35 protein-coding genes and 1 pseudogene are annotated in these 42,166 nt (G+C 59.8%); 22 read left to right on the forward strand and 14 right to left on the reverse strand.

Annotation, left to right across the window (positions count from 1 at the left end; all coding sequences use genetic code 11):
• Positions 1–150: 150 nt before the first annotated feature.
• Entirely contained in the window at positions 151–591 is a 441-nt protein-coding gene (locus tag ACTJK9_RS03845) for a carboxymuconolactone decarboxylase family protein (RefSeq protein ID WP_440812242.1), read from the forward strand.
• Here the strand turns inward: ACTJK9_RS03845 and ACTJK9_RS03850 are convergent, their stop codons facing one another.
• On the reverse strand, positions 592–936 hold the full coding sequence (locus tag ACTJK9_RS03850) for a hypothetical protein (RefSeq protein WP_440812244.1): 345 nt from the start codon (positions 934–936) through the stop codon (positions 592–594).
• Between the two features lie 150 nt (positions 937–1,086).
• Between ACTJK9_RS03850 and ACTJK9_RS03855 the strand changes: the two genes are divergently transcribed.
• Genes ACTJK9_RS03855 through ACTJK9_RS03865 form a run of 3 tightly spaced genes read left to right on the forward strand, consistent with a single transcriptional unit; the run spans position 1,087 to position 3,326 of the window.
• Positions 1,087–1,806: an STN domain-containing protein gene (locus ACTJK9_RS03855; protein ID WP_440812246.1), complete on the forward strand. Its 720-nt coding sequence runs from the start codon at positions 1,087–1,089 to the stop codon at positions 1,804–1,806.
• On the forward strand, positions 1,803–2,354 hold the full coding sequence (locus tag ACTJK9_RS03860; protein WP_011334580.1) for an RNA polymerase sigma factor: 552 nt from the start codon (positions 1,803–1,805) through the stop codon (positions 2,352–2,354). The genes ACTJK9_RS03855 and ACTJK9_RS03860 overlap by 4 nt, the downstream gene beginning before the upstream one ends.
• A 33-nt stretch (positions 2,355–2,387) precedes the next feature.
• On the forward strand, positions 2,388–3,326 hold the full coding sequence (locus ACTJK9_RS03865; protein ID WP_440812248.1) for a FecR family protein: 939 nt from the start codon (positions 2,388–2,390) through the stop codon (positions 3,324–3,326).
• 156 nt (positions 3,327–3,482) lie between these two features.
• Here the strand turns inward: ACTJK9_RS03865 and ACTJK9_RS03870 are convergent, their stop codons facing one another.
• Both ACTJK9_RS03870 and gspH read right to left on the reverse strand, forming a co-directional pair.
• Positions 3,483–4,091 carry a prepilin-type N-terminal cleavage/methylation domain-containing protein gene (locus ACTJK9_RS03870; RefSeq protein ID WP_440812251.1) on the reverse strand — a complete coding sequence of 203 codons (609 nt, stop codon included), beginning with the start codon at positions 4,089–4,091 and terminating at the stop codon, positions 3,483–3,485.
• Positions 4,088–4,540, reverse strand: a complete 453-nt coding sequence (gene gspH, locus ACTJK9_RS03875) for a type II secretion system minor pseudopilin GspH (protein WP_011334577.1) — start codon at positions 4,538–4,540, stop codon at positions 4,088–4,090. The genes ACTJK9_RS03870 and gspH overlap by 4 nt, the downstream gene beginning before the upstream one ends.
• Positions 4,541–4,673: 133 nt before the next feature.
• Between gspH and ACTJK9_RS03880 the strand changes: the two genes are divergently transcribed.
• The 4 genes and pseudogenes from ACTJK9_RS03880 to ACTJK9_RS03895 all read left to right on the forward strand — a co-directional run bounded on the left by ACTJK9_RS03880 (position 4,674) and on the right by ACTJK9_RS03895 (position 7,552).
• On the forward strand, positions 4,674–5,105 hold the full coding sequence (locus ACTJK9_RS03880; protein WP_440812253.1) for a type II secretion system protein N: 432 nt from the start codon (positions 4,674–4,676) through the stop codon (positions 5,103–5,105).
• A 214-nt stretch (positions 5,106–5,319) separates the two neighbouring features.
• On the forward strand, positions 5,320–6,150 hold the full coding sequence (locus tag ACTJK9_RS03885) for a hypothetical protein (RefSeq protein ID WP_440812255.1): 831 nt from the start codon (positions 5,320–5,322) through the stop codon (positions 6,148–6,150).
• Positions 6,151–6,429: 279 nt separating this feature from the next.
• Positions 6,430–6,870, forward strand: a pseudogene (locus tag ACTJK9_RS03890) (restriction endonuclease); the annotation flags it as partial.
• 340 nt (positions 6,871–7,210) lie between these two features.
• Positions 7,211–7,552 carry a hypothetical protein gene (locus ACTJK9_RS03895; RefSeq protein ID WP_440812258.1) on the forward strand — a complete coding sequence of 114 codons (342 nt, stop codon included), beginning with the start codon at positions 7,211–7,213 and terminating at the stop codon, positions 7,550–7,552.
• A 244-nt stretch (positions 7,553–7,796) separates the two neighbouring features.
• Here ACTJK9_RS03895 and ACTJK9_RS03900 read toward each other — a convergent pair whose 3' ends face one another.
• Together ACTJK9_RS03900 and ACTJK9_RS03905 are read right to left on the reverse strand one after the other, a co-directional pair.
• Positions 7,797–8,456, reverse strand: a complete 660-nt coding sequence (locus tag ACTJK9_RS03900) for a hypothetical protein (RefSeq protein WP_440812260.1) — start codon at positions 8,454–8,456, stop codon at positions 7,797–7,799.
• Positions 8,457–8,717: 261 nt separating this feature from the next.
• Complete coding sequence (locus ACTJK9_RS03905) at positions 8,718–9,200, reverse strand: GNAT family N-acetyltransferase (protein ID WP_440812262.1); 483 nt, start codon at positions 9,198–9,200, stop codon at positions 8,718–8,720.
• A 545-nt stretch (positions 9,201–9,745) separates the two neighbouring features.
• On the opposite strand from ACTJK9_RS03905, the gene ACTJK9_RS03910 reads away from it, so the two are divergent.
• On the forward strand, positions 9,746–10,105 hold the full coding sequence (locus ACTJK9_RS03910) for a DUF6124 family protein (protein ID WP_085610513.1): 360 nt from the start codon (positions 9,746–9,748) through the stop codon (positions 10,103–10,105).
• Positions 10,106–10,318: 213 nt separating this feature from the next.
• On the opposite strand, the gene ACTJK9_RS03915 is transcribed toward ACTJK9_RS03910, so the two are convergent.
• The 6 genes from ACTJK9_RS03915 to gspI form a co-directional block, all read right to left on the reverse strand.
• On the reverse strand, positions 10,319–10,660 hold the full coding sequence (locus tag ACTJK9_RS03915) for a hypothetical protein (RefSeq protein ID WP_256575327.1): 342 nt from the start codon (positions 10,658–10,660) through the stop codon (positions 10,319–10,321).
• A 59-nt stretch (positions 10,661–10,719) separates the two neighbouring features.
• Entirely contained in the window at positions 10,720–11,133 is a 414-nt protein-coding gene (locus ACTJK9_RS03920) for a hypothetical protein (RefSeq protein ID WP_440812265.1), read from the reverse strand.
• On the reverse strand, positions 11,130–11,735 hold the full coding sequence (locus ACTJK9_RS03925) for a hypothetical protein (RefSeq protein WP_440812268.1): 606 nt from the start codon (positions 11,733–11,735) through the stop codon (positions 11,130–11,132). Before ACTJK9_RS03925 ends, ACTJK9_RS03920 begins: the two co-directional genes overlap by 4 nt.
• A gap of 3 nt (positions 11,736–11,738) precedes the next feature.
• Positions 11,739–12,236, reverse strand: coding sequence for a PAAR domain-containing protein (locus ACTJK9_RS03930; RefSeq protein WP_440812270.1), 498 nt, complete (start codon positions 12,234–12,236; stop codon positions 11,739–11,741).
• A gap of 373 nt (positions 12,237–12,609) precedes the next feature.
• Positions 12,610–12,972 (reverse strand): DUF6124 family protein, encoded by a 363-nt coding sequence (locus ACTJK9_RS03935; protein WP_007958158.1) that lies wholly within the window; start codon positions 12,970–12,972, stop codon positions 12,610–12,612.
• Positions 12,973–13,345: 373 nt separating this feature from the next.
• Positions 13,346–13,723: a type II secretion system minor pseudopilin GspI gene (gene gspI / locus ACTJK9_RS03940; RefSeq protein WP_440812272.1), complete on the reverse strand. Its 378-nt coding sequence runs from the start codon at positions 13,721–13,723 to the stop codon at positions 13,346–13,348.
• A gap of 260 nt (positions 13,724–13,983) precedes the next feature.
• Here gspI and ACTJK9_RS03945 point away from each other — a divergent pair, with 260 nt between their 5' ends.
• The 10 genes from ACTJK9_RS03945 (at position 13,984) to ACTJK9_RS03990 (ending at position 37,244) form a co-directional block, all read left to right on the forward strand.
• Entirely contained in the window at positions 13,984–14,904 is a 921-nt protein-coding gene (locus tag ACTJK9_RS03945; protein ID WP_440812275.1) for a halovibrin HvnC, read from the forward strand.
• Between the two features lie 147 nt (positions 14,905–15,051).
• Complete coding sequence (gspG, locus tag ACTJK9_RS03950; RefSeq protein ID WP_011334561.1) at positions 15,052–15,510, forward strand: type II secretion system major pseudopilin GspG; 459 nt, start codon at positions 15,052–15,054, stop codon at positions 15,508–15,510.
• A gap of 8 nt (positions 15,511–15,518) precedes the next feature.
• Positions 15,519–16,472, forward strand: a complete 954-nt coding sequence (gene gspK / locus ACTJK9_RS03955) for a type II secretion system minor pseudopilin GspK (protein WP_440812278.1) — start codon at positions 15,519–15,521, stop codon at positions 16,470–16,472.
• Positions 16,469–17,614, forward strand: coding sequence for a type II secretion system protein GspL (gene gspL / locus ACTJK9_RS03960; RefSeq protein ID WP_440812280.1), 1,146 nt, complete (start codon positions 16,469–16,471; stop codon positions 17,612–17,614). Before gspK ends, gspL begins: the two co-directional genes overlap by 4 nt.
• Positions 17,607–18,152, forward strand: coding sequence for a type II secretion system protein GspM (gene gspM / locus ACTJK9_RS03965; RefSeq protein ID WP_440812283.1), 546 nt, complete (start codon positions 17,607–17,609; stop codon positions 18,150–18,152). The genes gspL and gspM overlap by 8 nt, the downstream gene beginning before the upstream one ends.
• Positions 18,149–20,500, forward strand: a complete 2,352-nt coding sequence (gene gspD, locus ACTJK9_RS03970) for a type II secretion system secretin GspD (RefSeq protein WP_440812286.1) — start codon at positions 18,149–18,151, stop codon at positions 20,498–20,500. Before gspM ends, gspD begins: the two co-directional genes overlap by 4 nt.
• Entirely contained in the window at positions 20,497–21,903 is a 1,407-nt protein-coding gene (gene gspE, locus ACTJK9_RS03975; protein ID WP_440812288.1) for a type II secretion system ATPase GspE, read from the forward strand. Before gspD ends, gspE begins: the two co-directional genes overlap by 4 nt.
• Complete coding sequence (gene gspF, locus ACTJK9_RS03980) at positions 21,903–23,114, forward strand: type II secretion system inner membrane protein GspF (RefSeq protein WP_102621804.1); 1,212 nt, start codon at positions 21,903–21,905, stop codon at positions 23,112–23,114. The genes gspE and gspF overlap by 1 nt, the downstream gene beginning before the upstream one ends.
• Positions 23,115–23,462: 348 nt before the next feature.
• A complete protein-coding gene (locus ACTJK9_RS03985) occupies positions 23,463–24,572 on the forward strand; it encodes a substrate-binding domain-containing protein (RefSeq protein WP_085610499.1) in 1,110 nt (369 codons plus the stop codon).
• A 189-nt stretch (positions 24,573–24,761) separates the two neighbouring features.
• Positions 24,762–37,244, forward strand: coding sequence for a filamentous haemagglutinin family protein (locus ACTJK9_RS03990; protein WP_440812292.1), 12,483 nt, complete (start codon positions 24,762–24,764; stop codon positions 37,242–37,244).
• A 49-nt stretch (positions 37,245–37,293) separates the two neighbouring features.
• Here ACTJK9_RS03990 and ACTJK9_RS03995 read toward each other — a convergent pair whose 3' ends face one another.
• The 3 genes from ACTJK9_RS03995 to ACTJK9_RS04005 all read right to left on the reverse strand — a co-directional run bounded on the left by ACTJK9_RS03995 (position 37,294) and on the right by ACTJK9_RS04005 (position 38,963).
• Positions 37,294–37,662, reverse strand: a complete 369-nt coding sequence (locus ACTJK9_RS03995; RefSeq protein WP_373874451.1) for a type II toxin-antitoxin system RelE/ParE family toxin — start codon at positions 37,660–37,662, stop codon at positions 37,294–37,296.
• Positions 37,568–37,762 (reverse strand): type II toxin-antitoxin system RelB family antitoxin, encoded by a 195-nt coding sequence (gene relB / locus ACTJK9_RS04000; RefSeq protein WP_064597149.1) that lies wholly within the window; start codon positions 37,760–37,762, stop codon positions 37,568–37,570. Before relB ends, ACTJK9_RS03995 begins: the two co-directional genes overlap by 95 nt.
• Positions 37,763–38,015: 253 nt before the next feature.
• On the reverse strand, positions 38,016–38,963 hold the full coding sequence (locus ACTJK9_RS04005; protein WP_134022428.1) for a SphA family protein: 948 nt from the start codon (positions 38,961–38,963) through the stop codon (positions 38,016–38,018).
• A gap of 210 nt (positions 38,964–39,173) precedes the next feature.
• Between ACTJK9_RS04005 and ACTJK9_RS04010 the strand changes: the two genes are divergently transcribed.
• From ACTJK9_RS04010 to ACTJK9_RS04020, 3 genes are read left to right on the forward strand one after another with little or no spacing between them, the layout of a single operon-like run.
• Positions 39,174–40,208, forward strand: a complete 1,035-nt coding sequence (locus tag ACTJK9_RS04010; protein WP_085610496.1) for an AraC family transcriptional regulator — start codon at positions 39,174–39,176, stop codon at positions 40,206–40,208.
• A 56-nt stretch (positions 40,209–40,264) separates the two neighbouring features.
• Entirely contained in the window at positions 40,265–41,152 is an 888-nt protein-coding gene (locus ACTJK9_RS04015) for a Dyp-type peroxidase (protein ID WP_440812297.1), read from the forward strand.
• A gap of 9 nt (positions 41,153–41,161) precedes the next feature.
• Positions 41,162–42,130: a Gfo/Idh/MocA family protein gene (locus ACTJK9_RS04020; RefSeq protein ID WP_440812300.1), complete on the forward strand. Its 969-nt coding sequence runs from the start codon at positions 41,162–41,164 to the stop codon at positions 42,128–42,130.
• Positions 42,131–42,166 lie beyond the last annotated feature (36 nt).

The raw sequence follows: 42,166 nt of genomic DNA on the forward strand, positions 1-42,166 counted from the left end.
GCACACCGCCTTCGCGAGCAAGCCCGCTCCCACAGGTATCGTGTTTGGCTCGGGGGAAATGGTCTGCCATTTTTTCGTGGAATTGGGGCTGTAACGTTGCCCAACCAGCGCCTACCGTGAAATCACTCTTCTGCTGCCCGAGGCCCGCCCATGTCCCCGCGTCTGGATTACTACAGTGCATCGCCCAAAGCCATGAAAGCGATGATTGGCCTGGAAGCGCTGACCAGCAACCTGAGCATCGAACCGCCGCTGCTGCACCTGATCAAGATCCGCGCCTCGCAACTCAACGGCTGCGCGTTCTGCACCGACATGCATTCGGTTGAGGCGCGACGGGCCGGGGAGACGGATCGACGCTTGTACGCCATCGCGGTCTGGCGCGACAGCGGCTTCTTCAACCTGCGCGAGCGGGCGGCGCTGGCCTGGACCGAGGCGGTGACGCTGCTGGCGGATAGCCGGGTGCCTGACGATGTTTACCAGCAGGCGCGGGAACAGTTCAACGATACGGAACTGGTGGATCTGACCATGGCCGTCAGCACCATCAACAGCTGGAATCGTCTGGCGGTGAGCTTCCGCCAAATCCCCAGCGACTGATCACTTGCCCAGTAGCGGTGAAGCGCCGGTATTCACCGGTGGCCGCTGCGGTTTCACCGACGTGCCAAACGTATTGCCCATCCGCGTACTCGTGGCCGCCGGCGTCGCCAGCCCCACCTGATTCGGCGGGCGCTTGTTGACCGGTACATTCATCGCTTCCTGATTCTTCTGCGCAGCCGCCGCGCCGTCGGGGTTATTACCCATCTGCTGGCTCAGGCAGTCGTAATTCGGCGCCTTGTAGCCACCCACCGTCACCTCGACGCAGCCCAGCGGCTGCTCCGCGTGCGCACCGCCCAACACCGTCAGCAACAACACGCCGAAGACGACTTTCCAGACTGATTTCATGCCTGCCTCCTGGCCGACCCGAAGGGGCCGCTCTGGCTACAGAGTCTAGTGCAACGGCGGCAACGATCCCGTGATGGTTTTTTTGCAGTGGCCGTCACACCAGATTCATAAACAGCCCTCAGGATGACGGTTTTCAGGGGTGCATCAGCCGTGCAGCGAGGCCGTGCCAGGGACGAATTTGCGCGTTCAGCGCTCGTGCGCCAGCTCTGTCTGGGGCTGCTGCTTGGCTTGTTTCTGAGCCGCGTCAGCGCCGACCCGATGCCGGCATCGATGCGCATGACGCTGCACATCCCGGCCCAGGAACTGGCCCGCGCCCTCGAACAGTTCAGCCGCGCCACCGGCATGGCGGTGCTGGTCGACAGCCAGTTGAGTCGCGGTCGCCGCTCGTTGGCAGTGGAAGGCGAATTCACTGCTGCCGAAGCATTGCGCCGGATGCTCGGCGGCAGCGGCTTGATGGCCAAGTACAGCCGCGACGACGCGTTCACCTTGCAGGTTGCGCAAGTCGAGGAGGTGCCAATGCCGGCGGAGAAACCATCCCCCGCCAGCGCAGCCGTCAACCGCAGTTACGCCACAGCGGTGCAGGCCGCTATTGAACGCAACCTGTGCCGCTCGCCGCTGACCCGGCCCGGCAGTTTTCGCGCGGTGTTGCAGCTGTGGATCGGCCGCGACGGCGTGGTGCAGCACAACCGGTTGGTGACCTCGACCGGTGATGTTCGGCGCGATGCCGCGCTGGTAGACAGTTTTCACACGCTCAAAATCGACCGGCCCACACCCGGCGCATTGCGCCAGCCAGTCACGTTGCTGTTGTTACCCGAATCGTCAGGAAAGCGCATGGAATGCACACAATGGGAAGGAGTTTCCGGGGGATGAAAGACGCCGGACAAAGTTCGATGGTCCAGCTGTTCCTGACGTCCTACGAGGACTTTCGGGTGCGCCTGCGACGCCGTCTCGGCTCGGAGGACCTGGCCAACGACGTGCTGCACGAAACCTACCTGCGGGTCGACCGCATGGAAGCGCCGCCGAACCTGCTGCGGCCCAACGCCTACCTCTATCGCATGGCCCTGAACATCGCCGCCGACCGCCGCCAGGCCGATGCGCGGCTGCTCACCGGCAGCGAAGTCGAAGAACTGCTGCAAGTCAGCGACGAAGCGCTGGACCCGATGCGCGTGGTCGGCGGCCAAAAGGAAATCCAGTCCCTGCTCAGCGCCCTCTACGAACTGCCGGCCCGGCGCCGCCGGATCTTCATCGCCGCACGGCTGGAAGAAGCGCCGCACCTGGAAATCTCCCAGCGTTTTGGCATCTCCACGCGCATGGTCGAGAAGGAAATCAAGGCTGCCCTCGGACACTGCGCGGCCAAACTGGAAAGAAAAGTGTTTCAGCGGTTCGGTCGCGGGGCCGGAAAACCGTCTAGTGAATGAAGCTCCCGATCAACCCGTCGAGTACCTGCGCGTTTGAACATCTTCCGTCTGACACCTGCCGAGCCCACGCCTGCCGAGCGTCTGCAAAGCGAAGCCCGCGACTGGCTGATCCTGCTGACCTCCGGCCGCGCCACGGTCGCCGACGCCCGAGCGCTGCGCCAGTGGTGCGCGCAAAGCCCGGAACACGCCCGCGCCTTTGAAGAGTGCAAGGCGTTGTGGCATCTGCTGCTACCGGCGGCGGAAGCGATGCAGGCGCCACGACGGTTTGGTCGCCGGGCCTTTCTTGGCGGCGCGATTGCCGCGTCGGCGGCGTTCCTGCTGGTGCGCGGCACGATCCCGGGCGGCTTCTCCGGGCTCGGCGCGGATTACATCACCGAAGTTGGCCAGCAACGTCGCGTCGAACCGGCGGATGGTTTGAGCCTGGAATTGAACACCCAGACCCGCATCAACCAGCGTTCGGTGGATGAGGGCGTGCAGGGCTTTGAACTGGTCAGCGGCGAAGTCGAAGTGCAGACTGCACGGCTGCCCATGGCGATGCAGGCCGGTGGCGGTTGGCTGCGGGCGAGCAGGGCGCGGTTCAACCTGCGCAACCTTGATCAACAGGTTTGCGTGACGTGCCTCGATGGCGCAGTAGAAGTGGAAGTTGAAGGTCGTAGCCTGCGCCTGGAACCGGGCCAGCAACTGACCTATGACGCGCAACAGGTTGGCACCGTGCAAAGCGTCGATACGGCAGCGGTGATGAACTGGCGTCAGCAGGTGCTGGTGTTCAACGGCGCGACCCTCAGCCAGATGATCGACGAGATCAACCGCTACCGCCCAGGCATGTTGCTGCTGCTCAACCGCGAACTCGGCCAGCGCCGCGTGCAGGCACGTTTCTCCCTCGCTCAACTGGCCGGGGTAGGCGCGTTGATCCGCGACGCCTACGGCGTCAAATGCACCGAGCTACCGGGCGGCGTCGTAGTTCTCAGCTAACCCAACACAACACCCACAAACACCATAGAACCCTGCGGGAGCGGGCTTGCCCGCGAAAGCGGTGGACCAGCTGCGAATGTATCGACTGACACAACGCCTTCGCGAGCAAGTCGAATCGTCGCACCGCCGCTCCCACACAGACCTCAGTGCTTCGGCTTACTGCAACGGCCCCATAACCTGCCGATACTTCTCCACCCCCTGCGCCGTCTCCCGAGTCAACCGCACCTCCAACCCCAACGGATCCTCCCGCCGATTCCCGCTCAACTGCCGCCACCCCTTGTCCGCCTCCCAAACCCGCACCTGCAAATCACTCACCCCGCCCAACACCGCCACCCCAGCCGTCGGCGCTGGCAACGGATACCGACTGCGCGCCGGCGCCACCGCGCGATACAGCGTGTCGCCCTTGAGCCACCACCGAACCCGCTGCAACGCCCCCGGCTGATCCGCCGCGCTACGAATGATGTCCAGCCGAAACCCCTTGCTGTCACTGCTGCGCACCGTAACAGCAGGTGGTGCCGTCGCCGGTTCATCCTCGGTGCCGACCTTCTTCGGCTCCGTCAGCTCAATCCCCGCGCGCATCTCCACGTCCCGCTGCATCTGATTCAACGCCCGCAACAGGCTGTCGTTCTTCTCACCGCTGGCCTGCAAATGGCTGTCGGCGCGGGTGACACTGTCCAGCCCCTTCCAGGCAATCAGACTGACCACCGCCATCAACAGAATCGCGACCATCACCTCGATCAGCGTAAAACCTTGTTGTTTGTTCATTGCACGCTAATCCGGCCCGAAGCATCGCGCAGCACACTCAACCGATTGAGCCCGTCAGACAGCGTCAACTGCAGCGGCGGATTGATCCACTCCGCGTTCAGCACCACTTTCTGCTTCGGCTCCACCCGCACTTCCAGCTTCGGACTCTGCCAGGGACGCGGCCGCAACTGCGGGTCCCGATCGAAATGATCAAAGCCCTTGCCACTGTCACTGCGCCGACTGAACCGAAACCCCTTGCCATCGCTCAACCACGCAATCGGCCGGCCATCGGCGCGAGCCTCAGCCTGAGCAATCTGCAGCAACTGCGCCACGCGCTCGGCGTCCTTGCGCAGCAACTGCAACGGATCGGGCTTGATACTCAGACTGATCGCCGCACTGGCGATGCCGATGATCACCAGCACCACCATCAACTCGATCAGCGTAAAACCCTGCTGCCTGCACCGGTTCATCGAATGCGCACTCCCTTGCGTCCAGCCCCGTCCCCAAAAACCATCCTGCACGGCCAACATGTAAGGCGTGTGAAATAAAACCGTGAGAATTGCCGCGTAGTCTGGTCACCGGGACTAAAAGGAGATTCAGCCCATGAGATTCACCGCACGCTTTTCACCCCCCCAAATCACCCAGGCCGCCGCACTGCTGACCGCCCTGGTCGGCATCGCCACCTGGTCATCCCTGCTCCTGACCACCGCCGAATCCCACACCCCGGCGGCCACCCCGCAACTGCTTGCGGCGCGTAGCGATAATCCGGCGTTGCAGTGGTTTTCCAATCGCACGGCGCCGGTGGAGATCAAGGTGAGTGGCGTGATGGCGGGGAGTCGGGGGGCGGTGGCGATCCTCAGCCTCAACGACGGGCCGCCGAGGAGCTTTTTGCAGGGGGAGCGGGTGAGTCCTGGGGTGAAGTTGGTGGCGGTGGAGGGGGATGGGGTGGTGATTGAGCAGGGTGGGGATAGGTTGCGGTTGGAGGTGGAGAGGTTGGGGGAGGGGGTGGAGATGCCTAGGTTGGTTGGGCCGTGAGTTTTTTTAGCTGCAATTAGCTAATTTGAGGTCTGGTTGCGAGCAGTTTTCAACTGCGATCCAGAAACGGATCGGCGTGAGTGTCTGCTTCGGCAAAAGCTGTTTTTTTTTAGGCTGTCTCCGAAGCCTCGCGCCATTCCAGTGGCTTGTTATCGACAGGTTGCCCCATGTTGAGATATCGTTTTGCTATCATTCAAAAAGGGATGCGGTAGAAATGGCGGATGAGCAGAATGAAGTGAAAAACGGGGCTGGCGGTTTTCTAACCTGGTCGAATATTAGAGATGCCTCGATATTGGCTCTAGTTTTCGTAGTAACTATCAGACTCGCTACGGCGAACATTAATGTTGATTTAAGTGGCTTTAATTTTACAGATCTGTTGAGTATGTTTCTTGCTGTGTCTTCGGTCGCTTTGTCTGCGGCCTTTTATTTTAAGGCGGATGAGTCATCTCGTAGTTTTTACAATAATAGTTATAAGTTTACTAAAGATGTTTCAGAGATACTTGGTCGCATTGAAGCTGGGTTTGGAGAGCGTCTCCGGCATATTGATGAAAGTTATACAGGGTTAAGTAATAAGTTTGACAAAATGCCTTTCGATAGGGGGGCGGAAGGCGGTGAGAAACAGAAGGTTGCTGAAATTCAGGAACAAGAGGCAAAACAGCAAGACATAATTGAAGAGCTGATGGCCAGAGCCCATTTGGCCGACGAGGAAAAAGCTCAGCTTTTGAATCGACTGGCAAAACTTAGTGATGAGGTTATGAAGTCGAAAGAGGAGTTGCTAAGGCATCGTCAGCAAGCCGATAAATTTCAAGAACATCACGGATTCATGACGTATATGGGGCGACGAATTCGTGATTTTTTCGATGAGAGTTTTTTGAAGAGTTCAGATGGGAGAATAAAACAGCAGTGGCATAATATATATGATGAAATGGGTTTGGATGAGCACGATAAATCCTACATGGAGAGTCGCGCACTTACCCGTAATGGCTACCTAACCAGCAGCGGTGTTGATGTAGTTAGAGAAGTTATTCGTAGAGCATACTCATAACTGCTTTGTGTGGCTTGTCACCTAGGCTCTGTACAGGAAATAAATCAGTCCCCTTTAGGTGGTTTGGTGTCTCAGTCGCGTGGTGGGGACTGGATTGCAGGGGATGTACTTGACTGCTTTTTACCAACTGAAGGAAGCGTGTCGTGAATGTCCGCTTTCGGCCAAAAGCGGACGTTTAATTTAATGTGGGTCTGGCGCGCTTTCTGAAAATTGTTAAACCTTAAGGGAGAAAAGGGGGCTGATTTAATTTCTGAGAAATAAATCAGTCCACTTTTTGTTGTTGGGAGTCAGCTCGAGCACTTCAATCCGAATCGATTCATCACAATGTATCTCGTGGATGCTATGGACGGCTTTCAGTTTGAGGCATTTCTGGTCGAGATTTTCCAAACTATCGGGTTTGATGTGAAGGAAACAAAAAAGACTGCCAATCAGGGCGCGGACCTTTTTGTCAGTCGGTTCGGCAAAAACATGGTTATCCAGGCCAAAAATTACACGGGCTCTGTTGGAAATGCCGCAGTGCAGCAAGCAATCTCCGCCAAAGCGTTCTACGCGTGCGACGAGGCGATGGTGGTTACCAATTCATACTACACAAAGTCCGCGAAGGAGTTGGCCGGTACTGCCGGAGTGCGATTAATAGATCAAGAGGGGTTGTAGAATTACCTTGATGATTACAACCAGAAGCTCATTGAGGTTTTTCAAGCAGAGGCTGAGGAAAGTTAGTTGAGGATGGGTCATGGATCCAACCTATTTCACCAAGATGGAAATAGGTGCGTTGAAAATAAATTTGCCCCCATTTTTATCTTTCTTATAAAATCTAAAAATTATATTTTTCCTCGGCAAGATTTGAAAAAAAAAGGCCGTGGATACCTGAGGTCTGAATGTACAGGATAAAAAGTCTAGCTACGCTCGAATGTGAGCTAAAAATAAGCATGCGAAAGCACTTCGTTGATTTTTTTCATCTTACGACTACAAAAAAACTAGCAAATTAGTTGTTTTAAAATCAATAGGTGATTTGCCGGATGCAGAGACTGCGTACTCTGGACGAGGCCTGTACGTAATCATGTCTGACTACCAAATTGAGCAAAACAATTGCACCTTTGTTATCGATGGGCTAAAGGCAATATATCGGGGTCACGGCTACATAGTAAAAAATCGCCTCAAGAGCCACTTATTCAACGATCACTATCGTAAAAACTTACCAGAAAGAGGCGTTCGCTACGACGTCTGTATGAAATTAGACGGTAATAACGGAATTAACATTAATGAAGCGCCATACAGCAATTATCGTTGGAAAATTGTAGTTCATAAGATGCTTGGTAGTTCAAGGATGATGCGGGAGCAAGCAGAACAAGCTTTTGACGAAGTTTTTAATCGCCCCCTAGCCTCTAAAGAACCTAGGTAGTTTTCCTGATTTTTTGTGTATTAATTGGCCGCGAGCCAAGCACAAGGCTCGAAAGAGAGTTTCTATTTGATATGGGATATCTCAGGGACTGATTTATTTTCTAAGAAATAAATCAGTCCCCTTTTTTGCTTTTTTATGCAGGTCTCTTCAATTCCCAACTTCTTGATTTTTTGTAAGAAAAAGCGGGGATTTCCAAGTATCAGTTCCCCGTTTTGCCAGAAAACAAATCCGTCCTTTTTTAGTCTTATAAATTTAAACTTTGATTTTCGTTGTTTCCATTTTCTTTCAAAGCAAAAAAAGCGCTCAGCTCAGCTTGGTCTATGCCAAGCTCTTGAAAGTCATTTCCTTCTATCTTGTTTACTATCTCGTCATTGAAAGTTTGCTTGCACGTGGCGTAAATTCTCAAGCCTAAAATTATAGAGTTTGAAAGCTTGAGTGAATATGTAAATTTATCCTTGAGGCTATCTCGTTTCTGAATGATCTCAAGGATTGAGTTCAAAGCTTTGATGTCCTCCAATATGCGTTGAATTTGAAAGCGTTGTTCGCTACTGAGTTTGTGGGCTACATCGGAAAAATACTCGCTTAAGCAAAGCGAGCTTACATTGGTTGGGAGATTATGGCCAGGGAGTGGCTCTCGCCTAGAAATCAACCCTGCAATTCTAAAAAGCTCTTTCAAAATAATCTGAAGCGAGTCGCGCACGCTATCAACGTCTTCTTTGCAGCATAAAATTTTATTTTTTATGATTTTGTTTTCTTTTGAGTGTGTGGAAGCATAATTAAGAAAAAAACCAATGAGTGCTCCAGATAAGGCTCCGATTATAGGTAAAAATTTTACTACTAGTGATTTTTCTTCCTTGGAGAATTCAATGTATGCCAGGCACTGATTGAAGCTATCAAAATCCATGCTGCCTTTTTCCTTGATTATTTGGGTGATGAAAGTGAATGTATTGCGTGTCTATTAGGTTGTAAAGGTTGACTGTTTTAAGGTTCGATATTTTTGTTGGTGGTGATTTATGTAAGGGTGCGCGTAATCTATCTAGGTTTCTTTGAAAAAAAGGGGGACAGATTTATTTTCCAGAAAATAGATCTGTCCCCTTTGTTCAGATCAGTCCCCTTTGTTCATCTAACGGTGCAACCTCTGACCGGCAGCCGTATCAAGATCAGTCTAGTCGCCCAAATTAACGGCTTTACCGTTAGCCCGGACATAATAATTATCGAATTCACCGCTTTCGACGAACACGAAACCATGGCGAGTGTAAAAACGATTTGAAGCGCTTTCCTTCAGAGCACCCACCTTGATGGGACGCCCGATCTCATCAGCCTCTCTGAAAATCTGAGTAAGCACTTCAGAGCCGATTCCTGCTCTCTGAGCACTGGGAATCACATACAAGTGGTCAAGCAAAAGCTCGCTCAGTTGATCTTTGATTACGACAAAACCGACCAGATCACCTGATACTTCTATGCGGCGTGTGCTGTTAACGTCGAACCCAGCAACAAATCGTTCGCGCGCACGATCTGGGTTAAATCGTCCAAGCCGTTCAAGGCTCTCGCGCATGGCCTCAATCCTGATGGCTACCAGATCTTCCAGGTCGTTATTGGAAGCTGCGCATAAAACGACAGCGGAGTTTTGATCAGCGGAGGCTGGCATGACAAGCACCCTAAACATGGCCGGTCAGTCATTATGCAGAGAACAGATTCCGCATAACCACTACTGCTTCGGTTCAATGGAGGCGATGGCTCCCTATCAGCTTCAGGGGGATGTGTTCGCCGGACGCTTACGTTTGTTGGGGCAAGGGGACGGATCTGTCGTGGGGGGCCGAGACGCAATGAGAATTCCGATAAACACCAACGTTTAAAAAAACATCTTCAGACACTCTCTCAGGCTACATATCCTTGCGCCGTTGCCTACAGCTACGCCAGAATCCGCCGGCTTGTGCGCTTTGGGGACGGGTTCTAATGTGGTGCGGTCGCTGACGAATCAGTGATCGGATTTGACCGTCCGCCCAACATCAAGGCGCACCAGCGTTCTGCACGTGTTCAGGCATTGTCTGAAATCATGTCGCGGTGGCTGTGCGTGGGACACCTTCGGGTGTGCCGGATTCCTTGATGTCCGGTCGGTCAACCCGCGTACAGCTGCCACCCTGTTTGTTTGACCGCGAACGGTGGCAGCTCTAGTCATCAAGGAGCTTCACCATGATCAAACCAACTCCCAACCCGCCCGAAACCGAATCGGTTTCCCCCTACGAATCCATCGATTCCAGAAAACTCCACGAAGCCGCCGACCGCGCGCTCGACCATTACCTCTGTCCGCCCGGCTCCACGCCGCCCCCACGCAGAGCCCGCGGGATGTATGCCGTGACGGCGGACAACAAAAACGAAGAACTGCTGATTGATGCCAGTGAAACACTCGCTTCGGCCCAAACCATTGCCCAAAACATCGCCAGTCTGGTGCCGGCCTCGCAGCGTCGGGCATTGGTGGGTATTGCGCAGTTGATCATGCTCGGGGAGTTGGCGGTGAATCGGGCGTTGGATAATTTGCAATTGCCGGAGTGATGCGGGGCAGGGCTGGCAGCGACGGCACATGCGCTGTTTCTGTTGCCTGATGTTCCGCTATCGCCAGCAGGCTGGCTCCCACAAAGTTATGGGTTGGTCTCGGACATCGTGTTCGGCCAAGGAGGGAGGTGGTAGGCCATCACCCTCACGGGTGATGGTTTGAAGCATGACTGAAAAGGGGGCTGATGGACCTGTCCCCTTTGGTTTCTGGCTTCAATCCTTTTCGGGACATTTGAAGTTCCAGGAATAAATCTTCATTTCTTTGACTTCTTCGCCGACAGTTCCTACATCTAAACAGTCGCCGTTCTTGATGTAGTTGAAGCTGCAGTAACGGACGCCCTCCGTGCAAGACTCGATTTCACTGAAGCCTTTTCTTTGGATGACGCTTTCAACCCCGAACTCACCGGAGTAGGTCGGATTCGGCCTCCAGCCATTTTTGATCAAAGCTTTTCGGGCTTTCGAAAATGGCATTTCTTCTTTGATAGGAAGGTCGGCGGCGTTAGAAAATAAACTGACGCAAAATAAAAGGCTGATGGCTGATATTTTTAGTTTCATTTAACAGTGCCGCAAACCGAAAAAGGGAACTGATTTATTTCATTCGATCCCTTGGTTTCTTAACTTGCGTCGTCTTTATTGGGTTCTAGAGATGCATCCGGACATTCATCAGTCCACCGCGTAACCGTCATGTCTTTAAGCTGCTCACCAATGGTATCGACGCGTAAGCAGGCGCCTTTCTTTGAATAGAACAGGATGCAGCGCGAGCTATCAAACGAGCAGGTGTCGAGCTCCAGGACATTCCGAGCGGCCAGCTCGCGCTCGACACCACTGTATTCATAGCCATCGTTGGTGTGCATCCGGGTTGGCTTCCATCCTTGTTTGATCAACTTGGACCTGGCCGACACCAAGGGCTCATCGACGGCGATGCCGGCTGGCCCATGTTTGTCGTTTGTCGATTGCGGGCCACCGGCAAACGCCAGGCTTGTAGCCGTGCAATACATTGCGAGCAACAGGAGGAGCGGGGTCTTCATTTAGTCGTTCCTCCAGCTGATTTGTAGCTCGCCAAAAACTTTGGATACTCGGCGTACGGTTGAGGCGGGTAGTGGTTTTTCTTGCCTGGCCCTTCCGGGAGTGCCGCCCACCTTGTGGCCGCCTTCGGCATTGCGCCCGGAATGTCTCCGGCCTTGATCTTGTCGATCACTCCGAGCGTGCGAAGAATGTCGACGGTAATAAGGTCTTGGGTATGGGGCGAAAAGTCCGTCAGCCCCTGCTTCTCGCCATACTCGCGCCATGTGGCAACGTTGATTTGATACAAGCCCGATGCCGTAGTTTTTCCGCCGTAGCCGGCGCCCGGGTGGGTGGACTCGTCAGTGAACGTCCATTTTCCGGTTTTAAAACCTTCGGCCCAGCCATGACCGTATTTCGCGTGATAGTCACCGCCTTCGGCTTCGCCAATGGCAAACAAATATGCCTTGACGTTTTTGTCCTTCAAATACTCTTCGTTCTCGGCCCGTCTTTTCTGTTTTTTTGCGTCGAGCTCTACAGTTTTCTGGGTTTCGTCTTTGACGGGTGTCACCGCTCTGGTGGCAACGGGAGACATCTTCCTGCCATTTCTGCTAACGACTTCAGCCATACCTTAGTCCTCCAGAAACAGTTGAATTGTTTCGGGCAGGTGCGAACTCACTACATGCGTGTAGCCCATCTCATCGCTTACACCGTGTTCCAGGCTGCCATCAGCGCGTTGAATGGCATATTCAAGATTGGCCAATGGTTCGCCCGACTCTTGATCAACCAATCTGAACTTGTCGTTGAAGTGCACCGGCATTGGCATCAGGCCGCTGAAGGGTGCTGATACAACGGTGTCACCAATAATGACCGTGCCGGAGCCACCCACAACCACGTTGCCGTGGCCACCGGTACTGTCTTTAGTAGCGGCATTCAGGCCATTGATAAAAACCGTCGAGCTGACCGCGCCGGTGATCGGGCTACCGCACGCGGATTTATCGGTCATCCGAGCGGCAGGAAGGCCGTCGAAATTGACATTGGGAGAGCCGCTGACAATTGGATTTGTGCCGTGCCCCGGGAGCGGGCAACTGGTGGGATCTGTCACTCGGGCTGCAGGTTTGCCACTCACGCGAAGTTCCTTTTCAAAGATTCAGATGTCCTTGGCCTGATTGGATTAGAAATTCTGGCCACTGAGAGAGTGCGAACATCACACGTTTGGCAGAGCAGGAAAGAGTGCTCTGGAGGGGAAGCATCAAACTCCGCCATCCATGTACGTTTGCGTCGCACAGAATGCCTGAGGCAAATGTTGCGCTCAACATTTCTTACAATTCTTCGGTTGACGAGTTGTGAATGATCTTGAAGCAAGTAGCCCGTAATGCCTTTGCGTTCGGATAGGTTGAAGCTTTTGGTACAGAGAGAAACGTATTTGGCCGAGGTCGTCAGTTACACCTGACAACCTCGGCCATTTTCTTTCCGGCTGCTGAGCTACACCGCTTGGCCGATCACGTCTTCACCTCAACATGATCCAACGCCTGATTCACCGCCAACTCACTCAACATCACCAACTGCGCAATCCCGATCGCGGTCTTGCGATGAGCAGGCTCCAGCGTGGCCGCAAAGTTGTTGAGCATTTCGCTGGCCGATCCCAGTGATTCGCTGGCGTTGGCCAGAAGGGATTCGGTGTTGTACGCCGGGTTGGCCATGTACATGGGGTCGTGTTTGTGGTGGCTGCCCATGATGCGTTGTTGTGGGGTGAGGTAGTGGTCGAGGGCGCGTTCGGCGGCTTCGTTCAGGGTTCGGGAGTCGGGGAATTTGTAGGGTGAAACCGGATCGGTTTCGGGGGGATTGGGCGTCGGTTTGAACATAGATGTAACTCCTCATGCTTCAAAAAGGGAGGCCATCCAAATTCGCTACCAAACGAAGGTGGCGGCCATGCTCAGGTTGGTAGACCGGCACATGAGGAACCCGGCGCACCCGAAGGTGCCCTGTGCATGACCACCATAAAGCCGAGACGAAACGACGCCACGAATGGTGATGCTGTGCAGAACTCATGTGCGGGCTACCAAACCCGATCACTGTTTTTCAGTGACCCGGAAACGATAAGACCCGCACCCCAGACGCACAAGCCGGCGGATTCTGGCGTAGTCGTAGGCAATGACGCAAGGCGTTGTAGCCTTGGGGAAGTAACGCTGAGTGTCTTTAAACAGCATTCAAAAATCGGTTAAACAGACGCAGGCTTCAGTCTTGGGGCCGATTCAACAACGTCTCCAGCCGAGCCAGCGGCGGCGCCTCCTGGCTGCGATCAAAGACTTGCACACCGACCTTCAGCATCCGCCCATTCTCCACCGCCCCAATCACCTGCTCACACCGCAACAACAACCGCCCCTGATCACATTCCATCGCCTTGACCCCCATCGGCAATCGCCCCTCCAACCGCAATTCCGCCATCCGACTCTGCGCCGCAATCATCGCAATCGAACGATCCCGCAAAACCCCGCTGCTCTGCGTCATCAACCCCGCCACGCGCACGGCGGCGGACATGGCGACGGCGATGATCGCCAGTGCGACGAGCACTTCAATCAGGGTGAATCCGGCTTGTGGGGCTTTGTTGGGCATCGGGACATTTCGACGGCAAGGACATCTCACTTTAACCATCGGAGTTGACCGATTGCTGACCAAAGCTCCCGAGGACGCTAGACCGTTGGTCGCTACTGTCAGATCTGACAGTAGCGACACTTATGTCCGTGAGATTTGATTGAGGCGTCCCTGAAAAAGCTCTGTCTGGCGGGTACTTTTGCAGAGGGTTTCCAAGGGCATCCGCCAGTTGGAATTGCGTCTGTCGCTGGCTACGTCCATTCGAGAGAGGAATTTCACTGATGAGAATGCTCGCGGTTGTAATGCTGTGCCTGTTGGTGGGCTGCACCAGCCAGCAGCAGGTCCCCGATGATCTGCAGATTCAGCAAGCTACCCTTGACGGAGCGGCAACGGCCACCAGGCTCCAGGCACTTTATAACGGCACTCGTACCGATTGCGGCGGTCCGTCCCGGCCTGCGTTTCTGTGCGAAGGCGTCATGGCCAGGGGAACGGTGAAATCGCCGGCCTATCATGTCTGGAACCCGAGTCCGGGCTCGGTGCAGCAGGGGCGGGTGTCATGGTCATGGCTACGACGTGATTCGTCTTTCAAAGGTTTTTACTACAACAACGGCTACATCATCTATCCGATCTTCGAGAGCCCGACAGACAAGGTCGATTTCGATTTTTTCTGCATTTTTCCCATGAACGGCAGCACCGCCTCCCGCTCTGAAAACGGTTGTGGCGCGCTGGCTTCTCAACCGCTCACCAGCCGGCCTTGCCACATTCAGGGCATCACCACGGCCCAGCAGTGGATGACCAATTACCGTACCAACAATGCGCAATGCGGCTTCAATGTCCGCGAAACGACGGCAGGCGATCACTCGGCGTCTGCCTATATTGAAGGCATTCGCGCGATGGCGTTGTTGGGGGCCACTTCGTTCCAGGGCTGGAACGAAGTCGTCAGCGGTATCTGGCCGCAAAACATTCATCGCACCGTGCCGCTGTGGGCGTTCTTCTACACGGGCAGTGGCCTGCCCGATGCTCAATACAACCAGAAGGATTTCTATACGGCTTCAGGGGGGATCGTGGCGCCAATCATTCGGGTGACCATGCCCACCGTGCAGGGTGGCAGCGCCAGCTTCCAGTTTTTCAGCGGGGAACAGGTGGTGGGCAAGTGGCAATCAACGAACCCAGCGAAAGGCACTTATGCAGGTACGCAGTGACAGGTGCTGCGTAAGGCTGGGCGGCGACCGGGCAGTCGCCGCCCAGCCTCTATTTGGATGACTTTTTCTCCCGAGGATTTTCAACATCCCTGACATATCTTCTTGCAACACTGCGCGTCGAATCGAATCAAGCCAGGGAATGACGAGATGGATATCGCGCAGTTCAAACAGCCCAGTCGACCGAGCCGGATGCCCCGTGGGCAGCAGGGTTTCACGCTGATCGAGATCATGGTGGTCGTGGTGATTCTCGGGATTCTGGCGGCGATGGTGGTGCCCAAGGTGCTCGACCGGCCGGATCAGGCGCGGGCCACGGCGGCGAAGCAGGACATTGGCGGGTTGATGCAGGCGCTGAAGCTGTATCGCCTCGATCACGGCACTTACCCGAGCCAGAGCCAGGGCCTGAAGGTGCTGGTGGAGCGGCCGGCCGATGCGAAGAACAGCAACTGGCGCTCGTACCTGGAGCGCCTGCCGAATGACCCGTGGGGTCGTCCTTATCAGTACCTCAATCCCGGTGCCAACGGCGAGATCGACATCTTTTCCCTCGGCGCCGACGGCCAGCCTGACGGCGACGGCGTGAATGCCGACATCGGTTCCTGGCAGTTGTAAGGCCGGCCATGAACAGCCAATCGAACCAGCAGGGGATGGCGATCATCAGTGCGCTGCTGATCGCGGCCGTGGTCGCGGTGATCGCCGCCGGCATGCTGACCCGCCAGAGCGTTTCGACCCGGGCGCTGGAAGCCGAACAACTGCGTGTGCAGGGCCGTTGGGTGTTGCACGGCGGGTTGGAGATCAGCCGGCAATTGTTGTGGGAAGCGCGGCAGCGCGATCCGCTGACCCGACTCGATCAACCGTGGGCGCAGCGGTTGAACACCCAGGGTTTCGAGGGGCGGCTGGAGGACGAGCAGGGCAAGTTCAACCTGCGCAATCTGGTGGCCAACGAGCGGGTCGATGACGCCCAGGTGCAGGCGTTCGAGCGTTTGTGCGAGTTGATCGGTGTCAGCAACGGCTTGAGCCGGCGCATCAGTCAGCGGGTGATCGGCTCTTATCCGCACCTGTTGAATGCCCAAATGGTGGACAAGCCTGTGGCGAAAAATACGTTCGACAGTGGGCGCGCGACGTCGCCATCCGCTTCGCGCAAACCGCAGGCGCCGACCTTGCCGATGCTGCGCACGTTTGACGATTTGCGCAGTGTCGACGGGGTCAACGATGCGCTGTTGGCGAAACTGGCGCCGTACCTGACGGTGATTCCGGCGACCACCTGGCTCAACGGCAACACCGCCACGGCGCCGGTGCTCGCGGCGTATGTGCCGGGGTTGTCGCTGGAGCGGGCGCAGGCGTTGATCAATGAGCGTGACGCCGGGCGCTGGTTTATCAATCGCGGGGATTTCGTCAATCGCCTGCGACTGCCGCAACTGGAGATCACCAGCGTCAAGGTCGGGATCACCAGTGACTGGTTTCGGCTGCGTGGGCAGGCGCGGCGCGATCAGCGGCGGGTGAGCCTCGATGCGTTGTTGCATCGCAGTCAGGATCGTTTGCCGCAAGTGATCTGGTCGCGGGTGGGCGTATGAGCCAGTTGCGTGTGAGTTTGCCGCCGCTGGCGGAGCTGAGTCTCGACAGTGAAGTGGATTGCGCGTGGCTGGATCGTCAGGGGCAGGTCGTTCGCCAGGAACGCGTGCGGCTTGGCGCGCTGCCGAAGCAACCGCTGGTGTGTTTTCTGCACCCGTCGGACAGCCTGTTGGCGAGCATCGATCTTCCGCCGCTGCCCGCGAACAAAACCGCTGCCGCCGTGCAATGTGCGGCGCAGGCGTTGATGCTCGGCGATAGCGCCGAGATGCACATCGCCCACAGCGCTCGAAATGAAAGCGGCCAAGTGCAGATCGCCTGGGTGGCCCGCAAGGATTTGCAGCACCTCGGGCAATTCGGCTTGAACCTCAAGGGCCTGTACCCGGCGGCCTACAGTTTGCCGGTGATGGCCGGCGGCGTCGGCTGCCTGCATGACGATCATCTATTGCTGCGCCATGGCCCGAATGCGGCGCAGGTGCAGCCGATGATTGATGAAGCCTGGCTGCTGGAAACCGGTCTGCCCGCGCACTGGATCGGTGACGGCGCGCCTGAAGCGATGCAATCAAAATTGGCCGATACACAGCGAAGCGCCGGCCAGTTGCCGAATTGGGGCCTGCACGGCGGCCTTCAGCAACCGGGCAGTGAGCATCGCGGCTGGGGCAGGGCGCTCGGCTGTTGTGCGCTGGCACTGGCGGTGTGGGTGATCGGTTTGAACCTGTACGCCGCTCGCGAGGCCGGGCAGGGCCAGCAGCTCAAGGCGCAGATGGCGCAGCGGGTGAAGCAGGCGTTCCCCGAGTTGCCGGTGATCCTCAATCCGTTGCAACAGGCCCGTCAGCAGATCGCGGCGCGCCAGCAAGGCGCGGTGGATGCGCCGGGGCAGGATTTCACGCGGCTGGTGTCGCAGGCCGGCAGTGGCATGCCGTCCATGGCCGGGACGGTGCAACGTCTGGAGTTTGTCGACGGCGCGTTGCAACTGAGTCTGCTGCCCGAGGCCCGGCGTTCGGGCAACGACAAGGACTGGCAAGGCTCGCTGGCCCAGGCCGGCATCAGCATCAGCCCGAATGACGACGGCTGGGTCCTGCGCCCGGCCGGCGAGGCGACCGCCGCCACCGACAACGAAGACAGCAGCGGAGCCGAAGATGAATAGCCCCTCGCTTGCGAAATACCGCGCCGGTTGGCAGCGCTTCAACGCTCAGTTGAAGGCCCGTTGGCAGCCGTTGGCCTTGCGGGAAAAACGCATGGTCGGCGGCATGGCGGCGCTGTTGCTGGGGCTGTTTGTGTGGGTGGCGTTGATTCAGCCGCCACTGAAGAAGATCACCGCCTCGCAAGTCGAAACCCCGAAATTGCGCGCCCAGGCCGAAGCGCTGGAAGTGCTGTTGCGCGACGTCAGCGTGCGCCCCGACGGGCAGAACCTGGAGCAGTCGCTGCAACAAACCTTGCAGGCCAGCGGACTGGGCGGCCATTACCAATTGGCGGCCGTGTCCGTCGGCTGGCAGTTGACCTTCGACGCGGCACCGGCCGACGCCGTGCTCGACTGGCTGCTGAGCCAACCCCGGAATTTTTCACTGCAAGTGGTCGAGGCCCGTCTGCAACGCGCAGACGACGCCGCGACCGATGACACGGCCGGCACTCTGTCGGGCACCGTACGCATGGATCAGGCGCTGGGCGCTAAGGAAGCTTCATGAAGGGGTCAGGATCCAAACGCATGGCGTTGCCGATGCTGTTGATGGCATTGAGCGCGTGCAGCAACACCACGCCACCGAATCAACCGCCGCTGCTGGTGGACAGCGAACTCGGCCGGCCGCTGGCCAACACCCAGCGCAGCGGCGACGCGGTGCTCGACCGCGAGCGCGCGCAGGCCCAGGTAAAACCGGCGCCGAAGCAATTGCACAACATCACCGAACGCGCCCGCAGTGGCGGTTCGGCGCGGGGCACGACGTTGCCGGCCAATCCGTTGGGCGATCAGCCGGTGACGCTGAATTTTGTCGATGCGGATATTCAAGCGGTGGTGCGGGCGTTGTCGCGCTCGACCGGCCAGCAGTTTCTGGTGGACCCAAGGGTCAAGGGCAACTTGACGCTGGTCTCCGAGGGCCAGGTGCCGGCGCATCAGGCTTACGACATGTTGCTGGCGGCGCTGCGCATGCAGGGTTTTAGCGTGGTGGACGTCGGCGGCGTGGCGCAGGTGGTGCCGGAAGCCGATGCCAAGTTGCTCGGCGGGCCGATCTACAGCGCCGACAAACCGGCTGGCAACGGCATGCTCACCCGCACGTTCCGCCTGCAATACGAGAACGCGGTGAACCTGATCCCGGTGCTGCGCCCGATCGTGTCGCCGAACAATCCGATCAACGCCTATCCGGGCAACAACACCATCGTCGTCACCGATTACGCCGAGAACCTGACGCGGGTCGCGCAACTGATTCAGGGCATCGACACCCCGAGCGCCATCGACACCGACGTGGTGCAGATCCAGAACGGCATCGCCGCCGACATCGCGCCGATGGTCGCCGACCTGCTCGACGCACCGGGCAACGATCCGACCCAGAAAATCGCAGTGATCGGCGACCCGCGCTCCAACACCATCATCATCCGCGCCGGCAGCCCCGAGCGCACGGAGCTGGCGCGCAACCTGATCTACAAACTCGACAACGCCCAGAGCAACCCGAGCAATCTGCACGTGGTGTATCTGCGCAACGCCCAGGCCGGCAAACTCGCCCAGGCACTGCGCGGTCTGTTGACCGGCGAGAGCGACAGCGGCACCAGCGACAATGCGCGCTCGGTGCTCAGCAACATGGGCAGTTCCACCAACTCGGGCGGCGGGCAAAACGGCCAGAGCGGTACGCAAACCAACGGCTCCACTTCGACCACCAACAGCGGCAGCACCGGCGGCAGTTACGCCCAGGGCAGCGGCGCCACCAGCGGCAGCGGCAATGCGCAAAGCAGCGAACAGAACGTGGCCTTCAGCGCCGGCGGCGTGACTATTCAGGCGGACGCGACCACCAACACCTTGCTGATTTCCGCGCCGGAACCGCTGTACCGCAACCTGCGCGAAGTCATTGATCTGCTCGACCAGCGCCGCGCCCAAGTGGTCATCGAAAGCCTGATCGTCGAAGTCGGCGAGGACGACGCGAGCGAATTCGGCGTGCAATGGCAGACCGGCAACCTCGGCGGCAAAGGCGTGATCGGCGGCGCTAACCTTGGCGGTTCGGGGATCAACGTCAATGGCAAGACCAGCCTCGATGTACTGCCCCAAGGCCTGAACCTTGGCTACGTCAACGGCACGGTCGACATCCCCGGCATCGGCAAGATCCTCGACCTGAAAGTGCTGGCCCGGGCCCTGAAGAGCAAGGGCGGCACCAACGTGCTGTCGACGCCGAACCTGCTGACCCTGGACAACGAAGCGGCGAGCATTTTCGTCGGCCAGACCATCCCGTTTGTCAGCGGCAGTTACGTCACCGGCGGCGGGGGCACCAGCAACAACCCGTTCCAGACCGTGACTCGCGAAGAGGTCGGTTTGAAGCTCAACGTGCGGCCGCAGATTTCCGAGGGCGGCACGGTGAAGCTCGACATCTATCAGGAAGTCAGCAGCATCGACGAACGTGCTTCGGCCGCGGCCAATTCGGCGGGGATCGTTACCAGCAAACGCGCGCTCGACACCAGCATCCTGCTCGATGACGGACAGATCATGGTGCTCGGCGGTCTGCTGCAGGACGGCTACAGCCAGAGCAATGACGCGGTGCCGTGGCTCTCGAATATTCCCGGGCTGGGCGCGCTGTTTCGCAACGAGCGCCGCTCGATCACCAAAACCAACCTGATGGTGTTCCTGCGCCCGTATATCATCCGCGACAGCGCGGCGGGGCGCAGCATCACGTTGAACCGCTACGATTTCATGCGCCGCGCACAGGGCGGTCTGCAACCGGAGCGCAGCTGGGCGATGCCGGACATGCAGGCGCCGCAATTGCCCGCCACTGCCCAAGGCGTGCCGGCGCCGGTGTCCGGCCCGCGTGCGACCATCAAAGCGGTGCCGCTGCAATGAGCGCATTGCCTTACGCCTGGGCCAAGGCGCAGCGGATTTTGCTGCGCGACGGCGTGCTGACGGTGTGCCCATCGACGCCGGGCTGGTCGATCAGCGAGGTGCGCCGGCAGTTCGGCGCGGCGAAGCTTGAGCGGGTGCGCGACGACGAACTCGACGGCTTGCTCGCCACGGCCTACGCCGATACCGGCAGCGCAGCGGCGGTAGTGGGTGCGGCGGAAAACGAAGTCGATCTCGACCGTCTGATGCAGGACATGCCGGAAATCACCGACCTGCTCGACACCCAGGACGGCGCGCCGGTGATCCGCATGATCAACGCTTTGCTCACCCAAGCGGCGCGGGACGAGGCCAGCGACATTCACATCGAACCGTTCGAAACCCATTCGGTGGTGCGCTACCGGGTCGATGGCACCCTGCGTGATGTGGTCTCGCCGCGCAAGGCGTTGCACGGTGCGCTGGTGTCGCGGATCAAGATCATGGCGCAGCTCGATATCGCGGAAAAACGTTTGCCACAGGACGGCCGGATTGCGTTGCGCGTAGCGGGGCGGCCAATCGACATTCGCGTTTCCACCGTGCCCACCGGTCATGGCGAGCGAGTGGTGATGCGTCTGCTGGACAAGCAGGCCGGGCGCCTGCATCTGGAAACCTTGGGCATGGATGCGCAGGTGCTGGCCAAACTCGATCACCTGATCCGCCAGCCCCACGGCATCGTGCTGGTCACCGGCCCGACCGGTAGCGGCAAGACCACCAGTCTTTACGCGGCGCTAGCGCGGCTCGATGCGAGCACCAGCAACATCCTCACCGTGGAAGACCCGGTGGAATACGACTTGCCGGGCATCAGCCAGATTCAGGTCAACGCCAAGATCGACATGACCTTCGCCCTGGCCTTGCGGGCGATTCTGCGCCAGGACCCGGACATCATCATGATCGGCGAGATCCGTGACCTCGAAACCGCGCAGATCGCGGTGCAGGCGTCGCTGACCGGTCACCTGGTGTTGGCGACGTTGCACACCAACGATGCGGTGTCGGCGGTCAATCGCTTGGTCGACATGGGCGTCGAGCCGTTTCTGCTGGCCTCGTCGATGCTCGGCGTATTGGCCCAGCGGTTGGTGCGGCGCCTGTGCAATCAGTGCAAACAGGAAGACCCGGCCACGCCCGGCACCTGGCGCCCGGTGGGTTGTGCGGCGTGCAATCACACCGGTTACAGCGGCCGAACCGGCATTCACGAATTGTTCTGCATCGACGACGACATCCGCACCCTGATTCACCAAGGGGCAGGGGAGCAGGCGTTGCGTGCGGCGGCGAGCAAGGCCGGGATGTTCAGCCTGCGCGAGGACGGCGAGCGCTGGATTCGCAGCGGTTCCACGGCGCCGGAAGAAATCCTTCGCGTGACACGGGACGCCTGATGAATCGCTATCGTTTTGAAGCCGCCGATGCCAGCGGCAAGATCGAATCCGGGCATCTGGAGGCGGAGAGTCAGGGCGCGGCGTTTGGCGTGCTGCGTGGTCGTGGCTTGACGGCGTTGTCGGTGGAGAAGGAAAGCAATGTCTCTCAGCATGGTGGCGGTGGATTGTTCAGCGCCAAGCTCTCGGATAACGATCTGGCTTGGGCCACCCGGCAACTGTCGAGCCTGCTCGGCGCCAGCCTCCCGTTGGAGGCCGCGCTGAGTGCCACCGTCGAACAGGCCGAAAAAAAGCACATCGCCCACACCCTCAGCGCCGTTCGCGCCGATGTGCGCAGCGGCATGCGCCTGGCCGAAGCGCTGGCGGCGCGGCCACGGGATTTTCCGGAGATTTACCGGGCGCTGATTGCGGCGGGCGAGGAGTCCGGTGATCTGGCGCAGGTGATGGAGCGGCTGGCGGATTACATCGAGGAGCGCAACAACCTGCGCGGCAAGATTCTCACCGCGTTCATCTATCCGGGCGTGGTCGGGCTGGTGTCGATCGGCATCGTGATTTTCCTGCTCAGCTACGTGGTGCCGCAGGTGGTCAGTGCGTTTTCCCAGGCGCGGCAGGATCTGCCGGGGCTGACGCTGGCGATGCTCAATGCCAGTGATTTCATCCGGGCGTGGGGCTGGTTGTGCGCAGGCGTCATGGCCGGTGCGTTCTGGAGCTGGCGCCTGTATCTGCGCAACCCGGCGGCGCGCTTGAGTTGGCATCATCGGGTGCTGAAGCTGCCGCTGATCGGGCGCTTTGTGCTGGGGCTGAACACCGCCCGGTTCGCCTCGACCCTGGCGATTCTCGGTGGCGCGGGGGTGCCGTTGTTGCGCGCATTGGAGGCGGCGCGGCAGACCTTGTCGAATGATCGTCTGAGCCTGAGCGTCAATGAGGCCACCGCCAAGGTGCGCGAGGGCGTCAACCTGGCGGCCGCGCTGAAAGTGGAAAACGTGTTCCCACCGGTGCTGATTCACCTGATCGCCAGCGGCGAGAAAACCGGTGCGCTGCCGCCGATGCTCGAGCGCGCTGCGCAAACCCTGTCCCGCGATATCGAGCGTCGGGCGATGGGCATGACCGCGTTGCTCGAACCGCTGATGATCGTGGTGATGGGCGGGGTGGTGTTGGTGATCGTGATGGCGGTGCTGTTGCCGATCATCGAGATCAATCAGTTGGTGCAGTAGATTTCTCAACTTTTTTTACCGGCGTCTGATCTCACCCGAGCGCCAAAAACAGCATCCTCGGGTTCTCCTTTCTGTCATCTGCAACGGCCCTTCAAGGGCTGTGGCCGACTCCCTCGAAAAGCTTGTCTTAGACCCTCCGGCTCACCACCAGAACACCCGAGAAAATCCCTCTAAAATCACCTCGCACCTCCCGAGGTTTTTTCCTTTATCTGTCACCGGAAACTGCGAATTTCTCAGTGCGACTTAACCCCGGACCCCGCTTGCGAAGGTCAGCGGTGAGTCCTCCCAGCGTCATGCAAGACCCCTGAAAACCTGTGTTCACAACCAACGTTGAAAAGGAGATTCTTCATGTTCAAGCGCACTCTGATCGCAGCTTCCCTGACCGTTGCCGCTCTGGCTTCCGCTCAAGCCATGGCCGTTACCGGTGGTGGTGCAACCCTGCCAGCCGCTCTGTACAAAGGCTCGTCCGACAGCATCCTGCCAGCCAACTTCAGCTACGCTGCCATCGGCAGCGGCGGTGGCAAGACCGCTTTCCTGACCAACAACCCGGCTGGCTTCAGCACCACTGGCACTGTGCACTTCGCCGGTAGCGACTCGATCCTCAGCGCTTCGGAACTCAGCACCTACAGCAGCACCTACGGCGCTTCGTTCGGGCCGCTGATTCAACTGCCTTCGGTTGCCACTTCGGTTGCCATCCCTTACAAAAAAGCCGGTCAGACCGCTCTGAACCTGACCAGCGCTCAACTGTGCGACGTGTTCTCCGGCGCCAAAACCACTTGGGGTGCTGTACTGGGCACTTCCGACACCACCGCCATCCGCGTTGTTTATCGCAACGTTTCCAGCGGCACTTCGGAAATCCTGACCCGTCACCTGAACGCCGTCTGCCCGACTCAGTTCGCCACCAGCACCACCTTCACCGCCGCTCGTATCGGTGGCATCGCGCTGCCTTCGAACTGGGTCGGCGTTGCCAACACTTCCGATGTCGCCACTGCCGTGAACGCAGTTGACGGCTCCATCGGTTACGTCGGTCCGGACGGTGTAGATGCCACCAGCAACGCTGTTGTTGCCCGCGTCAACGGTGTTCAACCGACTTCGGCCAACGTCAACCTGGCACTGGCATCGGTTACCGCTCCTTCGACCGCTGCCCAGGCTGCCAACCCGGCCAACTGGTCGCCAGTGGTTGCCAACCCGGCTCTGGGTTACAAGCTCGCTGCCTACACCAACTTCATCTTCGGTCAATGCTACAAGGATGCAGCCGTGGCCGCCGACGTCAAAGCCTTCCTGACCAAGCACTACAGCATCCCGGGCAACAACGCCGCGACTCAGGCTCACAAGTTCGTCGCAGTGCCTGATTCCTGGAAAAACGCTGTAACCGCCAACTTCATCACCAACACCTCGGGCAACAACCTGGACATCAACAACACCACCGTGTGCAACACCATCGGTCGTCCTTTGTAAGCTCGCGCAGTCGTAACAGAAATGGCGGCAACCTTCGGGTTGCCGCCATTTTTTTTGGCTGGATACACCTCAATCATGAAGTTTGTGTGACATCCGTTCGGTCGCGCCCCTCGCCAACTGCCTATGACGTAACAGCAGGTTTTTGCACGCCTGCGGCCTTGTGTGGCAATCAAAAAGGATCTCGTAGTGATGCTCGCTCGCCCATCCCGTCGTCGTACCAGCGTTCTGTCCTCCAAACGTGAAGCCATGGAGCCGGCGCTGTGGTTGCTCAAACCGTTGGCGCACGCGGTGGCGTTGTGTCTGGTGGCGGGCAGCGCGCAGGCGCAGACGGCGTTCAGTTCGGGCTGGTTTGCTGCCAAGGGCGCGGCGCAACAGGCTGCGGCGGCGCGTCCGAGCGTGGGTGGCTTGCCTGGAATGACATCGCCGCTGGCCCAGCAGCAGAAGGCCAATGCGCAGTTGCAGCGTTCGATTCAGACCCTGAACAACACGGTCGCCGCGATTGCCGCGCAACAGGCGGCGCAGGCGGCCGGGCGCGCCGCCGCGTTGGGCTCGGTGCAGTTTGTGCCGGACGGTCTGGGCGAAGGCGGTCTGAAAGTCGACAACAGCCTGACCCAGGGCTGGCAGAACGCGAAGGGCCCGCAGCAGACCCAGGTCGATGGCAAGACCACAGTGACGATCGAGCAGACCGCCGACAAGGCCATTCTCAACTGGGAAACCTTCAACGTCGGTCGCAACACCACGGTCGATTTCGCGCAGCAGTCGAACTGGGCAGTGCTCAACCGGGTCAACGATCCGAACGCCCGGGCCAGCCAGATTCAAGGCCGGATCAAGGGCAACGGCACGGTGATGCTGATCAACCGCAACGGCATCGTGTTCAGCGGCAGCAGTCAGGTCAACGTGCGCAACCTGGTGGCGGCAGCGGCGAACATCACCGATATCCAGTTCCGTGATCGGGGTCTGTATTTCGACAGCACCGGCAGTCAACCGACCTTCACCGATGCGGCCGGCAAAGTGCTGGTGGAGCGCGGTGCCTCGATTGAAACCCATAAACCGTCGGCTTCCACCGATGCCGGCGGCTATGCGCTGCTGCTCGGCAACGAAGTGCAGAACGACGGCAGCATCAACACTGCCAAGGGTCAGACCGTGCTGGCCGCCGGTGACCGTTTCTACATCCGCAAGGGCTCGGGCACCGAAGGCAATGCGCTGTCGACCACATTTGGCAGCGAAGTGATTCCGGGATTCAAGGCCGGTGCGGTGGCGGGCAAGGTCAGCAACAACGGATTGATCCAGTCCGCTACGGGCGACATCACCCTGACCGGTCATGAGGTGGTGCAAAACGGCGTATTGCTCGCCAGCACGTCAGTGGCGACGCGAGGCACGATTCACCTCACCAACCCGATCTCCGATACCAACGGCAGCGTGACGCTGGGGCAGGGCAGTGCCACGGCGATCATGCTCGACAGCAGCGACATGACCGCCCTCGACAGCCAGCATCAGGCCGCGCTGACGGGCGTCACGGCCAACAACCGGATCCGTGGCGACCAGTCGCGCATCGAGATCCAGAGCGGCGGTAGCGTCGAGTTCCAGAATGGCTCCATCACTCTGGCCACAGGCGGGCAGGTCGCGGTCAGCGCGCAGCGCCGCAGCCTGGTGCGTGAGGGCGCGATGATCGATGTGTCCGGTGCCATCGGCGTCAAGGTGGCGATGGAAAACAACAGCATCAAGATCAACGTGCAGGGCAATGAGCAGCGTGATGCGTCGGTCAACCGCGAGAAGGGCGCGCTCAACAGCAACGACATCTGGGTCGATGTGCGCGAGCTGGTGTATGTGCCGGCCGGCACCAACGGCTATGCCACGGATCGCTGGTACACCGCCGGTGGCCTGTTGGAAGTCGGTGGTTATCTCGGCACCCAGGGGCACAGCGTCGGCGAGTGGATGGCCCAAGGTGGCGTGGTGAGTTTCGCCGGCAACGACGTGGTCACCGAAAAGGGTTCGCTGATCAACCTGTCCGGCGGCACCCTGGATGTGCAGAGCGGGCAGATCCGCCAGAGCTGGCTGCGTGGCGCAGACGGGCGCTTGTACGAAGTTTCCCGTGCACCGGGGGATCTGCTCTACACCGGGCTGTACAAAGGTTATGAAGACAACAGCGAGCGCTGGGGCCGGACCAGCTACTTCTACAACCCGCTGATCGCTCCGCGTTCGCGCTTCGAGTCGGGTTACACCGTGGGCCGGGATGCCGGGCAACTGGTGATTTCCACTGCCAGCGCCGTGCTCGACGGGCAGATGATCGGTGACGTGTACCAGGGCGAGCGGCAGAATCAGGCGCCGAAACCGGTGCTCGACGGCTATCAGCAGAGCCAGACCGCGCTGGCCCGGCGTGCGCAATTGATTGTCGGCAGTTACGACCCGACCTTTGTCGCGGCGTCGAACGGCCTGCTCTACACCCTCAATCCAATGCTTGATCAGGTGCAGATCGGTGGCACGCGCCCGGTCGCCGACAACGATCTTGAATTGACCGGCGCGGTGTCCGATGCCCGCAAGGGCAAGCTGTATCTCGATAACGATCAGCTCAACGGATTCCGCCTGGGTGCGCTCAAGGTTTCGGCCAAGGATCAGATCGCCGTTGACGGCGCTCTCACGGTCGATAACGGTGGCGACATCACCCTGTACGCCCCGGATGTGCAGGTCGGCGCGGACCTGACTGCTCGCGGTGGCAGCCTGCGTCTGGGCAACGTACTCAATCAGTTCAACGGCGGTACAAACACCGACACTCGCCTGGCGGCCAAAACCGACAAGGCGACACAAACCCGCATCGCCGAGGGCGTGCTTCTCGATACACGAGGCCTGTGGAGCAACCTGCGCACCAACCCGGACGATAACGCCAGCCTGGCGTATCTGAACGGTGGCCTGATATCGGTCCGCAGCAGCGGCGATATCGACGTCGCTGCCGGCAGCCTGCTCGATGTCTCTTCCGGTGGTGCCGTGCTTGCCAATGGCAAAACCCGGGGCGGCAAGGGCGGCGACCTGACGCTGGAGTCGAGCGCTATTTCCGCGCCCGGAAAGACCCATCTGAACCTCGATGGCGAACTGCGCGGGTACGGCGTCACGGGCGGCGGCACCCTGACGGTGCAGGCCAACAAAATACTCGTCGGGCAAACGGATAAAACCCTGGCGGAAAACACCCTGCTGCTGTCCGCTGATCTGTTCGACAAGGGATTCTCCGCCTACAACCTGATCGGCCTGAGCGGACTCGAAGTTGCCGAAGGCACCGCAATCGACGTGAACATGCCGGTCTACCGTTTCGGCGATGCGGCACCGAACGAGATCAGCGGCGTTGATCCGCGTACGGCGCTGGAGCTGTGGACCCCGACGCTGTTCCAGGAAAACCCGACCAAGGGCGTTCTGACCCAGCGCGCCGGTGCCAGCCTGACGTTGCAAGGTGGCGCGACATTGGACGACCTGATCGATGCCGCCAACAGCACCTTGACGCTGGGCCGTGGCTCGCGCATCAGCGTCGACCCGGGACGAAGCATCAAACTGCGTGGCGCCGGGCAGATCACCGTCGATGGTGAGCTGTATGCAAGGGGGGGCACGATTGACATCCGCCAGCAACAGTTCGGCTCGATCAAGCCGGCGACGTCCATCCTGGTTGCCGATCCGAAGGCCCATGACCGTTCGATCTGGATCGGTGAACAGGCCGTGCTGGATGTATCCGGCCAAGTCAGTACCGCAACGGACGTTCTGGGGCGCACGTATGGTCAGGTGGGCAAGGGCGGCAGCATCGTCATCGGCGGCGAGATCGACTCGAAACTCGCCACAGCCACCGCTGCCGATGCTTACGTGATCGTACGACCAGGCGCACGGCTGGATGCCTCGGGTGCAGAGGCGTTGCTCGATATCGCCGGCCAGGGTCCGACCCGCATCGCCACTGACGGTGGTCGCATCAGCCTGAGTTCTTACAACGGTCTGTTCATCGAAGGCAGTCTGCGTGCGGTGGCGGGTGGTCTCGGGGCCGCTGGAGGACGTCTGGACATTGCCCTGGAATCACCGTTGTACGCGGACTCTGCGGACAACAAGGTGCGAGCGCCAAGGGAGATGATCATTGCTCAAGGCGCGGCTGATCAGCGATTGGGATCGGATCTGGAACCCGGCCATAGCGCTGACGGTTTGCGCTACGGGCAGGCGCGCTTGAGTGCCGATGGTTTGATGAGTGGTGGTTTCGATAACCTGAGTCTGCTCAGCAACGGTCTGCTGTCGTTCGACGGTGACGTGAATCTGCACATGAATCAGAGCCTGAGCCTGTATGCGGGCGCTTTGTCTCTGGCCGAGTCGTCGAACGATGCAACGCGTGTCAATGTCAGCGCACCCTATCTGCGCCTGTCCGGAGTCGGCACCTACTACGGCATCGTCGGTAAGGTTCGACCTCAGGCAACACTCAATCCGACGACCCGACTGTCAGAGGCCAGCTTCAACGCATCGGCGAATCTGCTGGATCTGAGCAACGGTCTGTCGTTCGGTACCCAGGGCGTGATCCGGCAAGTCAGCGGTCCCGCCGCTGAATACAGCCGACGGGCTTTTGGCGAGGTATCGCTCGATAGCAGCGGTGATCTGCGTTTCCTGGCACAGACCGATGGCGCGGAGAAGACCCGCCTGTGGACGCCGGGTGACTTGAGCCTTGGCGCTGCACAGATTTATCCCGCCAGCGGCGTCCAGGCTGAAGTGCGTGTCGGTTATCAGGGCTCGATTACGGCGCCGGCGCACACGTTGCGCATCAGCGGACGGGGTGCGGCGCCCGTTGCATTGCCGTACTCGGTGTTCGGCAAGTTGAGTCTGTATGGCGGGTACGTCGAGCAGGGAGGGGTGATTCGCGCACCGCTGGGCCAGATTTCTCTGGGTGACGACCTGTTGACCCAGACCCGCGAGGTTCATCTGCTTCCCGGCAGCCTGACTTCGGTCAGCGCTGCCGGCCTGGTCATGCCGTATGGTGGCACCACCGATGGCATCGACTACCTTTACAACGGCAAGTCCGTCGCCCTTGAGGGGATCACGGGCGAGAACACCGGCGTGGCAATCCGCTCGCAATTCATTGACGTACAGAGCGGCGCGGTCATTGATCTTTCGGGCGGTGGCGATCTGCGCGGCGCCGGTTTCGTTTCCGGGCGTGGCGGCTCAACCGATGCGCGTTTCAACCCGCTGGTACGCAACGCCGCTGACGGTACATTCAGCTTGCCGGGGCTGGCAAGCAACCCGGTCTACGCCATTGTCCCGGGCAATCAGAGTACCTACGCGCCCGTGCTCGCCGAAGCCGGTGCGGTGGACCCGCGTATCGGCCAGCAAATCACGCTGGGGGCTGGTGTTCCGGGGCTGCCGGCGGGCACCTACACACTGTTGCCTTCTACTTTCGCGCTGTTGCCCGGTGCGTTCCGGGTCGAGGTCAATGGTCAGGCCGCACCAGGCACGACAACGGGCACATTGCGCAATGGTTCGTGGACCAGTAACGCACAGATGTCGATTGCCAATACCGGCCTGCGCGACAGTCTGGCCAGTCAGGTCATTCTGACTTCGGCTGATGTGTTGCGCCGTTATTCGCAGTACAACGAAACCGGATTCACTGCATTTATCCAGAGCGATGCCGCGCGCCGTGGCGTGCCAAGGGCGCTGGCACCGATGGATGGCAAGACACTGGATTTGCGTCTGGTTGCTGGCGGCAAGCAAGACATTGCGCTTCAGTTCGCGGGTAGCGCGTTATTCGCGGCAGCCGAAAATGGCAGGGTTGGCACAGCGGTGGTACGCAGTGGCAACGCCGGCGCAGATTTTGAAATCCTGGGTGCAGGGCATGCTCCCACTGAGGGTTTCAAAGGCGTCTCTCTCTATGCCGATACCCTGAACAACCTGAATGCAGGACGTCTGACCGTCGGCGCAATGCCGAATGTGCGGTACACCGTGGAAGGTAATCTCATCAGTTTCCTGGGTGATAACTCCAGCATCGTTCTGCGTGAAGGGGCCGTATTGTCGGCGCCGGAAGTCCTGTTGCGCACGACATCGGGCGCCGGCGGGATAACGGTCGAGGCGGGGGCGGGCATCAATACGCTGGGGCGCGGCAATGTCGCTTATGACTCCGCGGATGGCTATCTCTATAAACCGGGGGCCGCCAGCATGTTGTTGGTGTCCAACGGCTGGACCAATGTACTGGCACCCGACCAAGGCAGCGGCGGCAACGTTCGTATCGGCACCTGTACGTCTGACGCCTGCAGCAACCCGGCGCTGCTTTATTCCAATGGCAGCATTACCGCCGCCACCAACGATCAGTTCGAGCTGGGCGAGGCCGTACGTTTCGGTACCCGGCATCTGGCGCTCGCCGTGGGCGCGGTGAATGTCGGTAATGCAGCGTCGCTGGCGGCGGCAGGCAAACGCGTACCCAATGGCCTGGTACTGAACCCGACTGTGCTTGACCGCCTGTTACGCGGCGACACTCAGTATGGTGCGCCAGCCCTTGAAACCCTGAGCCTGACCGCTCGTGATGCATTCAACTTCTTTGGCAGCGTAACCCTCGATACGCTGGACCCGCAGACCGGTCAGAGCAAGTTGCAGAATCTGTTACTCGTGACACCTGCGATTTACGGCTTGGGCGATGCCAGTGATGTGGCGACCATCCGTACCAGCAATCTGATCTGGAACGGTGCCACTCAAAACCCGGGCACGGTGATCAAAGAGGGAGCCGGCACCGGAAAGGGGACGCTGGATATTCAGGCGCAACGCATCGAGCTGGGTTACGGGCCGATGCCACAACCCAATGGTCTGGATCAGAACAATCGTCTGGCGCTGGGTTTTGCCAACGTCAACCTGACGGCCAGTGAACGCATTACTGCCAATCACAAGGGCAGCCTGGCGGTTTATCAGCAGCAGGGCGTTTACGACCCGGTCAAAGGCTACACCTACAGTGGCGGCAATCTGAATCTGCGCACACCGTTGCTGACTGGTGAAGCGGCATCGGTCAGTCTGCTCAAGGCCGGCAACAGCCTGACGCTCAGTGGCGCCGGGGCTGTTGGAGTGGCCAATGCCCTGGGGGCGGAGTTGAACCTTGAAGCCCGCAACGTCGTGCTCGACAGCCGTATCGCATTGGCCAGCGGCAAGCTGACGGTGAAGTCCGAGGGCGATCTGACCCTGGGCAGCGGAGCCGTGCTGGATATGGCCGGGCGCACCTTGCCGTTCAACGATGTCAGCAAGTACAGCTGGGGCGGCGATGTTTCGCTGTACAGCGCCAACGGCAATATCCGTCAGGCCGCGGGCTCGCGCATCGACCTGTCGGCGCAGAACAATCAGGCCGGCAACCTCAGCGTCGTCGCATTGGCGGACGCAGCCGGGATGGTCGACCTGCAAGGCGAGATTGTCGGCGGCAGCAGCGGTTACTACGACGCCGGGGGCACGTTGGTGCCGTACAAGGCCGGGGGCGTGGACATTCGCGCGCAGCGTCTGGACGGTGACGCCTCCGAGCAGTTTGCCGCGCTCAACCAGCGCTTGAACGCCGGTCAGGTGTTCGGCAGTCGCAGCCTGCAACTCAAGCAGGGCAACCTGGTGATCGGCGACGGTCTCAAGGCTGGCGAAGTCAATGTGTCGGTGGACAATGGCAGCCTGACGGTGGCCGGTCTGATCGATGCCAGCGGCGAACGTGTCGGCAGCATTCGTCTGTCGGCGAAAAACGGTCTGACCCTCGCGGGCAATAGCGTGCTCGACGCCCATGGTCGCGTGCTGCGGGTGGACAGCTACGGCAAGATCATCGATGCGCCGAACCGTGCCACGGTCGAACTCGGTTCCGGCGACGGCTTGCTCACGCTGGGCAGCGGCGCGCGCATCGACCTGCGCCACGGCACCGATGCCGTGCCCGGTTTCCTTGCGGGGCAACACGATGGAATGCTGCGCGGCACTCTGGAGCTGAACGCGCCACGCCTGGGCAACAATGACATCGCCATCGACGCCAGCGGTGCGCTGACCATTCAGGGCGCGCGTTCTATCGGGCTCAATGGCGTGCGCCGTTACACCGATGCCCGTGATGGTGTCGATCAGGCCGTCAGCGGGCGGCCGTATCAGGTCATCGATCAAGCCATGCTCGATCGCATTCACGGTGACAGCAACAACTTCATCAACGCTGCGCTGGGCAACAGTGATCTGCTGCAACGCAAACTGGCCGGGCTGAACAACGCCACCTACGCCGATGCATTCCATCTGCGGCCGGGCGTGGAAATCGCCAGCAAGACTGCCGACGGTGATCTGGTGGTGGAGGGCGATCTGGACCTTTCGGGCTATCGCTACGCCAGTCTCAATCCGCACACGCGGCTGAACCCTGCCGTTTACGGTTCAGGGGAGGCCGGCAGCCTGGTGATCCGTGCCGGCGGCAATCTCGATATTTACGGCAGCATCAACGACGGCTTCGCCCCGCCACCTGAAACCGTCGATGATGCCGGCTGGAAACTGATTGCAGGTGTGCAGCCGTTCGGCGGCGATCTGATCGTTCCGGGCACCGGTGTTTCGCTGGCCGAGGGTACGAGGTTCCCGGTAGGTGCAACGCTGAACTATGACGTGGCGATTCAGAGTGCGACCTTCGCCAGCGGTACGTTGCTGCCAGGTCAAGTGACCCTGAAAGAGTCCTATACCTTCAGCGCCGGTACGGTGCTGGCTGGCGCGATTCACGACCAGAACGGCAATTTGCTGTACGCCGCAGGAACATTGCTCAGCGACAGCGTGACCTTGCCAGCCACTACGCGTCTGGGTGCAGGCATTCGCCTGAACAAGGCGACCTCGCTGGACGCGATGACCTGGCCCAAAGGAGTGCCGCTCCCCGGGACTGTCGATGCAGACACCGGCAACACTGACGGCGTTCTGTTGAGCGGTTCACTGGCCTTGTTGCGCGGGTCGCTGATTCCGTCAATGACGGACGTGAAACTGGCCGACGGTACGTCCCTGATCGAGTTGCGCCCGTTCAACGGCACGCAGCAGGGCAAGAACTGGGCAGTGGCGAGCATGTTGCCGTCGGGCAGTGCGTCGTGGTCAATGCGTGTGGTGGCCGGTGCCGATCTTGAGGCCGCCGATAACCGCATGGTCAAACCGGTGACCAGCGAAGGCAATTTACGACTGGCGGATACTCACTATGGCGTGACGGTCACTCAGGGTGCCGCGAAACTGGTCTGGGCCGTCGGCAACCAGTATGGCTTCCCCGCGTATGAGCCGATCCCCGAGGAGTACCTGATTCTGTGCGAGATCGGTCCCGGCGATTGCGCGCCGATGGCACGCTGGGTCTGGGCACCGGGCAGTGGCATGGGCGCCGATTACGAGCCCGTTCCAGATGACTACCTGATCCTTTGCCAACTGATGCCGGAGTTGTGCCTGGAAAACAATCCGCAGAAATCCGCCAAGGCTCACACCCAGATGTTCAGTGTGCTGCGCACAGGGACGGGCGATCTCGACCTGATATCGGCGGGCAATCTGAGCATGGACTCACCTTTTGGTGTGTACACCGCAGGGACGCAGTCGGCCAATGTCGATCCGCTCTATAACCAGCCACGCGGGCACCTTTCCGATACCAACTCGGTTCTGGGCAGCACGGGGGCCGACTACGAAAAATGGGTCAACGGTGGCACTGACAGCCTTTATCAGGCCTGGTATCCACAGCTGGGCGGCAACCTCACAATCAATGCCGGTGGATCGATTTCCGGCGATTCGGTAGGGCACAAGGAGCAAACCACGTCCGGCGGTTTCCGCGACCAGATCGCCAGCGTCGCCGTCGGCAACTGGCTGTGGCGCCAGGGGACGGGGAGTGCCGATGTTCCAACCGCCTGGTGGATCAACTTCGGCAGTTACATCACTCAGCCGATACCGAATGCAACCAGTACCGACCCGTATCTGGTGGGGTTTACCGGCTTTGGTACGCTGGGCGGCGGCAACATCAGTTTGCGCGCCGGGGCTGACGCGGGCCTGTTGAAGCCCATGGGCGATTCGCGCAATTACCTGCGCAGTCAAGGGCTGATCGTGGCAGTCGGCAGCACAGGCAGAATCGGCAGCGATGGTAGCGTGCAGATGACCGGTGGCGGTGACATGGATATCCGCATTGGCGGTCAGCTCAACCCGTCGCTGCAAGCCCGGGCGGGTGATACCGGCACGGCGCGACCATTCCACGATCTGCAAGGTGCACTGATTAACCTGCGCGGCGCGGCACAATTGAGTGGCGGGGCTGTGGGCGGAATTGATCTGCAATACGGCGCGGCCTCGCAATTCAATGACCCGAGAGAGACGCGCGCTTTCGATCCGTTTACTTCCACGCTCAGCAAAGCTTCCGGTGGCCTGGTGTTGATTCCCGGTGACTCGGGCATGAGCCTGAGCACCCGTGGCGATCTGGTGTTGGGCGGGGCTGGGGATCCGGGGCGAGTGAGCCTGCAGAACGCGACCCCTGTTTTCGACAGCAATGGGGACATCAAGAGAGGCGGGATCCTGAGTGGTTTTTCGTTGTGGACCGACCATACGGCAATCGACTTGTTTTCGGCGGGTGGCAATCTCGCGCCCAGTACGCAGATCGCAGAGTTCGACGGTTCCAACAATCTGATCCTTGGGCGAAACACTTCGCCTACGGACGGTCGATTCGTCTATCCCTCCATCCTTCGGGCAGTGGCGGGGCAGGGTTCCATTTATGCCGGTCCGTCTGCCGCTTTTGACGGCGGGCTTGGCAACAACCCGCTTAAAGCCTATTCGTTGCTGCTGGCGCCATCGCAGTCAGGTCAGCTGGAATTGTTGGCGGGTGATTCGATCTACGCGGGTGGCTATGCGATCAATCAATCCGGTGCCAGTCCTTTAGCCATCGCGACACCATTCAATCCGGCGTTCAATCGCTTTGATGCCAATTCGCAAGGCACACTGGTGGCCAGCAATTACAGTCGCGACGGTGTTGTTCCGGACGGAAACACGCGTTATCCGTTGTTCGCATTCGGTCCCAACAGCTATTCGGGATTGAGCGATGTGCAGCAGCCTGCACGCTTTTATGCGTTGACCGGTGATCTGGTGGGTATACGCACCGGTGAGACCTTGAATTTCGAAACATCCAAACGGACCTGGTACGAAGCCGCGGGCCCCGTCTGGATGATCGCCGGTCGTGACATCGTCGCGTCCGGAACCAATCTTGGACAGCCAACCTCCGTGCAGCCGGAAGAGATGGGCATCAACCGTGAGAACATCACGTCCACCGGCAACCTGTTCGTCCACAATGACTCACGAGACATCTCTCGCGTTTCTGCCGGTCGCGACATTCTCTACAGCAGCTTCGATATCGCCGGTCCTGGTGTCCTCGATATCAATGCCGGGCGCAACATCCTCATGGAAAACCGCGCCAGCATCACCAGCCTCGGATCGTTGGTGGCAGGCGATAAGCGACCGGGGGCCAGCGTGGTATTGCAGGCCGGTGTAGGCGCGCAGGGGCCGGATTACTCGCGGTTCATCGCCCGTTACCTGAACCCGCAGAACCTCGCCGACCCGAATGCGTCGCTCAACGGGCAACCGGGCAAAGTGGTCAAGACTTACCTCGATGAGCTGCAGAGCTGGCTGACCCTCGGCTATGGCTTCAGCGGCGACGCAGAGCAGGCGCAAGCCTTCTTCGCCGCGTTGCCAAGTGCCGAGCAGGCGATCTTCGCCCGCCAGGTGTACTTCGCCGAATTGCGTGCTGGCGGCCTGGAATACAACGACGTCGACGGCCCGCGCAAAGGCAGTTACCTGCGTGGTCGCAACGCCATTGCTTCGCTGTTCCCGACCACCGACGTGGCCGGAAACCCGATCCGGTATGACGGCGACATCACCCTTTACGGTGGCGCCGGGGTCAAGACCCTGTTCGGTGGCGATATCCAGATGCTCACGCCGGGCGGCGGTCAGGTGTTCGGCATCGAGGGTGCCGCGCCGCCGTCCACGGCAGGGATCATCACCCAGGGTTCGGGCAACATTCAGCTCTACTCCCAAGGCAGTATTTTGCTGGGTCAGAGCCGGATCATGACCACGTTCGGCGGCTCGATCCTCGGCTGGTCTGCCGAGGGCGACATCAACGCCGGTCGCGGTTCGAAAACCACCGTGGTCTACACCCCGCCGAAACGCGTGTACGACACCTGGGGCAACGTGACCCTGTCGCCATCGGTGCCGAGCACCGGCGCCGGTATCGCCACGCTCAACCCGATTGCCGAAGTGGCCCCGGGGGACATCGACCTGATCGCGCCGCTGGGCACCATCGATGCGGGCGAGGCGGGGATTCGCGTGTCGGGCAACGTCAACATCGCCGCGCTGACGGTGGTCAACGCCGCCAACATCTCGGTGCAGGGCAAGGCGACCGGCGTGCCGGTGGTTTCGGCGGTCAACACCGGGGCGATTACCTCGGCCAGTTCCGCCGCGTCGTCGGCAACCCAGGCGGCGGAAGACGTCGCCCGTCAGCAACAAGCCGCCTCGCGCCAGAACCAGGCTTCGGTATTTACCGTGCAGGTACTGAGCTTCGGCAACGAACAACTGGCCCCGACCCGCGACGGCGCCAGCCGCGCGCCGACACCCGGCTACAACCCCGACAGCCCGGTGCAGGTGCTGGGCGCCGGGGCGCTGGATGAACAGGCGAAACAGCAGCTGACCGAAGAGGAGCGGGGACAGCTGACGTTGTAAAGAACTCTCGTGTAGTACGCTTCGGGCGGCCATTTGGTCGCCCTTTTTTTTAGGTTGATGAAGTTGGAGGGTATTTTTGTCGGGCGTGAAGCACCCTCAGTATTTTGATGTGGCCATTCACTCGATAGACCAGCAGATAATTCGGATGAATCACCATTTCGCGAGTGCCAGGTACTCGGCCGGGCCGGTAACCATAAGGTATTGATGAAAGTCGCTGTGCTGCTGCACCCACCTTGTTTCTTAGCGAAATTGAAGCGTTGGTGTTGTGTTGCTCGATGTATTTGAAGATATCAGCCAGTTGACGCGAGGACTTGCTGCTCCATTCAAGCAGCAGAGCGGCGCTTCCTGCGCATCTCTTCCAGCATCTGGTCGAGCATTGCCATAACTTCATCATGGGGAATGCCAGGACTTGGATCATCAAGTGCATCCTGTACCTCCGCACGAAACCAGCGATCGTAGCTCTCTGCCTCTTCTTCGGATTCGAAGTCAGCGTAAAACGGGGAATGCAATATGCTCATAGTGATCTCCGTGATCAATTTCAGCAGTTTAAGGGGGAATGGCCCATTGTCGTCACTGGCAGACGATGTACCCCATGAGCCCTTGAAGAACCATGGGATAACGAAGCCCAGTATCTGCAAGCGCCCCTTTGAAATCTGCCGGACGTTTCCCCCCGTTGTCCGGCAATCTCGACTGCCACTGTAGGCCTATTCCTACCCTCTGTTTTTCAGGTTTTCAGCCTACAAATCCGCGCGCACCTTCCTACAAATGCACTCAGAACGCATACGGAATGCTCACCTTCGCCCACAGCATTTCCCCCTCCGGCCGGTTCTCCACGTCGAACTCCTTGGCCCAGCGGATCTCCGCGCTGGCGTACTTGAGGAAGGTGAAGTGCAGCGCCGGGCCGATGGCGAAGACCTTGCCGCGCACGCCGTCGTTCACGTCTTCGCCGGCGAACTGCACGGTGTGGCCGAACTGTTTGTCGTCGGTGGTCTGCTTGAGGTAGTAGCCATTGATGCCGAGCATCAGGTCGTCGGTGATCTTGTAGCTGGCCGAGTAATCGAAGTGGAAGATCTGCCCGGACTTGTAGTCGGTGTCCTTGTTCTTCTCGTTGAAGCTGTAGGTGGTCTTCATCGACACCTCGGTGCGTTCGGTCGGCAGCCAGGTGAAGGAGAACAGCGGTTTGTAGGTGTAGAAATTGTTGCTGGTGTTGGCCAGCCGATCGACGCTGTATTCGCCGGTGGGCACGGTGATTTCCACGGCGGCGCCGAGGGTCAGGTCCTTGCCCATGTCCCACAGGATGATCGGCGCGATGGTGGTATCGCCCATGCCTTCGCGGGTGTCGCTCAGGCCGAACACCGAGACTTCCTGCTTGAGCCACGGCTGGGCGATGTAACCGGCCAGGCGTCCGCCGAAAATCCGCACCGGGCTCAGGTAATCGAGACGCGGGATGACGGCGGTGGATTCGATCTCGACATTCGGCACCTTGCCGCCGAGCGAACTGATGTTGAGCTTTCGTGACTTGTAGTGGTTGTAGTAGAGATTGAAGGCGACCATGTTCTCCGGAAGGCTGTCGACTTCCAGCGGCAGCATGAAGAAGCCGTCGGTGCCGGGGCCGATGTTGTCGACGCCGGCTTCGGTGGCCAGCGCCGGCAGGGTCGCGGCGCAGCCGAGCAGGCTCAGCGCCAGTCGCACAGGGAATGTCGCGCGGTTCGGGGTCATGTCCGTCCTCATTATTATTGTGTTTGGCGCAACGCCGGTACGCAGGGCGCCCGGCCACCATAGAAATAAGCCCTTGGCGCACAACAGGGCAGGGTATTGGCGGACACGGAAGGGGACTTCTGCGGACAGTCCGCCAACCCTGTGCTAACTTCCTTCGACATAACCGGTTACAAAAATAACAATTCAGCGTGATCCGGAATGTCAGCCCCCATGAACGTAAAAGTCCAAGACCCGACCTTCGAAATGGCGCTGGTGTCGCCGTTTCTCCTGCAAACCCTGGCCGAAGTCGCCGCCAACAAGGGCGTCGAGCCGCAGAGCCTGTGCCGTGGCCTGGGTTTTGATTTCGAAGATCTGCAGGATCCTTCGCAGCGGATTTCCTACCGCCAGGCCGTGGCGATGATCCAGCGGGCGCTTAAAGCTTTGCCCAATCAGGGGCTGGGCCTGTGGGTGGGCGCGCAGAACGTGCTCGGGACGCTCGGTTTGCTGGGGCACGTACTGTCGCTGTGCAAGACCTTGCGCGATGCGTTCGACATTGGCGTTCGGCATCAGCACACCTCCGGCGGGATCGTCGTTTCCAGCGTCGATGTGGTGGGCGATCAGGTCTACGTCGACGTTGAATGCCGGCTGCCGTTTGCCGAGGTGCAGGTGTTTGCGGTGGAAGAGTTTTTCGCCAGCCTGCTGGTCTATGGCCGGGCGCTGGTGGGCGAGACGTTCAAGCCGATTGCCGTGGAATTCATGCACGCGGCGCCGGATTACGTTGATGAATACCGGCGCCTGCTGGGGCCGGAGGTGCGCTTCGGTTGCCTGCACAATCGGATGCTGATCGACGTGCAATGGCTGGATGTGAACCTGCCCAATCATCATTCGCTGGCGCTGCGTCAGGCGGTCAAACTGCTGGAGCTGGAAGCGGCGCAGGTTCATCAGAAACTTGATCTGATCCAGGCCGTGGAGCGGGCGATTGCCCGGGATCTGAGCCGGGGCAGTCACATTGAAAAGATTGCCGGTGACTTGAACATGAGCAGCCGGACTTTGCGCCGGCGGCTGACTGAACATTCGCTAACGTTTGAGGCGCTGCTGGAGCAGGTGCGGCAGGCGCGAACCATGAGTTTGCTGGCCAACCCTGATATGCCGATCGAGCGGATTACCGAGGAGGTCGGCTATAGCGATGTGCGCAGTTTTCGCCGGGCGTTCAAGCGTTGGACGGGGAAGAGCCCGAGTGCGTGGCGCAGCGAGTGCGTCATCTGATCCCCCACAAACCCTCCGCCTACAGTTAAACTCCGCGCTCTTTCCAAGGAGTCGACATGAGTTACTACCAGCCGGGCATTCTCGCCACCCCTGTTCCGCCGCAAGCACGTCACCTGTTTTTCGCTCTCGAGTCGGTTGAAGCGCTGCCGCAGGCGATCGACAACCTGCTGAACCTGGTGGATGGCAAGTCGGCGGTGGTCGGTTTTGGTGAAACCCTGGCCAAGGCCCTGAATGTGCACGTCGACGGCCTGCGCAGCTTTCCGGCGCTGACCGGTGTCGGCGTGGAAAACCCGTCGACCCAGCACGCCCTGTGGGTCTGGCTGCACGGCGTCGACCGTGGCGAGCTGCTCAACCGCAGCACTGCGCTTGAGGCCGCCCTGGCCCCGGCGCTGCGTCTGGTGCAGATGCAGGAAGCTTTCCGCCACAAGGACGGCCATGACCTCACCGGTTATGAAGACGGCACCGAAAACCCCAATGACGAAGCCGCCATCGCCGCCGCACTGCAAAGTGAAGGCGCTGACGGTCTGGTCGGTGGCAGCTTCGCTGCGATCCAGCAGTGGCAGCACGACCTCAAGGGATTCCATGCGCTGTCCGCTGAAGACAAGGACAACATCATGGGCCGTCGCCTGAGCGACAACGAAGAGATCGACGACGCCCCGGTGTCCGCTCACGTCAAACGCACCGCTCAGGAAAGCTTCGCCCCGGAAGCCTTCGTCGTGCGTCGTTCGATGCCGTGGATCGAAGGCGATCGCGCCGGCCTGATGTTCCTCGCGTTCGGCTTCTCCCTCGATGCCTTCGAAGCGCAACTGCGGCGCATGAGCGGTCTGGAAGACGGCATCACCGACGGTCTGTACCGCATCAGCCGGCCGATCACCGGCGGCTACTACTGGTGCCCGCCGCTGCAAAACGGCCACCTCGACCTGCGCGCACTGCGCATCGGCTGAGGCGCAAGCATGCACGTGGTGCGTTGGGGCATGATCGGTTGCGGCAGCGTTGCCGAACGCAAGAGCGGGCCGGCCTTCTACAAGGCGCCCGGCTCGGCGTTGGTGGCCGTCATGGGGCGACGCCTCGAAGCGGTGACCGATTACGCCGCGCGCCACGGTATCGCCCGGACTTACACCGACGTCGATGCCCTGATCAACGACCCCGAGGTGGACGCGGTGTACATCGCCACGCCACCCGACAGCCACCACGCCTACAGCCTGAAAGTCGCCGCCGCCGGCAAGCATTGCTGCGTGGAAAAACCGATGGCGCTCAACGTCGGGCAAAGCCGCGAGATGCAGCAGGTGTTTGCCGATGCCGGTTTGCACCTGTTCGTCTCCTATTACCGCCGTTCATTGCCGCGCTTCCAGCAGGTGCGGCAATGGCTGGAGCAGGGGCGCATCGGTGAGGTGCGGCATTTGAGCTGGACGCTGACCAAGGCACCATCGCCCAAGGATCTGGCCGGCAGCGCAAACTGGCGCACCGATCCGGCGGTGGCCGGTGGCGGGTATTTCGCGGATCTGGCCAGCCATGGATTCGACCTGTTCCAGTACCTGCTCGGCGACATCGTCGAAGTCGCCGGCTTCACCGCGCGTCAGGCCGGGTTGTACGCGGCGGAAGATGCGGTCAGCGCCAGTTGGCGATTCGCTTCGGGCGCGCTGGGCATGGGTTGCTGGAGCTTTGTCGCGGACCGGCGCGAGGATCGGGTCGAGATCATCGGCAGCCAAGGGCGGATCGGTTTTTCGGTGTTCGACGAACATCCGGTCGAGCTGCACGCCGATGAACACATCAGCCTGGAAATCTCCCATCACGAGCACATCCAATGGCACCACGTACTGGGCATGAATGCGCAGATTCGCGGTGAGTCCCGGCACCCGGCAGTCGCCGCCGAAGCCCTGAAGACCGATTGGGTCATGGATCAGATTCTCAAACGCTACTGATTCGCTGGTCGCACTCAATACCAATGTGGGAGCGGG

The organism is Pseudomonas sp. 22082, from assembly GCF_052046055.1.
Lineage (GTDB): Bacteria > Pseudomonadota > Gammaproteobacteria > Pseudomonadales > Pseudomonadaceae > Aquipseudomonas > Aquipseudomonas pharyngis.

Bases quoted from the DNA above. Each gene is read 5' to 3' on its own strand.
- ACTJK9_RS03845 (WP_440812242.1), top strand. From the start codon at position 151: ATGTCCCCGCGTCTGGATTACTACAGTGCATCGCCCAAAGCCATGAAA.
- ACTJK9_RS03850 (WP_440812244.1), bottom strand. From the start codon at position 936: ATGAAATCAGTCTGGAAAGTCGTCTTCGGCGTGTTGTTGCTGACGGTG.
- ACTJK9_RS03860 (WP_011334580.1), top strand. From the start codon at position 1,803: ATGAAAGACGCCGGACAAAGTTCGATGGTCCAGCTGTTCCTGACGTCC.
- ACTJK9_RS03870 (WP_440812251.1), bottom strand. From the start codon at position 4,091: ATGAACAAACAACAAGGTTTTACGCTGATCGAGGTGATGGTCGCGATT.
- gspH (WP_011334577.1), bottom strand. From the start codon at position 4,540: ATGAACCGGTGCAGGCAGCAGGGTTTTACGCTGATCGAGTTGATGGTG.
- ACTJK9_RS03880 (WP_440812253.1), top strand. From the start codon at position 4,674: ATGAGATTCACCGCACGCTTTTCACCCCCCCAAATCACCCAGGCCGCC.
- ACTJK9_RS03885 (WP_440812255.1), top strand. From the start codon at position 5,320: ATGGCGGATGAGCAGAATGAAGTGAAAAACGGGGCTGGCGGTTTTCTA.
- ACTJK9_RS03895 (WP_440812258.1), top strand. From the start codon at position 7,211: ATGTCTGACTACCAAATTGAGCAAAACAATTGCACCTTTGTTATCGAT.
- ACTJK9_RS03900 (WP_440812260.1), bottom strand. From the start codon at position 8,456: ATGGATTTTGATAGCTTCAATCAGTGCCTGGCATACATTGAATTCTCC.
- ACTJK9_RS03905 (WP_440812262.1), bottom strand. From the start codon at position 9,200: ATGCCAGCCTCCGCTGATCAAAACTCCGCTGTCGTTTTATGCGCAGCT.
- ACTJK9_RS03910 (WP_085610513.1), top strand. From the start codon at position 9,746: ATGATCAAACCAACTCCCAACCCGCCCGAAACCGAATCGGTTTCCCCC.
- ACTJK9_RS03915 (WP_256575327.1), bottom strand. From the start codon at position 10,660: ATGAAACTAAAAATATCAGCCATCAGCCTTTTATTTTGCGTCAGTTTA.
- ACTJK9_RS03920 (WP_440812265.1), bottom strand. From the start codon at position 11,133: ATGAAGACCCCGCTCCTCCTGTTGCTCGCAATGTATTGCACGGCTACA.
- ACTJK9_RS03925 (WP_440812268.1), bottom strand. From the start codon at position 11,735: ATGGCTGAAGTCGTTAGCAGAAATGGCAGGAAGATGTCTCCCGTTGCC.
- ACTJK9_RS03935 (WP_007958158.1), bottom strand. From the start codon at position 12,972: ATGTTCAAACCGACGCCCAATCCCCCCGAAACCGATCCGGTTTCACCC.
- gspI (WP_440812272.1), bottom strand. From the start codon at position 13,723: ATGCCCAACAAAGCCCCACAAGCCGGATTCACCCTGATTGAAGTGCTC.
- ACTJK9_RS03945 (WP_440812275.1), top strand. From the start codon at position 13,984: ATGAGAATGCTCGCGGTTGTAATGCTGTGCCTGTTGGTGGGCTGCACC.
- gspG (WP_011334561.1), top strand. From the start codon at position 15,052: ATGGATATCGCGCAGTTCAAACAGCCCAGTCGACCGAGCCGGATGCCC.
- gspK (WP_440812278.1), top strand. From the start codon at position 15,519: ATGAACAGCCAATCGAACCAGCAGGGGATGGCGATCATCAGTGCGCTG.
- gspL (WP_440812280.1), top strand. From the start codon at position 16,469: ATGAGCCAGTTGCGTGTGAGTTTGCCGCCGCTGGCGGAGCTGAGTCTC.
- gspM (WP_440812283.1), top strand. From the start codon at position 17,607: ATGAATAGCCCCTCGCTTGCGAAATACCGCGCCGGTTGGCAGCGCTTC.
- gspD (WP_440812286.1), top strand. From the start codon at position 18,149: ATGAAGGGGTCAGGATCCAAACGCATGGCGTTGCCGATGCTGTTGATG.
- gspE (WP_440812288.1), top strand. From the start codon at position 20,497: ATGAGCGCATTGCCTTACGCCTGGGCCAAGGCGCAGCGGATTTTGCTG.
- gspF (WP_102621804.1), top strand. From the start codon at position 21,903: ATGAATCGCTATCGTTTTGAAGCCGCCGATGCCAGCGGCAAGATCGAA.
- ACTJK9_RS03985 (WP_085610499.1), top strand. From the start codon at position 23,463: ATGTTCAAGCGCACTCTGATCGCAGCTTCCCTGACCGTTGCCGCTCTG.
- ACTJK9_RS03990 (WP_440812292.1), top strand. From the start codon at position 24,762: ATGCTCGCTCGCCCATCCCGTCGTCGTACCAGCGTTCTGTCCTCCAAA.
- ACTJK9_RS03995 (WP_373874451.1), bottom strand. From the start codon at position 37,662: ATGATCCAAGTCCTGGCATTCCCCATGATGAAGTTATGGCAATGCTCG.
- relB (WP_064597149.1), bottom strand. From the start codon at position 37,762: ATGAGCATATTGCATTCCCCGTTTTACGCTGACTTCGAATCCGAAGAA.
- ACTJK9_RS04005 (WP_134022428.1), bottom strand. From the start codon at position 38,963: ATGACCCCGAACCGCGCGACATTCCCTGTGCGACTGGCGCTGAGCCTG.
- ACTJK9_RS04010 (WP_085610496.1), top strand. From the start codon at position 39,174: ATGAACGTAAAAGTCCAAGACCCGACCTTCGAAATGGCGCTGGTGTCG.
- ACTJK9_RS04015 (WP_440812297.1), top strand. From the start codon at position 40,265: ATGAGTTACTACCAGCCGGGCATTCTCGCCACCCCTGTTCCGCCGCAA.
- ACTJK9_RS04020 (WP_440812300.1), top strand. From the start codon at position 41,162: ATGCACGTGGTGCGTTGGGGCATGATCGGTTGCGGCAGCGTTGCCGAA.